General features: G+C 71.5%; 43 protein-coding genes and 3 pseudogenes (1 of these 46 cut by a window edge). 19 read left to right on the forward strand and 27 right to left on the reverse strand.

Features of this window, described 5'->3' with window-relative positions:
- The 6 genes from F0344_RS24480 to F0344_RS24505 form a co-directional block, all read left to right on the forward strand.
- Positions 1-307, forward strand: partial view of a GTPase gene (locus tag F0344_RS24480; protein WP_258050095.1) — the 3' end only. The gene continues 1,829 nt to the left of window position 1, outside the view; the window shows 307 of its 2,136 coding nt (coding positions 1,830-2,136); its start codon lies beyond the left edge, outside the window; its stop codon occupies positions 305-307.
- Positions 308-421: 114 nt separating this feature from the next.
- On the forward strand, positions 422-922 hold the full coding sequence (locus F0344_RS24485) for a single-stranded DNA-binding protein (protein WP_185300824.1): 501 nt from the start codon (positions 422-424) through the stop codon (positions 920-922).
- 186 nt (positions 923-1,108) lie between these two features.
- Positions 1,109-2,626 carry an LAETG motif-containing sortase-dependent surface protein gene (locus tag F0344_RS24490; RefSeq protein WP_258050096.1) on the forward strand — a complete coding sequence of 506 codons (1,518 nt, stop codon included), beginning with the start codon at positions 1,109-1,111 and terminating at the stop codon, positions 2,624-2,626.
- A 198-nt stretch (positions 2,627-2,824) separates the two neighbouring features.
- Positions 2,825-4,489, forward strand: a complete 1,665-nt coding sequence (ettA, locus tag F0344_RS24495) for an energy-dependent translational throttle protein EttA (protein WP_185300826.1) — start codon at positions 2,825-2,827, stop codon at positions 4,487-4,489.
- 5 nt (positions 4,490-4,494) lie between these two features.
- Positions 4,495-4,917 carry an acyl-CoA thioesterase gene (locus F0344_RS24500; protein WP_185300827.1) on the forward strand — a complete coding sequence of 141 codons (423 nt, stop codon included), beginning with the start codon at positions 4,495-4,497 and terminating at the stop codon, positions 4,915-4,917.
- On the forward strand, positions 4,914-5,597 hold the full coding sequence (locus F0344_RS24505) for a hypothetical protein (protein WP_185300828.1): 684 nt from the start codon (positions 4,914-4,916) through the stop codon (positions 5,595-5,597). The genes F0344_RS24500 and F0344_RS24505 overlap by 4 nt, the downstream gene beginning before the upstream one ends.
- 104 nt (positions 5,598-5,701) lie before the next feature.
- Here F0344_RS24505 and F0344_RS24510 read toward each other — a convergent pair whose 3' ends face one another.
- The 7 genes from F0344_RS24510 to F0344_RS24540 all read right to left on the reverse strand — a co-directional run bounded on the left by F0344_RS24510 (position 5,702) and on the right by F0344_RS24540 (position 16,654).
- Positions 5,702-6,658 carry an ABC transporter ATP-binding protein gene (locus F0344_RS24510; RefSeq protein WP_185300829.1) on the reverse strand — a complete coding sequence of 319 codons (957 nt, stop codon included), beginning with the start codon at positions 6,656-6,658 and terminating at the stop codon, positions 5,702-5,704.
- Positions 6,655-9,483 (reverse strand): FtsX-like permease family protein, encoded by a 2,829-nt coding sequence (locus F0344_RS24515; RefSeq protein WP_185300830.1) that lies wholly within the window; start codon positions 9,481-9,483, stop codon positions 6,655-6,657. The genes F0344_RS24510 and F0344_RS24515 overlap by 4 nt, the downstream gene beginning before the upstream one ends.
- A gap of 1 nt (position 9,484) precedes the next feature.
- The gene (locus tag F0344_RS24520) at positions 9,485-12,787 is read right to left on the reverse strand and encodes an ABC transporter permease (RefSeq protein ID WP_185300831.1); all 3,303 of its coding nucleotides are present in this window, start codon (positions 12,785-12,787) and stop codon (positions 9,485-9,487) included.
- A 146-nt stretch (positions 12,788-12,933) separates the two neighbouring features.
- Entirely contained in the window at positions 12,934-13,338 is a 405-nt protein-coding gene (locus F0344_RS24525; RefSeq protein WP_185300832.1) for a globin, read from the reverse strand.
- Between the two features lie 80 nt (positions 13,339-13,418).
- Positions 13,419-15,599 carry a hypothetical protein gene (locus tag F0344_RS24530; protein ID WP_185300833.1) on the reverse strand — a complete coding sequence of 727 codons (2,181 nt, stop codon included), beginning with the start codon at positions 15,597-15,599 and terminating at the stop codon, positions 13,419-13,421.
- A complete protein-coding gene (locus F0344_RS24535; protein ID WP_185300834.1) occupies positions 15,596-16,297 on the reverse strand; it encodes an ABC transporter ATP-binding protein in 702 nt (233 codons plus the stop codon). Before F0344_RS24535 ends, F0344_RS24530 begins: the two co-directional genes overlap by 4 nt.
- A 3-nt stretch (positions 16,298-16,300) precedes the next feature.
- Positions 16,301-16,654: a hypothetical protein gene (locus F0344_RS24540; protein ID WP_185300835.1), complete on the reverse strand. Its 354-nt coding sequence runs from the start codon at positions 16,652-16,654 to the stop codon at positions 16,301-16,303.
- 192 nt (positions 16,655-16,846) lie between these two features.
- Here F0344_RS24540 and F0344_RS24545 point away from each other — a divergent pair, with 192 nt between their 5' ends.
- On the forward strand, positions 16,847-17,851 hold the full coding sequence (locus F0344_RS24545; RefSeq protein WP_185300836.1) for a methyltransferase domain-containing protein: 1,005 nt from the start codon (positions 16,847-16,849) through the stop codon (positions 17,849-17,851).
- Here the strand turns inward: F0344_RS24545 and F0344_RS24550 are convergent.
- The 4 genes from F0344_RS24550 to F0344_RS24565 form a co-directional block, all read right to left on the reverse strand.
- Complete coding sequence (locus F0344_RS24550) at positions 17,832-19,127, reverse strand: FHA domain-containing protein (RefSeq protein ID WP_185300837.1); 1,296 nt, start codon at positions 19,125-19,127, stop codon at positions 17,832-17,834. The two genes, F0344_RS24545 and F0344_RS24550, sit on opposite strands and share 20 nt — an antisense overlap.
- A 74-nt stretch (positions 19,128-19,201) precedes the next feature.
- Entirely contained in the window at positions 19,202-20,560 is a 1,359-nt protein-coding gene (locus F0344_RS24555; RefSeq protein WP_185300838.1) for a vWA domain-containing protein, read from the reverse strand.
- A gap of 55 nt (positions 20,561-20,615) precedes the next feature.
- Complete coding sequence (locus tag F0344_RS24560) at positions 20,616-21,980, reverse strand: protein phosphatase 2C domain-containing protein (RefSeq protein ID WP_185300839.1); 1,365 nt, start codon at positions 21,978-21,980, stop codon at positions 20,616-20,618.
- 2 nt (positions 21,981-21,982) lie between these two features.
- Positions 21,983-24,454, reverse strand: coding sequence for a tetratricopeptide repeat protein (locus F0344_RS24565; protein ID WP_445585684.1), 2,472 nt, complete (start codon positions 24,452-24,454; stop codon positions 21,983-21,985).
- On the opposite strand from F0344_RS24565, the gene F0344_RS37065 reads away from it, so the two are divergent.
- Entirely contained in the window at positions 24,348-24,719 is a 372-nt protein-coding gene (locus F0344_RS37065) for a hypothetical protein (RefSeq protein WP_445585687.1), read from the forward strand. The two genes, F0344_RS24565 and F0344_RS37065, sit on opposite strands and share 107 nt — an antisense overlap.
- A gap of 105 nt (positions 24,720-24,824) precedes the next feature.
- Here F0344_RS37065 and F0344_RS24570 read toward each other — a convergent pair whose 3' ends face one another.
- The 10 genes from F0344_RS24570 to F0344_RS24615 all read right to left on the reverse strand — a co-directional run bounded on the left by F0344_RS24570 (position 24,825) and on the right by F0344_RS24615 (position 36,996).
- Positions 24,825-26,168 carry a hypothetical protein gene (locus tag F0344_RS24570; protein ID WP_185300841.1) on the reverse strand — a complete coding sequence of 448 codons (1,344 nt, stop codon included), beginning with the start codon at positions 26,166-26,168 and terminating at the stop codon, positions 24,825-24,827.
- 45 nt (positions 26,169-26,213) lie between these two features.
- Positions 26,214-27,251 carry a glutamate ABC transporter substrate-binding protein gene (locus tag F0344_RS24575; protein WP_185300842.1) on the reverse strand — a complete coding sequence of 346 codons (1,038 nt, stop codon included), beginning with the start codon at positions 27,249-27,251 and terminating at the stop codon, positions 26,214-26,216.
- Positions 27,252-27,262: 11 nt separating this feature from the next.
- Positions 27,263-28,645 carry a hypothetical protein gene (locus F0344_RS24580; RefSeq protein ID WP_185300843.1) on the reverse strand — a complete coding sequence of 461 codons (1,383 nt, stop codon included), beginning with the start codon at positions 28,643-28,645 and terminating at the stop codon, positions 27,263-27,265.
- Between the two features lie 241 nt (positions 28,646-28,886).
- A complete protein-coding gene (locus F0344_RS24585; RefSeq protein ID WP_185300844.1) occupies positions 28,887-29,861 on the reverse strand; it encodes an N-acetylglucosamine kinase in 975 nt (324 codons plus the stop codon).
- Entirely contained in the window at positions 29,852-31,117 is a 1,266-nt protein-coding gene (locus F0344_RS24590) for a 6-phospho-beta-glucosidase (protein WP_185300845.1), read from the reverse strand. Before F0344_RS24590 ends, F0344_RS24585 begins: the two co-directional genes overlap by 10 nt.
- 161 nt (positions 31,118-31,278) lie before the next feature.
- Positions 31,279-32,196 (reverse strand): carbohydrate ABC transporter permease, encoded by a 918-nt coding sequence (locus tag F0344_RS24595; protein ID WP_185300846.1) that lies wholly within the window; start codon positions 32,194-32,196, stop codon positions 31,279-31,281.
- Between the two features lie 3 nt (positions 32,197-32,199).
- Positions 32,200-33,141, reverse strand: coding sequence for a carbohydrate ABC transporter permease (locus F0344_RS24600; RefSeq protein ID WP_185300847.1), 942 nt, complete (start codon positions 33,139-33,141; stop codon positions 32,200-32,202).
- 6 nt (positions 33,142-33,147) lie between these two features.
- Positions 33,148-34,482, reverse strand: coding sequence for an ABC transporter substrate-binding protein (locus tag F0344_RS24605; protein ID WP_185300848.1), 1,335 nt, complete (start codon positions 34,480-34,482; stop codon positions 33,148-33,150).
- Between the two features lie 61 nt (positions 34,483-34,543).
- Positions 34,544-35,758 (reverse strand): ROK family transcriptional regulator, encoded by a 1,215-nt coding sequence (locus tag F0344_RS24610; protein ID WP_185300849.1) that lies wholly within the window; start codon positions 35,756-35,758, stop codon positions 34,544-34,546.
- 176 nt (positions 35,759-35,934) lie between these two features.
- On the reverse strand, positions 35,935-36,996 hold the full coding sequence (locus F0344_RS24615; RefSeq protein ID WP_185300850.1) for a mechanosensitive ion channel family protein: 1,062 nt from the start codon (positions 36,994-36,996) through the stop codon (positions 35,935-35,937).
- A 317-nt stretch (positions 36,997-37,313) separates the two neighbouring features.
- Between F0344_RS24615 and F0344_RS24620 the strand changes: the two genes are divergently transcribed.
- Positions 37,314-37,850, forward strand: coding sequence for an HNH endonuclease (locus F0344_RS24620; protein ID WP_185300851.1), 537 nt, complete (start codon positions 37,314-37,316; stop codon positions 37,848-37,850).
- 88 nt (positions 37,851-37,938) lie between these two features.
- On the opposite strand, the gene F0344_RS24625 is transcribed toward F0344_RS24620, so the two are convergent.
- A complete protein-coding gene (locus F0344_RS24625) occupies positions 37,939-40,923 on the reverse strand; it encodes a beta-N-acetylglucosaminidase domain-containing protein (RefSeq protein WP_185300852.1) in 2,985 nt (994 codons plus the stop codon).
- A gap of 308 nt (positions 40,924-41,231) precedes the next feature.
- Between F0344_RS24625 and F0344_RS24630 the strand changes: the two genes are divergently transcribed.
- From F0344_RS24630 to F0344_RS24650, 5 genes and pseudogenes are all read left to right on the forward strand, one after another.
- Positions 41,232-41,546 (forward strand): hypothetical protein, encoded by a 315-nt coding sequence (locus F0344_RS24630; RefSeq protein WP_185300853.1) that lies wholly within the window; start codon positions 41,232-41,234, stop codon positions 41,544-41,546.
- Positions 41,547-43,733, forward strand: coding sequence for a 4-alpha-glucanotransferase (gene malQ / locus F0344_RS24635; protein ID WP_185300854.1), 2,187 nt, complete (start codon positions 41,547-41,549; stop codon positions 43,731-43,733).
- Positions 43,734-43,753: 20 nt separating this feature from the next.
- Positions 43,754-43,984: a hypothetical protein gene (locus F0344_RS24640; protein ID WP_185300855.1), complete on the forward strand. Its 231-nt coding sequence runs from the start codon at positions 43,754-43,756 to the stop codon at positions 43,982-43,984.
- Between the two features lie 107 nt (positions 43,985-44,091).
- Positions 44,092-44,241 (forward strand): annotated as a pseudogene (locus F0344_RS24645) (allantoicase); the annotation flags it as partial.
- Positions 44,242-44,286: 45 nt separating this feature from the next.
- A complete protein-coding gene (locus F0344_RS24650) occupies positions 44,287-44,673 on the forward strand; it encodes a VOC family protein (protein WP_219732191.1) in 387 nt (128 codons plus the stop codon).
- Positions 44,674-44,737: 64 nt separating this feature from the next.
- On the opposite strand, the gene pepN (F0344_RS24655) is transcribed toward F0344_RS24650, so the two are convergent.
- On the reverse strand, positions 44,738-47,314 hold the full coding sequence (gene pepN, locus F0344_RS24655) for an aminopeptidase N (protein ID WP_185300857.1): 2,577 nt from the start codon (positions 47,312-47,314) through the stop codon (positions 44,738-44,740).
- A gap of 112 nt (positions 47,315-47,426) precedes the next feature.
- Between pepN (F0344_RS24655) and F0344_RS24660 the strand changes: the two genes are divergently transcribed.
- From F0344_RS24660 to F0344_RS24670, 3 genes are read left to right on the forward strand one after another with little or no spacing between them, the layout of a single operon-like run.
- Positions 47,427-47,924: a DUF1203 domain-containing protein gene (locus F0344_RS24660; protein WP_185300858.1), complete on the forward strand. Its 498-nt coding sequence runs from the start codon at positions 47,427-47,429 to the stop codon at positions 47,922-47,924.
- Positions 47,925-47,982: 58 nt separating this feature from the next.
- Positions 47,983-48,207, forward strand: a complete 225-nt coding sequence (locus F0344_RS24665; protein ID WP_185300859.1) for a ribbon-helix-helix domain-containing protein — start codon at positions 47,983-47,985, stop codon at positions 48,205-48,207.
- A complete protein-coding gene (locus F0344_RS24670; protein WP_308460990.1) occupies positions 48,200-48,547 on the forward strand; it encodes a type II toxin-antitoxin system PemK/MazF family toxin in 348 nt (115 codons plus the stop codon). The genes F0344_RS24665 and F0344_RS24670 overlap by 8 nt, the downstream gene beginning before the upstream one ends.
- A 58-nt stretch (positions 48,548-48,605) precedes the next feature.
- Here F0344_RS24670 and F0344_RS24675 read toward each other — a convergent pair whose 3' ends face one another.
- A complete protein-coding gene (locus F0344_RS24675) occupies positions 48,606-49,634 on the reverse strand; it encodes an aspartate-semialdehyde dehydrogenase (protein WP_185300860.1) in 1,029 nt (342 codons plus the stop codon).
- A gap of 167 nt (positions 49,635-49,801) precedes the next feature.
- Between F0344_RS24675 and F0344_RS24680 the strand changes: the two are divergent.
- A pseudogene (locus tag F0344_RS24680) lies at positions 49,802-50,285 on the forward strand (RNA polymerase sigma factor); the annotation flags it as partial.
- Positions 50,286-50,388: 103 nt separating this feature from the next.
- Here F0344_RS24680 and F0344_RS24685 read toward each other — a convergent pair.
- The 3 genes and pseudogenes from F0344_RS24685 to pepN (F0344_RS24695) all read right to left on the reverse strand — a co-directional run bounded on the left by F0344_RS24685 (position 50,389) and on the right by pepN (F0344_RS24695) (position 56,868).
- Positions 50,389-53,691: a S8 family serine peptidase gene (locus F0344_RS24685; RefSeq protein WP_185300861.1), complete on the reverse strand. Its 3,303-nt coding sequence runs from the start codon at positions 53,689-53,691 to the stop codon at positions 50,389-50,391.
- A gap of 166 nt (positions 53,692-53,857) precedes the next feature.
- Positions 53,858-54,181, reverse strand: a pseudogene (locus F0344_RS24690) (hypothetical protein); the annotation flags it as partial.
- Positions 54,182-54,288: 107 nt separating this feature from the next.
- Positions 54,289-56,868 (reverse strand): aminopeptidase N, encoded by a 2,580-nt coding sequence (gene pepN / locus F0344_RS24695; protein ID WP_185300862.1) that lies wholly within the window; start codon positions 56,866-56,868, stop codon positions 54,289-54,291.
- A 129-nt stretch (positions 56,869-56,997) separates the two neighbouring features.
- Between pepN (F0344_RS24695) and F0344_RS24700 the strand changes: the two genes are divergently transcribed.
- Entirely contained in the window at positions 56,998-57,648 is a 651-nt protein-coding gene (locus F0344_RS24700; RefSeq protein ID WP_185300863.1) for a mycothiol-dependent nitroreductase Rv2466c family protein, read from the forward strand.
- Positions 57,649-57,671 lie beyond the last annotated feature (23 nt).

Consider the following 57,671-nt stretch of genomic DNA (forward strand, 5'->3'; position numbering starts at 1 on the left):
TCAGATCTTCGGCGGACTCTGGCTGCTCGGCCAGATCATCGGCGTACTGGAACCGGGCCTGGTCACCCCCGCGCTGGTGATGCTGGCCGGAGTCGTCGGCGGCCCGCTCGTGGAGTGGTCGTGCGCGGCGGCGGCGCGCGGTCCGGCACGGCGCTACGGCCAGGAGGCCGAGCGGCGGCTGCGGGACGCGGCGGCCGGCTGCGGACGGGCCAGAGTCCTCGACCCGGTCTCGGCGGAACTGGCGCGCTACCGCGAGGTGCGGGAGAGGTACGTGGCGGTGACGGAGTTTTCCACAACCGGCCGGTAGTCCACAGGCGTCAGCGGGATTTCCGTTCTCCGTCCAGCATGAAGTCGGTGCGGGAACCGGTGCACGGAGCGTGCACCGGGCCGGTACGCAGAGTCCGGACGGGAGAAGGAAAAGATGAACGAGACCTTTGTGACGCTGGTGGGAAACGCGGCGACCTGTGTGGACTTCCGGGAGACGGGCGCCGGTGGAATGGCGCGATTCCGCTTCGCGGTGACGCCGCGCCGCTGGGACCGGGAGAAACAGGCCTGGGCCGACGGGCACACCAGCTTCTACACCGTGTTCGCCTGGCGCACGCTCGCGGCGAATCTGGCCGGCTCCGTTTCCGTCGGTGAACCACTCGTCGTGCACGGCCGCCTGAAGGTGCGCGACGAGGAACGGGAGGGCCGGCGCACGACCTTCGCCGACATCGAGGCGGTGGCGGTGGGGCACGATCTGTCGCGGGGGACCGCCGCGTTCCGGCGGGTGCTCAGGGCGGAGCCGTCGCTGACGGCACGCATGCCGAAGGACACGGAATCCGACGACGACGGCGATCCGGAGCCGCGACAGGAATGCGGGACGCGCGAGGAACCGGCGATGCGTCAGGAACCGGCCACGGAACTGCAGTCGGTGTCCTGAAAGGGCAGCGGGTGCCGGATACAGCGATAACGATTACGAGTCGGAATGGTTGTCCGACCGTATGACGGGGGATTGTGCTTCGCCCGGTCCTTAGGATTCCTCAGTATTCATGGGGCACTTGAGACTGCTGGCGAGGCATTCCCCACACGCGCGTCGAGCGCGAGTCCTCGCCCGGAGGGGAATTCTGTGTTTTCTGCGTTCTCGGCGTCTTCCGGATCACCCGGGTCCTGTGCGTCCGCTCCGCCGTCCGCCGCGCAGTCAGCGGCCCCGGCGACGAGCCACGCACGGGGTCGCGCCAGAGGGCTCGTCAGACTGGCCGCCACCGTGCTGGTCACCGGTCTCGTCGCGGCCGGCACCCTCGCCGGCGCGACCGGGGCGGCGGCCGGGAGCGCTCCCCAGCACGAGGGCGGGGCGACCGCGGTCCTGGACGGGCTGAAGACCTTCGACCGCGCGGTGCTCCGGGTTCCCGGCGAGAACGGCGGGAAGAACACCACGCAGACGATCCCGGCCGGTCTCTTCGAGATGACCGTCGAGGGCGGCGGCAAGCTGAAGACGTACTGCGTCGACATCCACAACGCCACCCAGGACCAGGCGAAGTACCTGGAGACGTCCTGGGACCAGACGTCGCTCGGGGCCAACAAGAACGCCGGAAAGATCCGCTGGATCCTCCAGCACTCCTATCCCCGGATCGACGACCTCGCGGCCCTGGCCCGGCGGGCGGGCACCGGCCCGCTCACCGAGCAGACCGCCGCCGCCGGAACGCAGGTCGCCATCTGGCGCCACTCCGACGACGTGCACGTCGAGGCCGCCGACCCGCAGGCGGAGAAGCTCGCCGGCTGGCTGGCGAAGCACGCCTCCGCCTCCGCCGAACCCAGGGCCTCCCTGACCCTGGAGCCCGCCGCGGTCTCCGGACGGGCCGGCGAGCGGCTCGGACCGGTCACCGTCCGCACCAACGCGGACCAGGTCTCCCTGACGCCGCCCGCCGACGCGGGCAGCGGTGTCCGGATCACCGACAAGAAGGGCAGGCCCGTCATCTCGGCGGCCGACGGGGCCCAGCTCTACTTCGACGTACCGAAGGATGCCGCCGACGCGTCGGCCTCGCTGACCGTCCAGGCGACCACCTCCGTGCCGGTCGGCCGGGTCTTCGCCGGTGTCACCAGGAGCCAGACGCAGATCCTCGCCGGATCCAGCGAGTCCACCGTCTCCGCGCGCGCCACCGCCACGTGGGCCGGGGCAGGTGCCGTTCCCGCCCTCACCGCGAAGAAGAACTGCGCCAAGGGCGGCGTGGACATCACCGCGAGCAACAAGGGGGACGCGCCGTTCACCTTCGAGCTGGCGGGCTTCGAGCACGACATCGCCGCGGGCGTCACCAGGACGGTGACGATCCCGGTCGCCGAGGACCAGGCGTACGACTTCACGATCACCGGGCCCGGCGGCCTGCGGAAGAACTTCACCGGGGTCCTGGACTGTGTGACCACCTCCGAAGCCGCCGCGGGTGACCAGGGCGGGATCGGTGCGCAGAGCGCCAGGCAGCCCGTCCCGGCGTTCACGGGCACCAGCTCCACGGGCCTCGAGGGCGACCTCGCCGAGACCGGCGGTTCCAGCGCCACCCCGATCATCGCGGGCGTCGCCATCGCCCTCGTCGTCGTCGGCGGCGCGGTCCTGCTCCTGCGCCGCAGGAAACCGAGCGACGACGGTCAGTGAGCGAGTGACCACCGGCGCCCCCGAGGGTGCCGATCGGGCCCGGTACGCACCGCGTACCGGGCCCGCCGCGTCCCGCAGGAACCGGGCGGAAGGGGGGCACGCCGGGTACCGGCAGGCGGACGGGTTTCCGTCCGACGGCAGGCGTCAGGCAAGATGGGTGTATCTGCCCACACCTCTATTGCTGCCGGACGGTTTCTCTTGGCTGAGTTCATCTACACCATGCGCAAGACGCGCAAGGCGCACGGCGACAAGGTGATTCTCGATGACGTCACCCTGAACTTCCTGCCCGGCGCGAAGATCGGTGTCGTGGGACCCAACGGTGCCGGTAAGTCCACGGTGCTGAAGATCATGGCGGGCCTCGAGCAGCCGTCCAACGGCGAGGCGTACATCACGCCCGGTTTCACCGTCGGCATCCTCATGCAGGAGCCGAAGCTCGACGAGTCGAAGACCGTCCTGGAGAACGTCCAGGACGGCGCCGCCGAGATCATGGGCAAGCTCCAGCGCTTCAACGAGGTCGCCGAGCTCATGGCGACCGACTACTCCGACGCGCTCATGGACGAGATGGGCAAGCTCCAGGAGGACCTGGACCACGCCAACGCGTGGGACCTGGACGCTCAGCTGGAGCAGGCCATGGACGCCCTGGGCTGCCCGCCCGGCGACTGGCCCGTCACCAACCTCTCCGGTGGGGAGAAGCGCCGTGTCGCGCTCTGCAAGCTGCTGATCGAGGCCCCGGACCTGCTCCTCCTCGACGAGCCCACCAACCACCTCGACGCCGAGTCGGTGAACTGGCTGGAGCAGCACCTCTCGAAGTACGCGGGCTGCGTCATCGCCGTGACCCACGACCGGTACTTCCTGAACAACGTCGCCGAGTGGATCCTCGAGCTCGACCGCGGCCGTGCGATCGCCTACGAGGGCAACTACTCCACGTACCTGGAGAAGAAGCAGGCCCGCCTCAAGGTCGAGGGCCGCAAGGACGAGAAGCGCCAGAAGCGGCTCAAGGAAGAACTTGAGTGGGTCCGCTCCAACGCCAAGGGCCGGCAGACCAAGTCCAAGGCACGCCTCGCCCGGTACGAGGAGATGGCTGCCGAGGCGGACAAGATGCGGAAGCTGGACTTCGAGGAGATCCAGATTCCGCCGGGCCCGCGGCTCGGTTCCATCGTCGTCGAGGTCGAGAACCTCTCGAAGGCGTTCGGCGACAAGGTCCTCATCGACGACCTGTCCTTCACGCTGCCGCGCAACGGCATCGTCGGCATCATCGGTCCGAACGGTGCGGGCAAGACCACGCTGTTCAAGATGATCCAGGGCCTGGAGACGCCGGACTCCGGCGCCATCAAGGTCGGCGACACGGTCAAGATCTCCTACGTCGACCAGTCCCGCGCCAACATCGACCCGAAGAAGACCCTCTGGGCCGTCGTGTCGGACGAGCTGGACTACATCAACGTCGGCCAGGTCGAGATGCCGTCGCGGGCGTACGTCTCCGCGTTCGGCTTCAAGGGCCCGGACCAGCAGAAGCCGGCCGGTGTCCTCTCCGGTGGTGAGCGCAACCGCCTCAACCTGGCGCTGACGCTCAAGGAGGGCGGCAACCTGCTGCTCCTCGACGAGCCCACCAACGACCTCGACGTGGAGACCCTGTCCTCGCTCGAGAACGCCCTGCTCGAGTTCCCGGGTGCGGCCGTGGTCATCTCCCACGACCGCTGGTTCCTGGACCGTGTCGCCACGCACATCCTGGCGTACGAGGGCGAGTCCAAGTGGTACTGGTTCGAGGGCAACTTCGACTCGTACGAGAAGAACAAGGTCGAGCGACTCGGTGCGGACTCCGTCCGCCCGCACCGTGCCACGTACAAGAAGCTCACGCGAGGCTGATCGTCTTGGCTCGTCACATCTACAGCTGCCCGCTGCGCTGGTCGGACATGGATGCCTTCGGCCACGTGAACAACGTGGTCTTCCTCCGCTACCTGGAGGAGGCGCGCATCGACTTCATGTTCCGGCTGGCGCCGGGGGACGGCTCGCCGTCCTTCTCGGGCGGGTCCGTCGTGGCCCGGCACGAGATCGACTACGTACGGCCGCTGGTCCACCGGCACGCTCCGGTGACGGTCGAGTCGTGGGTCACGAAGATAGGTGCCGCCTCGCTGACGATCTCGTACGAGATCAAGGACCCCGACCAGGTGTACGTACGGGCGTCGACCGTTGTCGTCCCGTACAACCTGGCCGAGGAGCGGCCCCGGCGGATCTCCGCCGAGGAGAAGCTCTTCCTCCAGGAGTTCCTGGCCGAGGAGCCCGCCGCCGTATGACGGTGCCCGTGCAGTCGCTGCTGTTCGCCGACCCGGGGGAGGCGGCCGATCTCGCCGCCTTCCTCGGACGGCTGCTCCACTACGACCGGGCGGCAGCCGTCCGGTTGCAGGCCGGCGGCGGCGCACTGGCCGTGTTCGGCCGGCCGCCGTCGTTCGAGGTCCTCGCGATCCGGACGGCGCGGCTGGCGGACCCGCACACCTTCGATGTGACGGTGTCCGCCGGTGAACTCCTCGAATCGCTGGAGGAGTCGACCGGCTCCGGGGCCGTTCCGGCGCCGGTCACCGGACCGCCGTGGACGGGTGTGCTTCCGCCCCGCGGCGGCTGGCGCGAACAGCCCGGACTGCCGGACCCGATGGCCCTGCGCGCCCAGCTCGCGGCCGCCGTCGCGGAGTTCCGCACCCGCGACGAAGCACTGCCCGAGGACCGCCGCACCAGGGCCGAACGTGACCTGATCGGCCGCGAGATCTGGTCGCGCACGGTCGGCGGCACACCGCTTCCGCTGCGTGCCGTCCACGCCGCCCAGTCCCTGGGCTTCCTGCGCGCCGCCCCGGACTTCCCGGTGACCCTGCTGGCCTCCGGGCCCTGGCTCCGGCTGCGCACCCCCTTCGGCGCGGTGATCGTCCGCGGCCCTGGCGGCGGACTCGGCACCCTCGCGGTGACGGCCGGCAGTACGCGCTGAGCGCGCACTGAGTACGCCACGAGCGGGTACGGAGCACGCACGGGGCAGGTACTGACGGCGCCGTGGGCCGGTACCGGCCGGGTGGGCCGGGTACGCCCCGTGCGCTACTCCGTGCGCTCGTCCGGCCAGACCCCGATGTGGTCCTGCTCGAGTTCCAGCATCACCCGGTGCTCCATGCCCAGCGCCTCGGTGTGGTCGGCGGGCAGCTGGAGCCGTCCCGCGCGGTCGAGCATCGCGTACTCGCGGGCCACCTGTGACTCCTTGCCCGTCGCCGCGTCGACCTCCGTGTGCCGCAGCACCTCGGAGGACGTACGGCCGTCGCGGATGGCGACCGTACGGCGCACCTCGCTCGCCACCGCCTGATCGTGCGTCACGATCACGATCGACGTGCCCAGTTCCTCGTTGGCACGCCGGAACGCGGCGAACACCTGGTCCCCGGTGGCCGAGTCCAGCTCGCCTGTCGGTTCGTCGGCGAGCAGCACCGAGGGGGAGTTGGCCAGCGCCACCGCGATCGCGACCCGCTGCTGCTGTCCGCCGGACATCTGCTGCGGACGCCGGTCGCGGCAGTCCGCCACCTCCAGCATCCGCAGCAACGACTCGGCGCGGGCGGCCTGTTCGCCGCGCCGGCCGCCGCCGCGCAGCTGCATCGGCAGCGTGATGTTCTGGATCGCGGTGAGATACGGCAGCAGATTGCGGGCCGTCTGCTGCCACACGAAGCCGACGACATCGCGGCGGTAGCGCAGCCGTTCCTTCTTGCCCATGGACAGCAGGTCGCATCCCGCGACCTTCGCCGACCCGGCGGTGGGCACGTCGAGGCCCGCCAGGATGTTCATCAGCGTCGACTTCCCACTGCCCGACGCGCCCACCAGAGCCATCAACTCGCCCTCGGTGACCAGCAGATCAAGACCTTGGAGGGCCTGTACCTCCACGCCGTCCGTGGTGAAGACGCGCACCAGCCGGTCGCAGGCGATCAGCGCGTCATGGCCGTACGACGGCCGGTCGCGGTGGGCGGCGGCGCGCTGTTCGAGCTCCGCCAGCGTGGTCTCGGTCGACGAGGTCATCGGGTGTCTCCTGCCCTGAGTTCGGTGATCGATCCACGACGGCTCGCCCACCATGCCTGGACGGCGGCTACGGCGGCGGCGAGGAGGACCACGCCGATCGCCGGAAGCGCCAGTGACCAGAGGTCGGCCCGCAGTGAAGCGGTGTGCGGTACGTCGGCGCCGCGCGCGCCGGACAGTGCCAGCGAGGCGAGGTCGACGCCCGGTGCCAGCAGGGCGATGGTCGCCCAGCCGACGAGCAGACCGCCGAAGGCGGCCAGCAGCGCCTGCGGCATCGCCTCCAGAGCGAGCAGCCGCCTGCCCTGCCGGGTGGTCAGCCCCATGGTGCGCAGTCGCGCCAGCAGGGTGGTGCGCTCGGGCGCGGTCCGGAGCAGCGACAGCAGGACGGCGAGCAGCGCGTACCCCGCCCCCGCCACGATGCCCGCCCCGTAGATGCGTTCGGCGCCGGACTGCACGGGTGTGTCGACGAACGACTCGCGCTCCTCGGACCGCAGGCGTACGACGAAGTCCTCGCCCGTCTCGTGGGCCGCGGCCTTCAGCGCCTTGGTGTCCAGGGAGTCCCCGGTGACCAGCAGGGCGTTGGTCTGCCGCTGGGTGAGGGAGGTGGAGTTGACGATCAGGAACGAGGAGCCGCTCACCGCGGGAGTGCTCCGGCGGACCGCCACGACCCGCACCTTGAAGTCCCCGGCCAGCGTCTCGACGGCCTGCGGCCGGTCGCCCAGGCGTTCGGCGACGGACGGGGAGGCGATCGCGGGCAGTACCCGGTCCGCCGAGTAGGCGGCGCCCTCCGGCAGCGGGGCGGAGGGGCCTACGGCCTTCAGCAGCGCGGGAGGGAACGATCCGGCTCCGGTGGCGTGGGCCAGCCGGCCGTACGATCCGGGATCGACGCCGACCAGCGTCGCCCCCTTGTTGCCCTCCAAGCCCCCTTCGCCGGCCGGCAGCGTGACGCTGTAGTCGATCTGTACGGGGGCCACGTCCCGGACGCCGTTTGTCGCCCGCACCATCTCGGTGAAGCGGTCGGTCACCGGTTTCGCGTCACCCTCCCCGCTGATCCGGGCGTCCGCACCGACGGCCGCGAGCGCCGCGGTGTCCCGGGCGTCCGCGACACCGGCGAGCACCGAGCCGCCGAACGCCGCCGTGGTCAGCGCCACCAGCAGCGCGAGCAGCGGCAGGGTGGCGCTCGCCGACGAGCGCCCGGCGCGGGCCAGCGACAGGAAACCGATCGCGCCCCGCGTCCGGGCGACGGGCCGGGCCGCCAGGCGCAGCGGCAGCGGGTAGAGGCGCACGAGGACCAGCGCCGCGATCAGGCCGACGAGGACGGGGGCGGCGCTGACCAGCAGGTCGGTGCCGCCCGCCGCGGTGGTGCCCCGGCGGCGTAGCGCGGTGACGGCGCCGATCGCCAGGACCAGCACGGTCAGTTCGGCGACGGTGCGCCGGCGTGAGGGCCTGGCGGCCACCAGGTCGTCGCGGGCTCCGTGCAGTTGCGGCCTGATGTGCTGGAGCGTCGTACGGAGCGGCAGCGCGACACACACGAGCGCGACGACCGCACCGGCGCCCGCCACCGCCGGCCAGAGCCGGGCCTCACCGACGAGGAGCACGGCGGTCAGCAGGCCGAGCGCCGCCGCGGGGACCACGATCACGGTCGTCTCCGCGAACAGCCGTCGGCCGATTCCGGCGAGGGAGGCGCCGCGCGAGCGCAGCAGGGACAGTTCCCGGTGGCGGCGGGCGGCGGTCAGCCCTCCCGTCATCAGCAGGACGGCCCCGGCGACCGAGCCGATCCCGACCGCGGCGACCGCGACGACGGGGCTGATCGCGGACCGCATCACGTCGTGGGCGACGAGGATCTCGTCCAGGTCGGTGCTCAGCGTCACGGTGGGGCCCGCGATGTCCCGCAGTTCCAGCAGTCCGGGGCCGCTCTCCAGCGAGGCGACGGCGTTCAGGAGCGGGGCGGCGTCGGCCGACGTCAGCCGTGAGGCGTCCGGTGCCATGTGCCAGAACAGCTCCGGCTCGCCCGTCGTGGCGAGCAGTGCGGGTCCGGCGTCCGGTGACAGCAGCAGAGCGGCCACCCAGTAGAAGGTGGGGAGGGGCGCGCCGGGGTCCACGACCAGGGACGGGGCGCGCATCAGGGGCTCGGCGGACCAGTAGGCGTCGTCCGGATGCCGGGGCGTGACGGTGCCGGTGATGCGTACGGTCAGGGGCCGCCCGTCGTGTGTGGGCACGGAGACCGTCGAACCGGCCTCGAAGTTCAGCGCGTCCGCCGTCTCGGCCGGGACGACCGCCTCCACCTCCCGGGTCCCGGCCGTCACCTCGCCCCGGACCGCGGGCCAGCGCCCGGACTCCAGCGTGCTGTGCTCGGCCAGCGCCGAAGGGGCGATGTAGGTGAACTGCGGAGGCATGGCGTTGGGGCGCGGCAGATAGGGCTCGCTCGCCGTGAGCGGGTTCGTCGTCCGCACACCGTACGAGGAGCGCGGCGCGTCCGCGCGTACGGGGCGGGGCAGCGAGCGCATCAGCTCACCGTGGATCCTGGACAGTTCGGCCTTGCGCGCGGCGTCGGCCCGCTCCTCGAGCGAGGAACCGTCGGGCGTCGTCGTCGCTTCGAGCAGACTGCGTGCCGGACTCAGGGAGCCGACGTCATGACGGAGTCCCTTCGTCTCGTACGCGTCCACGGAGCGCGGGAACGCGGCGGCGAGGAACGCCGTCAGCAGGACGAGTACGGCGAGCGCGGCGCAGGCACCGGGAGCGGTACGCAACCGGGTACGGACCCACGGGGCACAGGCGGCCGGGCCGCGGGGGGCGCGTCCGGAGGCGGCGTTCTTTTCGGCGCTCATGTCAGTTGTCCCCCTGGTGGCGCAGCGATACCGCGGAGTCGGCCCGGCGCAGCGCGATCGCCGCGACGATCAGCAGCGGCACCGCGGCGACGCCCGCCAGCAGACCGGTGACCTGCCGGACGGGCAGGTGCACCAGTACGGCCGGCACGGGCTGGGCGGCCTGCCCGGTCAGCACGATGAGCGGCACGACGGCTCTGGTCAGGACCGCGCCCAGCGCGAGCCCGGCCAGCAGCCCGATGGCGATCAGTACGCCCTGTTCGGCGGCGATCATGCGGGCCAGCCGGCGGCGCGGGGCGCCCAGCGCCCGCAGTACGGCGAATTCGGCGGACCGTTCGCGCTGCGAGCCGACGGCGCTCACCGCGAAGCCGACGGCGGCCAGCGCGGCGGCGACCACGGCGACGGCCAGCAGCGCCGACTGCGGACCGGCGCCCAGCGGATCGCCGACCAGGTCCTCGGCCACCTCGTCGCGCACATGGACCTGCGCCGGGTCGGTGTCGGGCAGGGCGCGCAACCGGGCGGCGACCTTCGCCGCGTCACCGGGTCCGGTACTGAGCCACCACTCGGTGGGGCCGAGGTGGGAGGCCGACTGCTGTGCGTACACCCGGGCGAGGGCCTTGAGGTCGAGCAGCAGCGCCCCGCCGTCGCCCACCACGGGCCCGGCTGACGAGCCGGCCGCGGCCGGGCCCGTGGTGGGGAGCTGCCTGACCACGTCCGCGATCTTCACCCGTATCTGTTCACCGCCCAGCGGCACCGCGACGCTCTGGCCCTTCTCCGCGCCCGACGCCTTCAGGAAGGCGTCCGTGGCGACGGCGTTCAGCGCCGGGGCCTTCGGACGGACGACGGTGACCCGGACGCTGTTCGTCGGCGGAAGCCACCTCGCCTCCTCCGCGCTCATGAAGCCGGTCCCGTACGTGAGGGACAGTGCCGTTCCGGCGGGTGCCGTCGGCCGCAGTGTGTGGGCCGGCTGTTCCTCGCCCGGGACACCGACCGTCAGAGCCGCCCGCCAGCGCAGGCCGTCCGGCACGGACACCGGCTGCTCGCCGCCGTCGGTCACGCCCCGCAGCCCGGTCACCGTCAGCCGGTGCTCCTCGGAACGGCCCACGGGCGGTCTACCGTCCAACTCGAAGCCGGTCACGGCCAGTCCGGCCGACGCGGAGACCGGAACGGACACGGTGTGCGGCCTGCCGTCGGCAGGTACCGGCCCGACGAGGGCGCGGTACGGCAGACCGAAGCGGTCCTCCAGGAGGACACCGGTCCGCAGCGTGAGGCCGGACGGCGACGCGCCCTTCCGGGCGGAGGTCTCGGCGATCCGCAGATCGAACGACAGCCGCGTGCTCCCCTTCGGCAGCACGAGTCCCGGCCGGCCGTTCCGCGGCGGAGCCAGCGCGCTCAGGAGCTTCGCCGGGGACCGGTCGGCCAGGTCACCCCGCAGCATCAGGTGTTCGTCGGCGTGCGCGGTGTCCAATGCGAGGATCTGGGCCGTGCGCTCGCCCGAGAGCTCCGTGCTCGTGCGGTACGCGGGAGCGGCCTCCCGCACCCCGGACAGCGTGCTGTACGGGTCCGCCTTCGCCGGATCGGGGTTCGGCACCCCCGCCATCCGCACCGAGGCGCCCGACCTGAAGTCCGCCTGGTCGCCCTGCGAACGGTCCCACGACGCGCTCTGGCCGATCGCCAGCATCCCCATCGCGACGGACAGCACCAGCAGCAGGACGGGGCCCGCGCCGCGCAGCGGCCGACGGCTGAACTGCCAGCCGGCCAGCGCGGTGGCCAGCCCCCTGCCGCTCGCGGCCCGCCGCTCGGCGAGTCTCGCCACGGGCGGAAGCAGCCGCAGGGTCAGGACCGTGCCCGCGAGGAGCGCCAGCGCGGGAGCGGCGACGAGCAGCGGATCGATACCGAGCTCACCGTCCCGGTCCCCGCTCAGGGTGCCACTGCCAAAGGCCCCGGTCTGCCGGTCGAGCTGCCAGTACGCCACCGCGGCGATCAGCAGCAGACCCACGTCGCCACCCGCCCGCACGGGTGCGGGCAGTGCCGCCGCCCGGCCGCGCCCGGTCCCGCCCGAGGACAGCGCGGGCGCCACCACGGCGAGCGCACAGGCCAGCGCGACCCCGGCGGCGACCAGCCACACGGTGCCGGACGCGGTGTCGCCCAGCCGCACCCCGATCCGCGCGAGCTCACCGCGTTCGGCGAGCAGCCGGACCAACGGCCCGGCGAGCAGCGGCGCGACGACGGCCGCGGGCACCGCGAGCATCAGGGCCTCGATCGCGGCCAACGAGATGATCCTGCCCCGCGAACCGCCACGGGCCCGCAGCAGCTCCGTCTCGCCCCCGCGCTCGCTGCTCAGCAGCCGGGCCACCAGCAACAGCGCGTAGCCGGCGAGCAGTACGAGCTGAACGGCGACGATCATCAGTGTCGAGCGGGAGACCAGCAGTGCCTTCTCGATCTGTTCCAGCACCGTGGGCAGCGACGTCCTTACCGAGGCACCGCCCTCGAACGGCTCGGCGGCGAGCAGCGCCCTCGGGACATCGGCCGACGCCTGGTGCAGCGCGTCCATCCGGTCCGTCGTGACGGTACGGAAGTCCGCGCCCGCCAGCCAGGACGTCTCGCCCGCACTGATCCGGCCTGAGCCGAGCACGGCGGGATCGGTGAGCAGCGGACCGTACGTGGTGAAGACGACCTCGCGGACGCCGCGGCCGCCGAGCGGGTCCAGCTGCCAGTACTGGTCGGCCTGGTCGGCGGCCTCGTACAGACCGGTCACCAGGACGTCCAGCGGCTTGTCGCCCAGCCGGTCCGTGAGGGTGAGCCGGGTGCCGGGCCTCACCTTCAGGATCTCGGCGGCGGTAGCGGGCAGGGCGACCTGTACGGTCCCGCCGGTCCCGCCGCTCCCGCTGTCGGGCATGCGGCCCGCGGTGAGCCGGACGCGGCTGCGGTCCAGCGAGGCGAACTGGGTCAGATCGGGGTCACCGCGCCGGGCAGCCGGGTCCTGGAGGCCGCGCGGCAGGGCGTACGGTCCGGAGTGCTCCAGCGTCCGTACGCTCACGGGCAGCCCGGCGAAGGACGCGCGCGCCGCCTCGCGCGCCGCGGTGTCGGCCTCCTCGCGCTGCTCACGGTCCACCTGGGCGGATATGACGAGCGAGGCGGAGGCGGCCGAGCGGTGCGTCAGCGAGTGCCGCAGCGCGGCATCGCCGATGGAGCCGGAGAACGCGGTGAGCGCGGCCAGTACGGACGTGGTCAGCAGCACCGCCAGTACGGCGGCGGCGAGCAGGAGCCGGTGCGCCCTCACCCGCAGAAAGACGAACCCCGTCACCTGACCCCCCAGACCCCTGTGAACGCACGCCCCCCGACGCTTGCAGGGATGCTTTCAGAGAGCACGTGGTCAGGGAAACCGCTTACGGGCACACCTTGATGCGATCGTGACCGTTATCCGGCCATGGAGCACCGCATTCCGGATGGTCAGACGTCCGTGTTGACCATCGAAGCGGCAGCGTAGGTCAGGTAGTTCCACAGCTGCTGATCGTGTTCGGGGGAGAGCCCCAGTTCGTCGAGGGCGACCCGCATGTGGCCGAGCCAGGCGTCGTGGGCGGCACGGTCGACGCGGAACGGGGCGTGCCGCATCCGCAGCCTGGGGTGACCGCGCTCGTCGCTGTACGTCCGGGGACCTCCCCAGTACTGCATGAGGAACAGCGCGAAGCGTTCCTCGGCGGGTCCCAGGTCCTCCTCCGGGTACATCGGACGCAGCAGCGGGTCCCCGGCCACCCCCTGGTAGAAGCGGTGCACCAGGCGCCGGAAGGTCTCCTCGCCGCCGACCTGCTCGTAGAAGGTCTGCTCCTGAAGCGTGTCGCGCGCAATCTCAGTCACGTGTCCATGGTCGCAGACGCACCGGCCGAGGACCGGGGTCCTAGGACCCCGATTGGTCCCGCCCCGGTCCCGGCCGGCTCTCAGTCCCCGCCGGGCACCCAGCGACGTCCGTAACGGCGCGAGAGCAGTCCGCCGACCACGGTGGCCGCGCCGCACAGTGCCGCGGTCCCCGCCAGGGTCACGCCCAGCAGCACCTGGGGCGTATCGCCCGCCTGCGCGAAGAGCTGTGACAGGAGCGTCGCGATCAGCCCGGCGAAGAGGATGCTCAGCACGGCCGCGCAGGCCATCGGCGCACCCATCCCCCACCAGGCGAGCCGCACATGGAAGCGCACCCCCGCCGTGTAGCCGGCCAGCGGGCCCAGGTCCTCGGCGCGGTCCAGGAAGCCGTGCAGCAGTCCGGCGAGACCGGTGAGGACCAGCAGGGACAGCCCGATCGAGCCGGTCAGCAGCACCCAGTCCACAGTCCGGGCCCGGATCGCCGAACCCGTCACATACGCCTCCCCGGGGGTTGCCACGGAGACGGGGCCGAAGGCGGCACGCGCCGCGCGTTCCACACGGTCCTCGTGCGGGTCCGTCATCAGTACGGCGAACTGCCCGGTGCTCGTGAGCAGTTCGGGGACGTCCGGGGTGGCCAGGAGCCGCGGGTCACCATTGGTCATCCAGCGCAGCGCTTCGGTGCGCGGCGTCCCCCTGGCGAAGACGTCCTCCAGGGCACGCGCCGTATCACGCGGACAGGTGCGCAGCGCCCCGAGCCGGGCGAACGTCGCGCACGGAGCCTCGACCACGAGCTGCCCGCCCTCGCCCTCGCCGACGCGCAGCAGCAGGTCGCCCGGGTCCAGTCCGGCCGTGAAACGCAGGCCCGCGGCGCGGCTCTGCTCGGCGGTGTCCACCTGCAGCATCCGTCCGTCGAGTCGCTGACCGAGCGCGGTGGCAGCCCGTGCCTCGGCCGTCATGTCGGTGACCGCGACCTGGGCCTGCGCGAGCAGACCGAGCAGGACGGCGAGTGAGGCGGCTGCCCTGGTCACCACGCCGGGGTGGGCGGCGGCCCATCGCCCACCGATCAGACGGGCGGGGTTGTCGCGTCCGCGTCCGGTGAGCCGGCTGGAGAGCCGGACGGCTGCCCGGCCCAGGAGCGGGGGCAGCCCGGCGAGCGCGAGCAAGGTGCCGAGGACGAAGAGCCGGTAGCCGGACGCCCCCGAGACCAGCGCACCCCACAGCATGAGCAGCCCGCCGGCCCCGGACAGCCACCCGGGCCAGAGGGCGGCACGGTCTGTGAGCGGCCGCGGACGGTTCCCGCCGGTTCCGCGCGGCCGTAGATGCAAACCCGCGAAGAGAGCGCACAGCGCCACCCAGACCACCGGTACCAGGAGCAGGAACCTGATCAGAACCGGTCGGAGGTCATCCGCGGCGATCCAGTAGTCGGTGATCGGCAGCCGCGTGTCGACGAAGACCAGGGCGGTCAGTGGCAGAGCGGCAGCCGCAGCGCCGAGCGCGAGCGGCCGGGCGCACTCGCCGACGCTGATGCGTGCCCGTACGGAGCGGCCGGCCCCCAGGGCGTGGAGGGCCGCCAGCCGCCGGTCCCGCCGTTTGGCGTCCAGCCGGGACGCGGTGACCAGCAGTACGGCGACGGGGAGCACGAGGAACGGGCTGATCAGCCAGTACAGATCGCTCTCGGAGCGAGCGCCGCCCTGGCTCGAGAAGTACTCCGGCGCGCCCTGCGGGGACCCGAAACCGGGAATGGAGTGGGCGCCGAAATCGCCGAGCCGTATTCCCTCGGGGGCCCGTGCGTAGACGAGCAGTTCGCCGGGGTCGGCGAGCCCGGCCGCGGAGATCTTCCCTCCGTACGCTCCGTAACGTGTGGTGGCCTGGGGCATCACCTCCAGCAGCGCGGGCGAGACGAACGCCTCGCCGGGGGCGGGCCAGCGCGGAAGGCCGGGCGGCAGGGGCGCGTCGGCGACGACCGGTTCGATGTACACCACGGAGAACCCGCGCTGCCGCCGGCTGTCCTGGCTCTCCAGCCAGCGCAGGGCGGGCTCGCTGCCCGGGTCGGTCAGGACCGGCATCCGTGCGGCACCCCTGGCGTCCCGGGCGTCGTACACGGCGTGGACCGTCAGCATCGACCAGACCAGCAGCACGGTCGCCGCGGCGGCCAGGGCCAGGCAGGCGCTCTGGAGCAGCGCCCGGGGATCTCCGGGCGCGTGCGCGGTACGCCTGCCGATCGCCAGCAGCTGCGCGGTGGCGCCCCGGCGCGAGCGGCTCATGACCCGGCCGGTCCGGTCATGTCCGGGCAGGGCTCTTCGCTCAGGATGCCGCCGGAGAGCCGGAGCCGCAGGTCGGCACGGGCCGCCACCACGGGGTTGTGGGTGACGACCACCAGCGTGCACTGCCGGGCCGCGGGCAGCGCGAAGAGCAGGTCGCAGACCTCGTCGGTGGCCTCCTCGTCGAGCGCGCCGGTGGGTTCGTCCGCCAGGATCACCGGCGGCCGGGTGGACAGCGCACGGGCCACGGCGACCCGCTGGCGTTCACCTCCGGAGAGGGACCCGGCAGGCGAGTCGGCGACGGCGCCGACACCCAGCTCGTCCAGCAGCCGTTCAGCTGCCGGGTACGCCTCCTTACGGGCGCCGCCACCGATCAGCAGCGGCAGCGCCACGTTCTCCACCGCGGAGAGTTCCGGCAGCAGTTCGCCGAACTGGTAGACGAACCCGATCGTGGCCAGACGCCACGCTGCGGCTTTCGAGGGCCGCAGGGCGAGGACATCGGTTCCGCACACCTCGACGCTTCCGGCGGTCGGCCTTCGCAGCCCGGCGAGGCAGGCGAGCAGCGTGCTCTTCCCGCTGCCGCTGGGCCCGGTCACGGCGACCGACTGCCCGGCCACGGCGGTCAGCGCCGCCGAGGCCAGCAGGGTGCGACCGCCCAGTTCGCAGGTCAGGCCGGAGACGTCCACGGTGCTTTGGGCCATGGCTCAGTAGTGCGTCTTCCAGGAGGAACAGGCATCAGGGAGCGCGGTGATGTTCTCGCACGCGCGGATCTTCCATACGAGGTTGCCGCTGGATCCGGAGGACGTACAGGTCCCGAATCCCCTTGTCTCCTCGACACGGCGGTAGTCGGAGTCGATCGACCGGTAGTAGTTGGTGTAGACGCTGGATCCGTCGATCTCCCGGTCGCAGACACCGACCGCCTCGTGGTCACTCTTGATGTAGGCGTAGTCATCGCCCTGGTAGGTGTAGACGGTGCTGCCGAGCGCGCTGTTCGCGCCCAGCAACGCGGTGGTCACCCCGATGAGGGCCGCACCGATTCGCATGGTTCTCCGACGCATGTCGAGCCTCCGGAAGACAGCAGGAGAGGAGGACCCACGGAATGCGGGTGCCCGTACGGTGTTGCGGATGTGAACGTATGGTCCCTGTGGGGTGAATAGAGAGTGTGTGCGAAGGGTTCGGCCGGAAGCCGTTCAACCGCGACCTGATCCCGACTGCTCGCCCGTCGGGCCCTGTTGCGGGAAGGTGGAGGCATGGGCGGACACCCGGACCGGTACGCGGCCCACGGCGCCGAGGGGCGGAGGGCCATGGTGCGCGCCGTTCTCGCCGGCGGCGGCCTGCGCGACCCAGCCTGGCGGGCGGCCTTCGAGGAGGTGCCTCGCCATCTGTTCGTGCCCTGCTACTTCGTGGGCCCGGCCGGCCGGGAGGAGCGGCTGTGGTGCGAGGACCCCGATGCCGGCCGGCGCGCGCGCTGGCTGCGCGGGGCGTACGCGGACGAGCCGCTGGCCACCCGTATCAAGGACGGCACGCTCGTCTCGTCCAGCAGCAGACCGTCGCTGATGGGCCGGATGCTGGAAGCACTCGACGTGCGCGACGGGCACACGGTCCTGGAGATCGGCGCGGGCACCGGCTACAACGCGGCGCTGCTCGCCCACCGTCTCGGGGACGCGGCGGTGACCACGGTCGAGCTCGATCCGGAGATCACGGAGTCGGCCCGCCGTCATCTGGCGGCGGCCGGCCGCCGCCCGGCGGTGGTCACCGGCGACGGGGCCCGGGGCTGCCCCGAACGGGGCCCGTACGACCGGATCATCGCGACCTGCGCACTACCGTCCGTTCCCGGCACGTGGCTCGGGCAGTGCCGGCCGGGCGCGCGCATCCTCGCCCCCCTCGCCGACGGACTGGTCGCGCTCGACGTACGGGAGACGGCGCACGGCCCGCGCGCGGAGGGGCGGTTCCTGGACACGCCCGCGTACTTCGTGCCGCTGCGCGGAGCGCTGCCGCTGCCCGCTCAGCTCCAGCACCTCGGCGGTCTGCCGGGGCGCATCGTCGAGAACGATCTGTTCCGCTTCCTGCTGACGCTGACCGTCGGCGTACTCGATCCGCGCGAGGCCCTCTCCCTCTGGCAGCGCGAAGGGCACCCCCGGAGGGAGAGGTACGGCATCACGGTCGAGCAGGGCCGGCAGTGGGCCTGGCTCGACGACCCGGCGGGCCCGTACGCCTGGTCCACCCCCGGCGACGTCAGCCGCGGCGGAGCGTGATGGTCGTCCAGGCTCCGACGTGCACCTGGTCGCCGTCCTGGAGCGGGACGGGGACATAGGGCTGGATCGGGTCCTCGGCGGTGTTGAGCGTGGTGCCGTTGGTGGAGTTCTGGTCGACCACGGCCCAGCTGCCGTCGGGCTGCTGCACCAGCACCGCGTGCTGGTGCGAGACGCCGGGGTCCTCCGGCGGCACGGACAGATCGATGTCGGGGGACTCGCCCGTGCTCTGCCGGCGGCGCCCGATGGTGATCTGGCTGCCGGTCAGCGGGAGGTGCTGCTCCGGGGAGTACGCGGGCAGGTTGAGCCCGGTCGCCTCGGGGCCGCTGCGCTGCATCATCGCGAGGAAGTACTCGCGGTCCGGAGCGATGACGGCCGTCCAGCTCGTCGACTGCGGGCCGTGGTTCTGCCCGAGGTCCTGTCCGTGGTCGGGCGTGTGGCCCCGGCCGGGGCCGTGCCCCTGGTCGTGGCCGTGGTTCTGACCGTGGTTCTGGCCCTGCCCCGGCCCCTGACCCGGCCCCTGGCCCTGGCCGGGGAAGGGCTGGTGCGGCTGCTGATGGAATCCCTGCGGCGGCTGCGGGGAGGACGGCTGGGGTGCGGGCGGCCGCGGAGCCATGCCCTGCGAGGGCGGCGGCAGCAGCCAGTCGTCGCCGCCGGTCTGCGGAGCCTGCGGTTGCTGCGGGGGAGCGGGCGGCGCGGACTGCTGCTGGAATCCCTGCGGCGCCTGCTGGTGCGGCTGCTGCTGGAACGGCGGGGGCGGCGGGCCCTGCTGGAACGACGGCGGAGGCGGCGGACCGGGATGGCCGCCCTGCTCGGAGGAGAGCGGCTCCGCCGGCCGGTTCATCTGCGAGGGCCGCGAGCTCTGGTACTCGAACGGTTCCCGTTGCTGCTGCTGCGGCGGCGGGGGCGGCGGTCCCTGCTGGGCCTGGAAGCCGGGCGGCAGGTTGAGCCCGGGCACCGGAGCGAGGGGTCCGCCCGGAACGCCCTGAGGGGCGAGCGGGGTGTACGAGGTCGCCGTGTTCGTGAGGAAGTTCCAGCGGCACTCCTCGCAGAAGGGCGCCATCGCCTCACGCGGGGTGCGGCACTGCGGGCAGAGCTCGGCGCGGGCGGGCGGCTCACCGGGGCCGGGGCCCTGCGGGTAGCCGTAGCCGGGCGCGGGCGGCGGGGGAGGCGGCGGGGGAACGGCGCCCGCAGGCGCGCCCGCCCCGGCCATGCGGTGTCCGCAGACCTCGCACCAGTCCTCGGAACCCGACTGGTGTCCGTTCGGGCAGGTCGGCATGTCGGCGCTTCCCCCTCTCCTCGTCCGGCCCGGGGGCCGTCATGCTCGTTCGGTTGCCGGTGCTTGCCGCGTCGCTACTTCTTGACACGAACGGTCTTGGTGGAGCGCGTTTCGAGCGTCATCTCGTCCGCCTCCGCGACCTTTGCCTTCAGTCGCACAGTACCGGTCGCCGCATCGACGACGTCGACCACCTTCGAAAGCAGTTTCGCAGTGTCCTCGTTCCCGGACGCCGACGCCAGCTGCACCGCTCGGCCGAGCTTCGCGGTCGCGCCGTCGAAGTCCCCCGACTTGCGGGCGTCGAGTCCCTGCTGAATGACGTGCGCCAGTTCCGCCTGACCCGTGTAGTGCGCGACCTGCGGATTGATCGAGGTGGACGCCACGACGTCGTCCGTCCAGACCGCTCGCACGAGACCCTGCGAGAGGGTCCGCGGAGCGCCGCCGGAGGGATCGGGAAGGATCAGCGAGACCCGGGCCGCCAGCATCTCCTGGCCGATCCCGGCCTCCGGGACCAGCACGCACACGTGGTAGTCGCGGGACTCGTCGCCCCAGGATCCGGTCGGATAGTCCCCCGCGCGCGGACCCGCTTCGGTGCGGCGTCCGGTGAGGTCGGCGACGGTCGGCGCGACCTGCTTGACGAACCTGATCTCGACCCCGACGGGCGTCCAGAGCCGCAGCGCCACGTCCGCGACCTCCTTGCCCATCGCGTTCTCCATCATCTGCGTGAAGTCCGCCGCCAGCCCTGCCGGGTCGGCCACGATGTCGGCCGTACCGAGCAGCGCGGAGGCGATCGCTGTGACCTCTTTCACCTCCCAGTCGGTGCCCACACCACGCGCGTCACAGGTGAAACGGCCGGTGCAGGAGTCCAGCGCCGCCCGCAGATCCTCCGGGGACTCGTGCTCGTTGCGGCCGTCCGTCAGCAGGATGCCGTGCCGGATGTCCACATCGGCGCCGCCGAGCAGCCGGTCCGTGAGCCGGAGCCAGGTGCCGATGGCCGTACCGCCGCCGGCGCTCAGCCGGCGTAGCGCGTCCTTGGCCTGGGCCTTGGTCTGCGGATCGGCCGTGGCGAGGCGGCCGCCGCCCGGATAGACGTCCTTCGCCACGTGCGTACCCGCGACGACCGCGAACAGTGTGCCGTCGCGCAGGGTGTCCACGGCGGCGGCCGTCGCGTCCCGGGCGTTGCGCATCTTCGTCGGCGGGTAGTCCATCGAGCCCGAGCAGTCGACCATGAGCACCACGGCGGCGTTCGCGGCCTGCCCGGGGAGGTGCGAGGGCGTCGGGGACGCGCCGGTCAGCGGCACTCCGCCGGTCGTGCCGCCGCCCGTCGACGTGACGGTGACGATGCCGTTGACCTCTCGGCCGCCCTCGGGCAGATATTCGTTCTGGTACACCTCGACGGCGAACCCCGGCACGTTCGACTTGGCGAAGTTGGCCATCTGATCGGCTCCTTGAGGCTCCATGTAGGTCGGATCAGGTCGTGCGGGACGGGTCTCAGGCGGTGTTCCACGGAGTTGCTGCCCCCGGGGGCAGCACGACGAACGGCAGCAGAGCCACTGTTACGTTGTCGTGCCCCCCGCCGTCGAGCGCGTGACCGACCAGCATCTGGGCGCCGTGCAGCGGCCGTTGGTGCGCGTCCACCGGTACGGCCGCGGCCATCTCCACCGCGGATTCGGCGTAGTTCCACAGACCGTCGGTGCACACCACGACCAGGCCGGGGCGGTCCGGCTTGAACGAGGCGGTGTGCGGCTCCAGATCATAGGCGTCGGCGCCGAGCCAGCCCGTGATGGCGTGGGCGCGCGCGTCCGCGTACGCCTCCGTCTCGCTCATCAGGCCCGCCGACACCATCTGGGCCGCCCAGGAGTCGTCCTCGGTGAGCCGGGCGGGCGCGATGGCGCGGTCGTCCGGCACCCAGTAGACCCGGCTGTCGCCCACCCAGCCGACGATCAGCAGGCCCCCGGCCATGATCGCGCCGACCAGGGTGCACGCCGGGGCGTTCTGATGGCGGTGCTGATCGTGCTCCATCGCCCCGCCCGGCTCCTCGGCCAGTGCGTTGACCGCCTCGGACGCGGCGATGATCGCCTCGTGCATCGCCTGCTGCGGATGCGTACCGCGCGGCAGGGAACCCAGCAGCGCCTCGTTGGCGGTACTCGCGGCGGCGGCCGACGCCTCGTCCGGGCGGCTCGCCGAGGAGACACCGTCGCAGACGATCGCGACGACGGCCGGGGAGCCGTCCGGCAGGGCGGTGGAGGACACGGCGAAGGCGTCCTCGTTGCGGTGGTGGCGCAGGCCCCGGTCGCTGACCGCGGCCACCGCGCCGAGCTCCTGCTCCATGTGATCGCGCTCGCGGGGCTGGGCGTGACCGCAGTTCTCGCAGTAGCCGTCGGGGTCCACCTGGCCCGAACGGCAGGCCACACAGACCCTGCCGCCGGCCGCCGGATGAGCGGTGTGCCCGGCGGTACGCGGATCGGGTACGGGCACCCCGGGCGCCGCGAGTTCGAAGTCGTCCGAGCGCGGCGCCCCGCCGGGCTCGTCGTGGCGGACCGGGGGTTTGGTGCCGGGCAGCGCCGAGCCGCCGGAGTCCCTGCCCGGCAGATCGGCCGCGCGGTGGACCGGGGCGGGCGGGTCGGAGCTGTCCACCTCGGAGGCGGCCGACCACTCGACCGAAGTGGCGCCCGCGCCGGGCTCACCCGCGGCCGGTGCCGGTACGGCGATCGCGATGGTCGGCCGGTCGTCCGGCAGGGCGGGCACGGCCGACAGGTCGTACCCGCACGCCCCGCAGAACAGGTCGCCCGTCTCCAGCGGTTCCTCGCAGCCGGGGCAGTTGGTCAAGGAGGTCTGCTGGTGGATCTGTGACATCTTCACACCCACGTCCGGGGGCGGAAACGGTTGGCCCGCTCCACCAGTTCGATCCGCTCGTCGCCACGCTGTGCGAGCCGGGCGAGTATCCGGTACGAGCGCTCCAGACCGAATCTGAGGCCGCGCTCGTCCAGTTCGCAGCCCAGCAGCGTCCTCGGGCCCGAAGACGCGTGCTGCGACGGGACCGGTGAGGGTGCCGCCGGACTCCCGGAGAGTACCCAGTCGAGCGCGGTACCCAGAACCTCGGTCGACAACCGCTCACGCCGTACCGCGTCCAGACCGAAGCCCGCCAGCCCCGTCACCTGCGAAGCCGCCGCCGACAGGTCGCCCAGGAGCGGCTCCTGCGGGGCACGCTCACGCAGCCGTGCCCGTACGGCCGCCACCCGGGCCGCCGTGTAGTGGATCGACGACTCGGGGACGGACTCCAGGGTGCGTACGGCCCCGGCCCGGTCCCCGGCGGCGATCTGAACCCGGGCCAGGCCGAACGCCGCGCTCACGAAGCTCGGGTCGGTCATCCACACCAGCCGGTAGTACTCGGCGGCGTTGTCCAGCTGGCCCAGCACCTCCGCGCAGATGCCCAGGGCCAGCTTGGGGGCCGGTTCGCCGGGGAACGCGTCGTAGACCGCGTCGAAGGACAGTGCCGCGTTCTCGTTGTCCCCGGTCACCAGCGAGGTGACCCCGCGGCACCAGACCACGCGCCAGTCGTCCGGGTGCTCGCTCTCCAGGCGGGACAGGGCCTGTACGCCGGCGTCGAGATCGCTCATCTCCAGCCGTGCGCGCAGCTCCCGCAGCCGTGTCTCCAGCGAGGCCGCGGGTACGGCCTGGAGCGCGGCGATCAGTTCGTTGGGCGCGGAAGCCATCACCCCGGCGAGGAAGCCGGCGTTCGGGTCGTTCGCGTCGACCCGGGGGACCGGCAGCGCCAGCGAGGTGGCGCGCGCGTCGAGCCCCGCGAGCCGTGGCCCACCGCCGGTGTGCGCCCCGGGCGGCGTGCCCGGTCCGGGGGCCACGGTACGGGGAGCGGGAATCGCGGTGTGCGTCGGCGCGTGGGCGAGCGCCGTACCGGCGCCGCCCGTGACGCCGCTGCCCCGGACATGTGTGGCGGGAGCGGACAGCGGAGCGGCACCCGGGGCGCCGAACGCGGCGGGGGCGCCCGCAGGCGGACCGCCTGCGGCCGCCACCGGAGGCACACCGGCCACGGTCACCGGGGCCGCCGCCGAAGTCCGCGGCGCGACGGTGGACGCCGCCCCCCGCTTGCGCCGGCCACGGGCACCGGCCGTCGTGTCCCGGCCACCGAGCCGCGACACATCACCGGTCAGCTCGGCGAACAACTCGGTGTCCGTCACCCGCAGTTCCGTACCGAACAGCGTCGAGAGCGCCGGACGCGGCCGCCCCGTCTGCAGGGCCACCACCTCGCGGAGCACCCCGGTCAGCTGCTCGGCCATCTCCGTCGCCGAGGCGAACCGCCGCGCCGGGTCCGGGTCGGTGGCCCGCACGAGAAGCCGGTAGAACGACTCGTACCGCCGGAACACCTCGATGTTGTCCGGGTCGGGCAACGAGTCCACGAACACGTTCGTATAGCCCTGGAAGTCGAACGTGAGCACCGCCAGCGTCCGCGCGACCGTGTACAGGTCGGAGGCGATGGACGGGCCGACCTCCGCCACCTCCGGCGCCTGGTAGCCCACCGTGCCGTAGATGGCCGACTCCTCGTCGTCCATCCTGCGCACCGCGCCCATGTCGATCAGCTTGAGCTGGTCCTCGGTCTGGATCGCGTTGTCGACCTTGAAGTCGCAGTACAGGAGGTTGCGGCTGTGCAGATGACCGAGCGCCTCCAGCGCCTCGATGCCGTACGCGCACGCCTGCTCGACCGGCAGCGGGTCACGCTTCCCGGCCGTGGTGCGGCGCTCGTTGGCGATCTCCTTGAGCGCCTTGCCGCCCACGTACTCCATGACGATGTAGCCGTCGAGCGAGCCGGTCCGCTGGTCGAGGTGCTCGACGAAGTTGTAGATGCGGACGATGTTGGAGTGCTCGATCTCCGCGAGGAAGCGCCGCTCGGAGATGGCCGCGGCCATCGCGTCCTGGTCACCGGTGTCCAGGAGGCCCTTGAGCACCACCCACCGGTCCGAGACGGCACGGTCCACCGCGAGGTAGACCCAGCCGAGCCCGCCGTGCGCGAGACAGCCCGCCACCTCGTACTGTCCGTGCACGATGTCGCCGCCGCGCAGCTTCGGTACGAAGGAGTACGGGTGGCCGCACTTGGTGCAGAAGCCCTCGGTGCGTCCCGGCCGCTCGCCGCGGGCCCGGCCCACCGGTGCACCGCAGTCGGAACGTGAACAGAACCGCTTGCGCTCCGGGACCTCGGGCTTCTCCATGACGGCGGTCCGGGGGTCGGGTCGCGGTACGTCGGGCACGAGTACGAGTCCCGCGCCCAGCCGGCCCCGGCTCGACGAACTGGTCGACGAACCCGAGGAGCGCACCGACACCGACCGGGCCGTCGCGCTGCCCGAAAGCGAACGGGACAGCCGCCCGGAGACCGACCGCCGTGACGTGGACGACCTCGACGACGACCTCGACGAGGCCCGCGAACCCGACCGCTGCGAGGTGCTGTTGCTGCCCCGGCTGCCGCCCCTGCCACCGCCCGCGATCCCGGTCGGCGGTGAACCGACCATCCCCGTCGGGGAGACGACCGGAGCCAGGCCACAGGTGTCGCAGTACAGTTCACCGCCGCCCATGTCCTCGTAATCGCCCTCGCACGCGGGGCGCTGGCACTGCGTACTCATGGTGTCTCCCCCTGTTCGCCCCGCCGCCGCGGCGGCCCCGTCCCTGACTTTCCCGCCGGACCTCTGCTCATGTGCGGCCCTGTCCGCCCGGCCGGTCCTGCGGTCCCGACGACCGTTGGGGGGCCAGCAGTTCCGCGGCGGTCTGCTGGAAGCGCAGCACCGCCTGCTCGGCGACCCGCAGATCGCACGGCGCGCTCCACAGCATCCGGCGGGCCGCGTCGTAGCGCTCGATGAGCAGCGGGTCCTCCGCCAGGCCGTGCCTGGCCACCTTCGCCTTGTACGCGTCCAGCCTGCCGCGCAGTTCCGCCCGGACCGCGAGCGGCGCGGTCACGGACGTCAACGACTCCCGGGCCCGCAGCAGTTCGTCCTCCGCCTCCCGCTCCAGAGTCTCCAGGAGCGGGGAGAGCCGGTGCCACTGCGCATGCCTGCGGTAGTCGGACGCGGCGGCCAGCCGTTCCTGCAGGGCGGTCGGCGGGCCGCTGACCGCCGGCACCTCGGAGGCGGCGATCTTCGCCAGCACCTCGCCGCGCGCCGACCGGGCCTCGGCGAGCGTGCGGTCGGCCCGGGAGAGCACGTCACGCAGATGGACCAGACGCTGTTCCGCGTCCTGCCGCACCGCGAGCACCGCCTCGATCTCCCGCCGTACGTCCTCCAGGGCGCGGGCCGCCCGGTCGTACCGCGTGGTGTCCGGACGGCCACCGCCGGGCGCCGCGCTGCCGGGACCCGGCAGCCAGAACGCCAGGGGGTCGGAGATCACCTGCACCCGCAGCGTCGACAGCTCCTGGGTGATCGACTCCAGGTCGTCGCCGGCCGGATGCTCACCCGGCCGCACCCCGACGGAGTGTGCCAGCGAGGCCGTACGGCGCAGTTCGGCGGCTAGCAGGTCGATCCGGGCGGGCAGCGCGGACCAGACGGAGTCGGAGGCGACGACCATGTCCAGCGCCCCGGCGTACAGCTCGTTCATCCGGGCGACCAGCTCCTCCAGCGAGAACTGCTCGCAGAGCACGGCGGGACCGGTGATCGAAGAGGTGTGCCCGGCCGCCGTGCCGGCCACGGTGACGCTCGGGCCGCGCAGCAGGTCGGTCAGGGCCATCAGGTCGTCCCGGTTGGGATGGCGCCTGCGCGCCCGTACCGCGCGTGCCTCGGTGAGCGCCGCCGCGTAGGCGTCGAAGTACTCCCACAGCAGCGTGATCGACTGCTCGGTGGCGGCCCAGCGGTCCTTGGTGACGCCCGTCAGACCGGCGCCCTCCAGGAGCCGGCGGCCCGCATGGTCCTGCAGGGCGAGGAGTGAGGTCTCGATGGCCTCGTGCTCCGCACCGAGCCGGGCCAGCGCACGGTCCGCCTCGTCCCGGTCCAGGACCGGGCCGGGGGGCCTCCCCGCGAAGCCGGGGAAGGAACCCGCCACGCCCATCGATCACCTCTCCGCTCTTGCCGTCCGGCCCATGGGCCGCAGGGGTCAGTTGCTCAGGTACTTGGGCGCCGGCGGCGCCGTGATCCCTGGCAGGCCGGTGGCCAGCCAGTCGCGGTACGACACCATCCAGGGGCTGTCGTTCCCGCCCTTGCGGTAGTCGACCAGCACCTGGTTGACGCGGGCCACCAGGTCGTCCGCGCCCTTCTTCGCCGCCACGCCGTAGTACTCCGTGGTGAACGGCTTGTCGCCCTTGAGGGCGATCGCCGGGTCCTGGGCCGCCTGACCGGCCGCGAGCGCGTTGTCGGTGACGATCGCGTCCACCTCGCCGAGCTGGAGCCGGACCAGACAGTCCAGCTGGTTGGGCACGGTCAGCTGGTCCTTGTCCTGCTCGGTGCCGTCGCCCTCGTCCTTGAAGACCGCGCCGAACGACTGCTTCTCCAGGGCCTCGTAGGCCGTGGAGCCCTCGGCCGTGCAGACCCGCTTGCCGTCGAGCGACGTGTCGTACCCGGTGATCGCGGAGTCCTTCGGGGCCAGCACCTGCTGCCCGGCCTGGAAGTAGGCCGTGGAGAACGAGACCTGCTCCAAACGCTTGCAGTTGATCGTCATCGTCCGTACGACGACGTCGACCCGGTCGTTCTCCAGCGCCGCGATCCGCTGGTTGGTGGGTATCGCACGGAAGATCACCGCGTCCCGGTCACCCAGGATGTCCTGCGCGATGGCCCGCACGAGATCGATGTCGAAGCCTTCGAGCTCGCGGTTCTCCGGATTGCGGTAGCCCCACCGGAAGCTGTTCTGGTCGACACCGGCGATCAGCTTGCCGCGCGCCTTGATCCTGTCGATGCTCGGGCCGTCGTCTCTGGAGGGCGGAAGGCTCGCCTCGGGGTCCGTGCACTCGTCGGCGCGCGCCTGCACCGCCGAGGTCGCGCCCTGGCTCACCGTCTTCGTACCGAAGGAGCCGTCCCCGCTGTGGGCCAGCGGCAGCAGCGTGAGCGAGGCGGTGATCGCGCACGCCACCGCCATGCCCGTCACACCGCCCCAGCCGCGCAGCCCGCCGCGACCGGACCCGTCTCGTTCCCTGGTCATCGCTCCCCCTCTCACCGGTACTCCGAGAGCCTGCGGTTGACCCCGACGACGGCCGCCGCCGCGCCCAGCAGGCCCAGCGCCCCGGCACCTATGGGAAGCCCGCCCAGCGCCCCGCGCCCGTCCTTGGCGGCGTCGGTGAACTCGCCCTGCTCGTACGCGAGCGCCTTGCGCAGCGCCGCGTCCACCTGCTCGAAGGACGTGCCCGTGGATTCCTCCGGGCCGATGATCTGCTTCAGCGCACCGTCGTAGTCGCCCTGGTCGTCGGTCGTGCGGGCCTTGCGGTGGCGTTCCTGCCACTCGGTCACGTTCTTGATGGCATCGACCACCGGCCCGCTCCCCTGGGTGCCTTCGGCGAGCTTCTCGGCGCTCTTCAGCTGTGCACCGAGAGCCTTCATGCCCGTGGTGTAGTCGGTCTCGTACTTGTCGTTCCTGCCGTCCGCGGTCAGCACCGCGCCACGGGCCACCAGCGTGAGGTTCTCGTTGGCTCGTGCCTTCAGCGAATTGATCCGCGCGTTGTTGAGGACATCGAGTGACTCCTGCCCGTGAACCATCGCCGCACGCAGTTCGGCTCGCGCCACCGTGTGTCCCACGGCCAGCCAGAGCAGCACGACGGTGGACGCGGCGGTCGCCGCGAGCAGCCCGTGGTTCAAGACCCGGTTCGTCCTGCGGTAGTTGCGGAGCTGCGTCCACACCAGCGCGGCCAGCACCACCAGTCCGGCGCCGAGCGAGAGGTACGGCCACTGCCGGGCATCGGCCGAGTCCTCGCCGAGCCGGCCCGTCTCCGCCTTGTACAGCCGCTCCGCCGCGGGCAGCAGCTCGTACGTCATCTTCTGGTTGGCGTACCGGAGATAGGCGCCGCCGAGCGGCAGCCCCTGTCGGTTGTTCGCACGGGCCCGCTCGATCAGGCCCGTGTACACGGGCAGCATCTCGGCGAGGGTGGTGATCTCCCGGCCGGACGAGGACGAGGCGTCCGTGCTCGCGGCCGCCCTCACGAGCAGCCGGGAGGCCTCACCGATGTCCTTCTCGTACTGCTCGTGCACGTCCCTGGGCTCCTGCGCACCCGCCAGGAAGCCGCTGGCAGCCATCGTGTCCGCGTCGGCGAGCGAGCGGTAGATACGCGCCGCGTCCGCGCTCAGCGGCTGGCTCCGGTTCACCACGTCGTCGGCGGCGCCGGACCTGGCGGAGATCTCCAGAGCCGTCACGGCCCCGAACGTCACCACCAGCAGGGCCAGTACGGCCCCGATGATCTGCAGGCGGCCGGGCTCGGTCGTCGCCACGGCCCGCAGCCGCTCGGCCGGCCCGGACCAGGCGCCCCGGCGCTGCGCGGGCACGGACGTGGCCGGGCGCGCGGGCGCGCGCTCCCGTGGCGAGCCGCCGTTCGGCGGGTATGTCACTTGACCTCCCCCTCGGTCACTGACTGCGGCACGGCCCCCCGGCCGCGCGGGGGACTGGTACCCGGCCAGCAGTATGGCCGAGGGACCGACATCCACACCAGGAACGCCCGGATCTCGTCGAAACGTCCGCCCCGAAGCCGTCGGCCTCCCCACTCCATGAACACGTACGGGACGGGTGATCGGTTCCCGGAACCGACAAACCGGGCCCGTCCGGCGGGAGCGCCGGACGAGCTCGGAAGGGTCACGCGTACTGTGCGCGCAGCCTGCTGTGCACCGCGGGCGCCGCCCCCGTGTGGTCCAGACCCAGCAGCCCCGCCCCGAGCACGGGCGGCTGTGCCACCACCCGGATCGTGGCCTCTGGGGCGCGGGCCGCGAGGAGTTCCGCGATCCGCTCGTCCAGTTGCGGATGGCCGGCCGTCAGCACGCTGCCGCCCAGCAGGACAAATACCTCCTCGTCCAGTAGGTCCAGGCGGGTCAGCGCCACCGAGGCCATGGCGACGACCTCGTCCGCCAGCCGGTCCACCACGGCACGGGCCACCGGGTCGCCGGCCGCGCTCGTGGCGAACAGGACCGGCGTCAGCTCGTGGCGCGCGGTGGGGGGGATGCGTCCCCGGTGCAGCGCCTCGATGAGTTCGTACATCGAGGCGAGGCCGAAGTGCCCCGGCAGCGTGCGCGCCAGCTCGGTCGCCTCGCCCCGGCCGTCCTCCGCCCGCGCCGCGAACCACAGGGCCTCCTCGGCGAGCCCGGAGCCGCCGCCCCAGTCACCGGAGATCCGGCCGATCGCGGGGAAGCGGGCGGTCCGCCCGTCCGGCACCATGCCGACGCAGTTGATCCCCGCGCCGCAGACGACGGCCACCCCGCGCGGCTCGTCCACCCCGGCACGCAGTATCGCGAAGGTGTCGTTGCGCACCTCGACCGTGGGCGCCCACTTCCGGTCGAGGAGAGCCTCCGTCAGCTCGGCTTCCTCGACCGGGAGGTCGGCGTTGGCCAGACACGCCGACACGTGCCCCCGGGAGCCGATGCTCCCGCCGCACGCGGCCAGCGCCCGGTTCAGGATCGCCCCCAGCACGTCCAGTGCCGCGTCGATGCCTACGGAGGGCGGCTGGAAGCCACCGCCGCGGGCCGTGGACAGGACCGTGCCGTCCGCCCCGATCAGAGCGACGTCGGTCTTGCTGTTGCCCGCGTCGATGGCGACGACCGAGACGTTCACGCCCACGCGAGGTGCTCCCGGTTGTGGGCGATCAGCCGGTCGGTGAGACCTTCGGCGTGCTCGTACTGACCGATCAGCGGGTGCGAGAGCAGCGCCTTGAACACCCGCTCGCGGCCGCCACGCAGCGCGGCGTCCAGGGCGAGGTCCTCGTACGCCGTCACGTTGGCGATCAGACCGGCGTACAGGGGGTCCAGACGGGGAACGGGGAGCGGAGCCGCTCCCGATCCGTCTACCCGGGCCTGCACCTCGATCACGGCGTCGTCCGGCAGGAACGGGAGCGTTCCCCTGTTGTACGTGTTGACCACCTGCACCGCGGAGCCGCCCCCGCAGAGGAGGGAGGCCGCGAGGTCCACGGCCGCCTCGGAGTAGAAGGCGCCCCCGCGCTTGCCGAGCAGCGCGGGCTTCTCGTCCAGCGCCGGGTTCCCGTACAGCGCGAGGAGTTCCTTCTCCATCGCGGCGACCTCGGCGGCCCGGGACGGCTTCGTGCCGAGCTCCCGTACGACCTCGTCGTGCGCGTAGAAGTACCGCAGGTAGTAGGAGGGGACGACCCCGAGCCGGTCGACGAGCTCCCGGGGCATCCGCAGGTCCTCGGCGATGGCGCCACCGTGCTCCGCCAACAGCTTCGGCAGCAGGTTCTCGCCTTCGGGGCCGCCGAGGCGTACCCCGAGTTCCCAGGTCAGGTGGTTCAGTCCGACGTGGTCGAGATGCACCTCGGCCGGGGTGACGTCGAGCATGCGGGCGAACCTGCGCTGGAAGCCGATCGCTACGTTGCACAGGCCGACGGCCTTGTGCCCGGCCTGGAGCAGGGCCCGGGTGACGATGCCGACCGGGTTGGTGAAGTCGATGATCCAGGCGTTCGGGTTGGTGCGGCGGACCCGGTCGGCGATGTCCAGGACGACCGGGACGGTACGCAGTGCCTTGGCGAGGCCGCCGGCCCCGGTGGTCTCCTGGCCGACGCAGCCGCACTCCAGCGGCCACGTCTCGTCCTGGTTGCGGGCGGCCTGCCCGCCGACCCGGAGCTGGAGCAGGACGGCGTCGGCGTCCGCGACACCGGCGTCCAGATCGGATGTGGTGGTGATCTTTCCGGGATGGCCCTGCCTGGCGAAGATCCGCCGGGCCAGGCCGCCGATGAGTTCGAGGCGGTCGGCCGCCGGGTCGATGAGCACGAGCTCCTCGACCGGCAGGGTGTCCCGCAGACGGGCGAAACCGTCGATCAGTTCAGGGGTGTAGGTGGACCCGCCACCCACTACTGCGAGCTTCATCCGGAACTCCTTGCGTGGATACTGCGTGCTTTGACGCGGGGAGGAAACGCATCCTTGATCCGGAGCTGCGGGAGCCTTCCCGGACGGGGCAACCTGCCGCGAAGCAGGAAACCCTCACTGTGAAGTGAGGAATTCCCCTTGTTCATGAGGGGGAGGATTAGTCAGCCCTTTACTCCGGTCAGTGTGACGCCCTCGACGAATGCCTTCTGGGCAAAGAAGAAGACGAGGATCACGGGAGCCATGACCAGGACGGTCGCGGCCATGGTCAGATTCCAGTCGGTGTGGTGCGCGCCCTTGAAGGACTCCAGGCCGTAACTGAGGGTCCAGGCGGCCGGGTTCTCGGAGGCGTAGATCTGTGGGCCGAAGTAGTCGTTCCAGGCGGCGAAGAACTGGAACAGGGCGATCGCCGCGATGCCCGGCTTGGCCATCGGGATCACCACCCTGACGAGGGTGCGGAATTCGCCGCAGCCGTCGACCTTCGCCGCGTCCAGGTACTCGTCCGGAATGGTCAGCAGGAACTGCCGCAAAAGGAAGATGGAGAACGCGTCCCCGAACGCCATCGGGATGATCAGCGGCCAGAGCGTGCCGGACAGGTCCATCTGCTTCGCCCAGAACAGGTACATCGGGATGATGACGACCTGGGGCGGCAGCATCATCATCGAGATGACGAGCATCAGCGACAGCTTGCGCCCGCGGAAGCGGAACTTGGCCAGCGCGTACGCCACGGGCACGGACGACAGCACGGTCAGGACCGTGCCCAGACCCGCGTACAGCAGGGTGTTGCGCCACCAGGTCAGGAAACCGGGGGTGTTGAAGACCTTCCGGTAGTTGTCCCACTCCCAGGTGTTCGGGGTGAGATCCCGGGTCAGCGCCTGCTGGTCGCTCATCAGTGAGGTCAGCAGGACGAAGACGAACGGCAGCACGAAGAAGAGCGCGGCGGCGATGCCCAGCGAGTGGACGGCGATCCAGTGCAGCAGCGCCTTGCGGCGTGCGGTGCGCTCGGCGGGGGTGCGCTCGGCGGGGGTGCGTGCGCCCGGCGTCGTCGCGGTGGCGGGCTTGTCGAGGAGTCGCGTGGTCATGGCTCAGTCACCTGCCTGGATCAGGTTGTTGCGGCCCCGCATCAGAAGCGCGGTGAACGCCATGGCCAGGGCGAACAGGACGAGGGCGACGACACAGGCGGAGCCGTAGTCGAAGCGCTGGAAGCCGAGGTTGTAGACGAGCTGGGGCAGGGTCAGTGTCGACTTGTCGGGATAGCCGGGCTCGAACTGCTGCCCGGAGCCGCCGATGACGCCCGAGGCGACCTTTCCCGCGACCAGGGGCTGGGTGTAGTACTGCATCGCCTGGATCACCCCGGTGACCACGGCGAACAGCACGATCGGCGAGATGTTCGGCAGAGTCACGAAGCGGAACCGCTGCCAGGCGGAAGCACCGTCCAGCTCGGCGGCCTCGTACTGCTCCTTGGGCACGTCGAGCAGCGCGGCCATGAAGATGACCATCAGGTCGCCGATGCCCCACACCGCGAGCATGGTGAGCGCCGGCTTCGACCAGCTCGCGTCGTTGAACCAGCCGGGCGTCGGCAGCCCCAGATCGCCGAGGATGGCGTTGACCGGTCCCGTTCCCGGGTTGAGGAGGAAGACGAACGCGAGGGTCGCGGCGACCGGCGGTGCCAGATACGGCAGATAGAACAGGGTGCGAAAGACCCCCGTACCCGTCTTGATCTTCGTGATCAGCATCCCGACGCCGATGCCGAACACGACCCGGCAGCTGACCATGACGAGGACCAGCCAGAGCGTGTTGCGCAGCGAGGGCCAGAACATCGGGTAGTCGTCGAAGACGTACGACCAGTTGGCCAGCCCGTTGAACTTCGGGGCCGCGAAGCCGTCGTAGGCCGTGAACGAGAAGTAGACGGCCGAGACCATCGGGTACGCGAAGAAGACCGTGAACCCGATCAGCCAGGGCGACATGAAGGCCGCCGTGCGCAGCGTCGCGCGCCTGCGCTTCGAGCGGAGCGTGTGCGTGGTCATCGGGGGCTACTTGGCCTTCGCGATGTCGGTGTCGATCTGCGCGGCGGTCTTCTCCAGACCCGCCTTGAGGTCCTTCACCGCACCCTTCTCGTACTGGAAGCCGAAGTCCTGGAGGGTCTGCTGGTACGTCGAGCCGTTGATGGCCCCGTCCGGGGTGCTGGACTCGGGGTGCTGGGCGATGTCGAGGAAGGTCTTGAAGCGCGGGTCGAACTTCAGGCCGGGGGACTTCAGCGCCTCGAAGGTGGACGGCACGTTGCGGATCCCGTTCGCGAAGTCGACCACGGCCTGGGTGTCGCTCGTCATGAACTCGACCAGCTCCCAGGCGGCGTTCTGCTTGGTGCTGCCCGGGGCGATGCCCATGACCGTGCCGGAGAGGAAGCCCTTGCCGTAGCTGTCGCGCTCGTCGTCCGCGACGGGCATCGGCGCGACACCTATCTTGAACGGCACCTTGGCGTCGGTCGCCATGCCGAGCCGCCACTCGCCGTCCAGCTGCATGGCGACCTGGCCGGTGTGGAAGGGGTGCTTGGATCCCCACTCGTCACCGAAGGTGCCGCGGTACTTCTCCAGCTTCTGATATCCCCCGAGGTCCTCGACCAGCTTCTTCTGGTACGTGAACATCTCGGCGAACGCCGGGTCCTTGGCGATGTTGGACTTGCCGTCCTCGTCGAAGTACGCGTGCTCCCACGAGGACAGGTAGTGGTCCGCGACCGTCTCGTAGCCGTGGAAGGTCGGCATGAAGCCGAGCTGCTCGTAGCTGTCGCCCTTCTCGACGGTGAGCTTCTTGGCGACCGAGGCCAGCTCGGACATGGTCTCCGGCGGCTCGGTGATGCCGGCCTTCTCGAAGGCGTCCTTGTTGTAGTAGAGGCCGTACGCGTCGGCGAGGAGGGGCAGCGCGCAGCGCTTGCCCTCGAACTGGGTGTAGTCCAGGAGCACCTTCGGGAAGGTCTTCTCCAGGTCCAGCTTCGACTTCTCGATGAACGGCTTCAGATCGGCGAACGCACCGGAGGAGCAGAACTTGCCGACGTTGGCGGTGGTGAACGAGGACACCACGTCGGGGCCCTTCGAACCGCTCGCGCGCAGTGCCTGGTTGAGCTTGTCGTCGTTGATGTTGCCGACGACCTCGACCTTGATGTTCGGGTGGGCCTTCTCGAACCGGGCGATGTTGTCCGTCACCGCCTTGACCTCGGCGGGCGCGCTCCAGCCGTGCCAGAAGTTGATCGTCGTCCTGGCGTTCGGGTCGTCGGTCGCACCCTGCTCGGCCTGGCCCGTGCAGGCGGTGGCGAGGACCGATATCGCGGCTACGGCGACAGCGGCGGTGGTGGTCGGTCGGCTTCTGCGCATGACAGGACTCCCAGGGACGGGGGAAAGGCGATGGGGAGAGGAGAGGACTGGGGAACGCGGCTCAGCGAGAGGTGTCGAACACTTCGTCGCGGGTGTCGGCGAGGGCCCGTTCCAGGGCGCCCCGGAGGACGGGATGCCGGCTGATCTCACCGAGGACGAGACGGGGCCGGGACGCGGCGAGTTCGGCGAGTTCGGACTGGATCAGCGAACGCAGCAGATCGCCGCCCGAGGAGACGAGCTCCCCGGAGAGCACGATCAGCTCCGGGTCGAGCACCGCGGTGACGGAGGCCAGACCGGTCGCCAGCCGCTGGGCGTACTGGCGCAGCAGTTCGGTGAGCGCCTCGTCGCTCTCGTACGCCTCGACCGCGCGGGCGAGCAGCCCCGCGGCGACCTCCGCGTACGGCTGGTGCGGCGTGTCGATGCCGAGGGCCGTGGCCATTCTCGGCACCGCCTGGGCGCCCGCCAGCTCCTGGAATCCGCCGCTGTTGACCTTCACGACCTTGCGTACGAGGGGCGTGCCCGGCACCGGCAGGAAGCCGACCTCACCCGCGCCGCCGGTCCAGCCGCGGTGCAGCCGCCCGTTGATCACCAGGGCGGCGCCGAGGCCCTCCTCGTTCCACAGCAGGACGAAGTCCTCGTGCCCGCGGGCCGCGCCGAGCCGCTGCTCGGCCACCGCGACCAGGTTCACGTCGTTCTCGTACTCGACGGGCATCGGCAGGAAGGCGGCCAGCTCCTCCAGCAGGGTGGGGGAGTGCCAGCCGGGCAGGTGCGAGGCGTACCGCAGCCGGCCCGTGCCCGGGTCGAAGGCGCCGGGGGTGCCGATGACGACGCGGTGGATGTCGGCGCGGGTCAGCCCGGCGTCCTTGACCGCGCCGTCCAGCGCGTCGGCCACCTGCCGGACGACACCCTCGGCGCGTCGGCCGGGCGTACGGAGCTCGTACTCGCCGACGGTCTCGCCGGTCACGTCGGCGACCGCGGCGACGATCCGCTCGGCGGTCACGTCGAGGCCGGCCACATGGGCGGCGCGGGCGTTGACGGCGTACAGCTGGGCACTGGGACCGGGGCGGCCCTCACTGGTGCCGGTGACCATGACGAGCCCCGCGGCCTCGAGGCGGGCCAGCAGCTGGGAGGCGGTCGGCTTGGAGAGGCCCGTCAGCTTCCCGATCCTCGTACGGGAGAGGGGGCCGTGCTCCAGGAGGAGATCGAGGGCGGCCCGGTCGTTCATGGCGCGCAGGACCCGCGGTGTGCCCGGAGTCCCCGGCGTGGTTCCCGCCATGATGTCCACCTGCCCTCTGTTAGGAAACTTTCCTATTCGTGAGAGGAAGGTATGGCGCAGGTCACCGGGCCGTCAATGGGCGGCGCCTGTGCGGCTGAAGTGTTACCTGGTACGTCCCGTACGCCGAAGGGGCGCACCGCACGCGCGGAACGCCCCTCCGGTCTGCTTCCGGGTGGCTATTTGGCCAGGTTCGGCTGTGCTATCGGCGTCGCGGCCAGCGACTGCGGGGAGGTCGCCGAGGCGTACGCCGACGGGGCGGCCATGCCTGCCGTCAGGTCCGGCGCGGCGTCGTCCGCCTGGAGCGGCAGGGTCCCGACCATCCGGATGCCCGCGTCGTCCAGCGCCTGCTTGATGCGCCAGCGCAGCTCGCGCTCCACGCCCAGCGCCTTGCCCGGCATCGTCTTCGCCGTCACCCGGACCGTCATCGAGTCCAGCAGCACCGCGTCCAGGCCCAGGACCTCCACCGGGCCCCAGAGGCGCTCGGTCCACGGGTCCTCCTTGGCCATGGCCTCCGACGCGGCGGTGATCGCCGCGCGGACGTGGTCCAGGTTCTCCGTGGGGCGCACCGTCACATCGACGCCGGCCGTCGACCAGCCCTGGCTGAGGTTGCCGATCCGCTTCACCTCGCCGTTGCGGACGTACCAGATCTCACCGTTGTCACCGCGCAGCTTCGTGACCCGTAGGCCCACCTCGATGACCTCGCCCGATGCGACGCCCGCGTCGACCGTGTCCCCGACGCCGTACTGGTCCTCGAGGATCATGAAGACGCCGGAGAGGAAGTCGGTGACCAGGTTGCGCGCGCCGAAGCCCAGCGCGACCCCGGCCACACCGGCGGAGGCCAGCAGGGGCGCCAGATTGATCTGGAACGCGCCCAGGATCATCAGGCCCGCCGTACCGAGGATCAGGAACGACGTCACCGAACGGAGTACGGACCCGATCGCTTCCGAGCGCTGGCGGCGCCGTTCCGCGTTGACCAGCAGACCACCGAGGGCGGTGCCCTCCACCGCCTGGGCGCTGCGGTTCATACGCTCGATGAGGTTGGTCAGGGCCCGGCGGATCACATAGCGCAGCACGATCGCGATCACCGCGATGAGCAGGATCCGCAGACCGGTGTTCAACCAGGTGGACCAGTTCTGCTCGACCCAGCTCGCGGCGTTGCCGGCCTGCTCCGCGGCCTCGTCCAGCGAGCCGACCGGCTCAGGGGAGGGGGCTACGGCCAAGAGGACGGACAGGTGCACGGCGGGGACCTCCAGGAGCGGCGACGGGTGACCAACAACAGTAACGAAGCCAGGGGAGTGGTTCGTTGCCAAGTTCGGGGGAGAGCCACGTCTCACCCGGGGATACAGCAGATGTGGCCGATCGCACAGGGCGGTCGGCCGCCGTGGTCACGTGCCGGTTTCCGGGCGTCGCGGCCGTGGGCGGGCGGGAGAGTGAGGAAAATCCCTCCGGCCCGTTACCGGCACGTGGTGGCGTTTCGACCAGGCATGAGGAGAGACTGAGATCGGATCGTCCCGGCGCGAGCCACGCGCCGCCGGCGTACAAGGAGGCATCCACCGTGCCGCACGTCCTGGTTCTCAACGCGTCGTACGAGCCGCTCGGCGTCGTACCGCTCCACCGCGCGCTCGTCCTCGTCCTGGAGAGCAAGGCCATCTGCCTCGAGGAGTCCGGCGCCTTCCTGCACAGTGCCACCCGTGTGGTGCCGGCGCCCAGCGTCATCCGCCTCAAGAGGTTCGTGCGGGTCCCCTACCGGGGGCCCGTTCCACTGACCCGGCGGGCGCTCTTCGCCCGTGACGGCGGGCGCTGCATGTACTGCGGTGCCGCGGCCACCAGCGTCGACCACGTCATTCCGCGAAGCCGCGGCGGACAGCACGCCTGGGACAACGTGGTGGCTGCCTGCCGCCGCTGCAACCACGTCAAGGCCGACCGTCATCTGCCCGAGCTCGGCTGGCGGCTCCGCCACCAGCCCGCCCCGCCCAGCGGCCTCGCCTGGCGGATCATCGGCACCGGACACCGGGACCCGCGCTGGCTCCCGTACCTCCAGCCGTTCGGCGCGGACGACGTGCTGGCCAGGATCGACGGCATTTCGGCGTGAGCCGGCAAGCACCAGCAGGTGCGGGCAGCGTCCGGCCGGTCCGGCGGCCGAGGACGAGACGGCAACCGGACGACCCGGTCACCACCGCCTACTCCTCGGTGGCCGCCACCGCGTACGCCTCCACGGACCACAGCGAGTAGCCGTACTCCGTGGCCCGGCCGTCGCCCTGTATCCGGATGAACCGGGTGTCCTTCGCGTCCATGCGGACCGCTTCGCGCCCGCCCCGGCCCTCGCGGACCGTCGCCGCCGTACGCCAGGTGCGGCCGTCCGCGGAGACCTGGACGCGGTAGCGCGAGGCGTACGCGTCCTGCCAGCGCAGCACCACCTGCCCCAGTCGCACCGGCTCGGACAGTTCGGTCTGCCACCAGGCGCCGTCCTCCACGGGCGAGGACCAGCGGGTGGCGGGATCGCCGTCGGAGGCGGCTGCCGCCGGGAAGTCGGGGGTCTCGTCGCCCGACGAGGAGGCCGTGCCCGTACGCGCCAGATCGGCGCCCGCGGTGGGCGGGAAGGCCCGCACCGTCAGCGTGCTCCGTTCGCCGCCGAAGGTGAGCGGCACCTCGTACTCGCCGGCCGGTGTGTCCGCCGGGACCGTGATGTCCACGGGGACATCCGTGCTGGACCCGCGCGGCACCGTGGTCTGCTTCGGCACAGTCACCCTGATGCCCTTGGGCGCCTCGGCGGTCAGCGCACCCCGGACCTCGGCCGGGCGGCCCCCGGCCAGCCGTGCCTCGACCCGCTGCGGGCTGCCGCCGATCACCGCGTCCGTCTCGCCGCGTACGAGAGCGAGGCGGGCGGCGGGCTCGTCACCGAACCACGGCACGACCGTCCGCACCTTCGGACCGGCCCCGCCCGTTCCACGGCCGGGAAGGAGCGGGGGCGCGGTACCGGTGAAGGACGGGACGGCGACGGGCAGGACCACCCGGACCGCGTCCGCCCGCAGGCCCTTCGTCGCCGCCTGGGTCCAGCCCGACGAGGAGAGCGGGCCGAGGAGGCGCCAGCCCTCGCCCGGCACATGGGCCTCGAGAACCGCGCCGGCCGCGCGGCTGCCCGGGTCCGTCGTCACGGTCACGGCGTCCACGGGGCGGGTCCTGCCCAGCTGGATCGTGTAGCTGTTCGCGTCCTTGGTGACCGTGCCCGCGTCGCGGTCGGCGCCGTTCCAGCCGTCCGACTCCTTGCGGACCCGGTTCAGGAACGGCCCCAGCACGCCCTTGCCGACGGTCGCCCCGCTGTCCGCGATCTCCTCGCGCAGGCCCTCCAGTGCCAGCTGCGCCTGCCAGGCGCCCGCTCCGTCACCGCGCGCCTGCGCCTGGAGCAGATCGACCGCGAGCTCACCCGCGCGGCCGTACCGGGCCAGCTGGTCCGTCCACGGACGCACTTCGTCGTCCAGCCGCCCGCCCGCGGGGGCCGTCAGCCGGCCGGGGGTCTCCCGCATCACGGTGAACGCCGCCCGCAGCTCGCGCGCCGCTTCGTCGCGCACGGCGCCGCTCGCGGACCGGGACGCCCAGAACGCGGTGAGCAGAGGCCGCAGATACGCGGACTCCGCGCCGCCGAGGACGGAGGTCGCGCTGTTGCCCGCGAGAGCGCCCAGAGCGGCCCGGGTACGGGCGTCACCGCCCGCCAGGTCGTCGATCGCCGCCTGCCAGGACTCCTGCGGCCGGTAGCCCTTCGGGTTCCAGGCGAAGTCGGCGGCGGTGAACAGCGGGATGCGGGACGCGGAGGGCTGCTCCATCGCGTTGGCGATCAGCGCGGCGGAACCGCTCGCCACCGCCGGATCCCGGCCGGTGTACGGGCCGAGGAAGATCCGGTCCTGGGCGTAGTCGTTGACCGGGTAGTTGTCCATGGTGACCAGCGGATGACGGAAGGCGGCCCGGGCCCCCGCCAGCTCACGACCGGTGATGGTCTTCGGCACGACCCCGACGCCGGTCCAGGCCACCCGCACCCGGTCGTCCAGCTCGGCGGCGAGCGCCTCGCGGTAGTCCGTCGCACCGTCCTGGTAGTACTCCGTCGGCATCACCGTCAGCGACTCGGCGTCCGGGTGGCGCTCCGCCAGGTGCCGGTCGACGGCGCTCGCCACGCGTGCCTGGGCCCTGGCGGCGGCCTCAGGGCCGTTGCCGAAGGTGTCCGCGTCCTCGTCGCAGTGCCATTCGCTGTAGCTGACGTCCTGGAACTGGAGCTGGAAGACGCGCACGCCCAGCGCCCACATGGAATCGATCTTCCGCGTCAGCGCCTTGATGTCACCGTCCGACGCCATGCACATCGCCTGGCCGGGGGAGACGGCCCAGCCGAGGGTCACATGCTCGGCGCGCGCCTTCTCCGCCAGGGCGCGGAAGTCCGCACGGCCCTCGGCGGGGTAGGGCTCGCGCCAGCGCGCCTGTCGGAAGGGATCGTCGCCCGCCGCGTACAGATAGCGGTTCTGCTTGGTGCGCCCCATGAAGGCGATCTGCGCGAGCCGCTCCTCGCGGGTCCACGGCTGCCCGTAGAACCCCTCCGCCGTCCCTCGGACGGCCGTGCCCGGCCAGTCGCGCACCACGGCGCCCGCGACGGCTCCGTCGCGGATCAGCTGGCGCAGCGTCTGGACGGCGTGGAAGAGGCCGTCGTCGCCGACACCGTCCAGAGCGACGGTGGAGCGTCCGGCGACCTGGCCGGACGCGATGCGGTAGCCGCCGGCGGGCAGGTCCGCGCGCTCGGGCGCCCGCATGATCCGCAGGGCGTCCAGGGCGCCGGGACCGCCGGCCCGGAGGACGGGGCCGCGCCCCGGCAGCCCCTCGTGCAGGGTGGTGACGCCCGCGTCGCGCAGTACGGTCCGCAGGGCGGCCACGGCGTACGGATCGGCGCCCGCGTCGGCGACGACGGTGACCTCGGTACCGAGGGGCACGGCCTGGCCGGATGCCTTGATGGTCTGCGGACGCGGCCAGACGGAGGGCAGCCGCGAGTCGTCGACGCGGTCGGGCACGGCGGTCCGGGGGCCGGGTACGACGGGGGCCGCCACTGCGGCCGGGGCGACGGAACCGAGCAGTCCGCCGATCACCGCGACGGCGACGGCCGTCGCGTGCTTCCTGCGCCCGAACTGCACGTTGCGCCCCTCTCGTCCCGCCGGTGGGCTCCGAGCCCACCACCCGTGCGCGAGGGTGTCAATGCGCGTGACCGTTGCGCCAGAAATGCCCGGCCGCCTTGTCGGGAATCGCCGGTACGCGCCCGCGAGGGGGGCCGGAAGCGGCTCCCGGTGGCCGGAAACGGCTCATGGCAGCCGGACGGGGGAACGGAATGTGACCTACGGCACGTTGAGCTCGTTGTCATAACGCCTATGTCACGTCCATGTCTGCGCTCGCACCGGCTGGGTAGGTCTGGCGATGTCCTGTTCCCAAAGGCCAGGAGGCCACCATGCCCGCTGCCGCGCAGCTTCTGCTCTCCGCCCTCTCCAAACAGGTGCCGGGCCCCACGGGCCCTGCCGCTCCGACCACCGAACCGTGCCTGACCGATCTCGCGCCTCCGATGATCAGCGAGCTGCCGCTCGCCGATGTCTCCCACCTGGGGGTCGAGGCCGCCTTCGCCGACGCCGCACCGCTGACCAGCGAGCCGCCGCTCGCCGATGCCACCCCTCTCACGAGCGAGCCACCGCTCGCCGCCGTCGCCCCTCTGACCAGCGAGCCGACCGCCCCCGGCACCGCAGGGGGCATGGAGACCCCAGGAGTCTGAATGGGCTTGTCCCGGCTCGCCGCACTGCACGGTGTCGCCACCTCCTACTCGCCGTCCCCTGATGTCACGGTGTCCGTCCCCGACGACACGGTCACGGCCGTGCTCGCCGCGCTGGGCGTCGACGCCGGCACTCCCGAGGCCGTAAGGAAGGCGCTGGACGCCGCGGAATCGGCGGCGGTTTCCCGCCTGCTTCCGCCGACGGTGGTGGTCTGGTCGGGGGAGCCGCCGCCCGTCGCCCTGACGGCGCTGCCACCGGACACGGCCCTGACGATCGAGCTGGAGCCCGCCCCGGGGGCAGCCGCCACGCCCCCGGAGCGTCTGGCCCGGGTGGCGAACCCGACGACGCCGGATGCCCCGGTCTCCGGGGCCCCCGAAGCCGCAGGCGCCACCCCTCCGGCCCCCGGCTGGTGGGACGAGCCGCCCCCCGGGGTCCACCGGCTGTCCGCGCGCACCCCGGACAACCGGCACGCCGCCGCCACGCTCGTCGTCGCCCCTGCCCGCGTCCCGCAGCCCCCCGACCGGGTCCACGGCTTCCTCGTCCAGCTGTACTCCCTGCTCTCCGCCCGGTCCTGGGGCATGGGCGACCTCGGTGATCTGGCCGATCTCGCCGCCTGGTCCGGCCGGAGCCTCGGCTCGGGATTCGTCCAGGTCAACCCGCTCCACGCGGCCGTACCCGGCTCGCCCACCGACCCCTCCCCGTACCGCCCCTCCTCGCGCCGCTTCCCCGACCCCGTCCACCTGCACATCGAGTCGGTGCCCGAGTACGGGCACGTCCGGGACCGTACGGCCCTGGACGACTTCCGCCAGGACGCCGCGGGACTCTCCGAAGCCGTGCTCAACAAGGGTGCCCTGATCGACCGGGACGCCGTCTGGGAGCTCAAGCGGCAGGCTCTGGAACTCATCCACGAGGTGCCGCTGACCCCCGGCCGCCGGGCCGCGTACTGCGACTTCCTGGCCGAACAGGGACAGGCCCTGGAGGACCACGCCCTGTGGTGCGCGCTGGCCGAGGTACACGGTTGCGACTGGCACTCCTGGCCCGAAGGGCTGCGCGACCCACGCTCCCCGCACACCGCCAGGGCGCGCGCCGAACTGCTGGACCGGGTCGACTTCCACTCCTGGCTCGCCTGGCTGACCGCCACCCAGCTCGCCGCCGCCCAGCAGGCCGCCCGGGACGCCGGCATGGCCGTCGGGATCGTCCACGACCTGGCCGTGGGCGTGCACCCGGCCGGCGCCGACACCTGGGCCCAGCAGGACGCCTTCGCACGCGGGATGTCGGTCGGCGCGCCCCCGGACGCCTTCAACGCGCGCGGCCAGGACTGGGGGCTGCCCCCATGGCGCCCCGACGCGCTCGCCGCTTCGGGCTACGCCCCGTACCGCGGCCTCCTGCGCGGTCTCCTCGCCCATGCGGGCGCCCTGCGCATCGACCACGTGATGGGACTGTTCCGGCTCTGGTGGGTGCCCGAGGGGCGTCCGCCCACCGAGGGCACGTACGTCGGCCAGGACGCCGAGGCCATGCTCGCCGTCCTCGTCCTGGAGGCCCACCGTGCCGGTGCCGTCGTCATAGGGGAGGACCTCGGCACCGTGGAGCCCGGCGTCCGCGAGGCGCTCGCCCGGCGCGGGGTGCTCGGCACCTCCGTGCTCTGGTTCGAGCGCGACTGGGACGGCACGGGCGAGCCCCTGCCCCCCGAGCGGTGGCGGCGGGACTGCGTGGCCACCGCCACCACCCACGACCTGCCCTCCACCGCCGCCCGGCTGACCGGCGACCACGTGACACTGCGCCACCGCCTCGGGCTGCTCACCCGCCCGCTGGAGCAGGAGCTGACCGAGGACGCCACCGGGACCGCCGAGTGGCTGGCCTACCTCGCCCGGCTCCGGCTCCTGCCCGAGGGCGACGGCGACGAGGAGGCCGCGATCCGGGCCGTGCACCGCTTCCTGCTGCTCACCCCGGCCCGGATGACCGGCGTCTGGCTCCCCGACACGGTGGGCGACCGCCGCCCGCAGAACCTGCCCGGCACCTGGGACCAGTACCCCAACTGGCGCCTGCCCGTCGCCGATGCCGACGGCCACCCGGTCACCCTGGAGGAGCTCGCCGCGTCGCCCCGGCTGCACCGGCTGATGGAGGTGCTGAGCCCCCGCCCGGAGCATTCCGGGTCCCGTACGCCACCCCCGGGCGCGCGCCGCCCGTAGCCGTTCGCTACGTTTGCACCGTGGACAAGAAGAACGCTATGCGCGCCGGCGCCGTCGCAGCCGGTACGACGCTGATGATGCTGCTCATGTCGTCGCCCGCGCTCGCTCTCACCCGCGACGACGGTGACGACCCGGGCCCCGGCCTGAGCGCGATGGATACGATCGGACTGTATGTCGTGGCGCCTATCGCCCTCTTCGTGGTGATCGCGGGCCTCGTCATGGTCCTCGACAAGTCCAAGAAGACGGTCTAGAAGCTCTTCCGAGTGCACCGCCGGTACCGGGTACCGTGCGGTGCGCCGGCATGTCCGGGGCCGCTCGTGACGCCGGGTAGGTTGCGCCCATGACCGAGTGGGACGGCCGCTTCGTCCTGCGCGCCCAGGCCGTGGTCACCCACGTCCGCCTCGACACGTTCCCCGACGGCGGAGTGGCCCGCATGCGCCTGCACGGCTCCCTGACGGAATCGGGCACCGCCGAACTGACCCGCCGCTACGAGGAGTCGGGCGCGTAGCGACACGAGTCGGGAAAGAAGCCAACCCCTGAAGGGCGCCCCATGCTGCGAGTCAAGGCCTTCGACCATCTGGTGCTCAATGTCCAGGACGTCGAGCGGTCCCTGGAGTTCTACTGCGGGCCGCTCGGTCTCGAGCCCGTACGGGTGGAGGAGTGGCGGGCCGGGAAGGTGCCCTTCCCGTCGGTGCGGGTCAGTCCGGTGACCATCATCGATCTGCTCGACCGGCCCCGCGGTACGTCCAACGTCGACCACATCTGTCTCGTCGTCGAGCCGCTCGACTGGCAGCAGGTCATCGACTCCGGGACGTTCACCGTGCTGGAGGGCCCCGTCGGGCGCTTCGGCGCCAGGGGTGAGGCGCAGTCGGTCTACGTGCACGACCCGGACGGGAACACCGTCGAGCTGCGCTGGTACCCGCAGGACGTGACGGAGTAGGACGTACGGGTATGGCGAGGGGGTGCCACCACGGGTGGCACCCCCTCGTCGTTCAGTCGGTCCGTCAGACGGTCGCAGCCGCCGCGTCGGCCGCCTGGGCCTTCAGCGCGCGCTCGACGCCCGCGCGGGACTCCGACATCAGCCGGCGCAGGGCCGCGTTCGGCTCCGCCGACGCCAGCCAGGCGTCCGTCGCGTCGAGCGTGGCCTGCGAGACCTGGAACGACGGGTACAGACCGACCGCGATCTGCTGGGCCATCTCGTGGCTCCGTGAGTCCCAGACGTCCTTGACCGCCGCGAAGAACTTCTCCGTGTACGGCGCCAGCAGCTCGCGCTGGTCCGTCTGCGCGAAGCCGCTGATGACCGCCTCCTGGAGGGAGTTCGGCAGCTTGTCGGACTCGACGACCGAGGCCCACGCCGCGGCCTTCGCCTCCGCCGTCGGCTGCGCCGCACGCGCCGAGGCCGCGTGGCGCTCTCCCGCCGCGGTCCTGTCGCGCTCGTACTCGGCGGCGATCTCCTCCTCGTCGTGCAGTCCGGTCGCGGCCAGCCGCTCCACGAACGCCCAGCGCAGCTCGGTGTCGACGGCCAGGCCCTCGATCGTCTCCGTGCCGTCCAGCAGCGCCTGGAGCAGGTCCAGCTGGGCCGGTGTGCGGGCCGTCGCCGCGAAGGCGCGGGCCCAGGCCAGCTGGTGGTCACTGCCCGGCTCCGCAGCGTGCAGATGGGCCAGCGTGGCTTCCGTCCACTGGGTCAGGTACGTCTCACGGGCCTCCGGTGCCGCGTACAGGTCCAGAGCCATCTTCACCTGACGGTGCAGCGACTGGACGACGCCGATGTCCGACTCCTTGCCGATGCCCGAGAGGACGAGGGAGAGGTAGTCGCGCGTCGCCAGTTCGCCGTCGCGCGTCATGTCCCAGGCCGAGGCCCAGCTCAGGGCGCGCGGCAGGGACTCGGCGAAGTCGCCCAGGTGCGCGGTGACGACCCGCAGCGACTCCTCGTCGAGGCGGACCTTCGCGTACGACAGGTCGTCGTCGTTGAGGAGGATGACCGCCGGGCGGGCGGTGTCCGCCGGGAAGGGCACGGTGGTGCGCTCCCCGTCGACGTCCAGCTCGATCCGGCTCGTACGGACCAGCTTCCCGGCCTCGTCGAGGTCGTAGCAGCCGACCGCGATCCGGTGCGGGCGCAGCGTGGGCTCGCCCTTCGCGCCCGCGGGGAGCGCGGGGGCCTCCTGGAGGACCGTGAAGGACGTGACGTGGCCGTTCGCGTCCGTCTCGATCTCCGGGCGCAGGATGTTGATCCCGGCGGTCTCCAGCCACAGCTTCGACCAGGTCTTCAGGTCACGGCCGGAGGTCTTCTCCAGCGCGCCCAGCAGGTCGGACAGCTGGGTGTTCCCGAAGGCGTGCGCCTTGAAGTACGCCTGGACGCCCTGGAAGAAAGCGTCCATGCCGACGTACGCCACGAGCTGCTTCAGGACCGAGGCGCCCTTCGCGTACGTGATCCCGTCGAAGTTGACGAGGACGTCGTCGAGGTCGCTGATGTCCGCCATGATCGGGTGCGTGGACGGCAGCTGGTCCTGGCGGTACGCCCACGTCTTCATGGAGTTGGCGAACGTGGTCCAGGAGTGCGGCCACTTGGAGCCCTCGGCGTACGCCTGGCAGGCGATCGAGGTGTAGGTGGCGAACGACTCGTTCAGCCACAGGTCGTTCCACCACTCCATGGTGACGAGGTCGCCGAACCACATGTGGGCCAGCTCGTGCAGGATGGTCTCCGCACGGACCTCGTACGCCGCGTCCGTCACCTTCGAACGGAACACGTACTGGTCGCGGATCGTGACCGCTCCCGCGTTCTCCATCGCGCCCGCGTTGAACTCCGGGACGAAGAGCTGGTCGTACTTCGCGAAGGGGTACGCGTAGTCGAACTTCTCCTGGAACCAGTCGAAGCCCTGCCGCGTGACCGCGAAGATGTCGTCCGCGTCGAGGTACTCGGCGAGCGACGGGCGGCAGTAGATACCGAGCGGGACGGTCTGGCCGTCCTTCTCGTACGTGCTGTGCACCGCGTGGTACGGACCGGCGATCAGGGCCGTGATGTACGTCGAGATGCGGGGCGTCGGGTCGAAGACCCAGAGGTCGTCCTTCGGCTCCGGCGTCGGCGAGTTGGAGATCACGGTCCAGCCGGCCGGGGCCTTCACGCTGAACCGGAAGGTCGCCTTCAGGTCGGGCTGCTCGAAGCTCGCGAACACCCGGCGGGCGTCCGGGACCTCGAACTGGGTGTAGAGGTACGCCTGCTCGTCGACCGGGTCGACGAAGCGGTGCAGGCCCTCGCCGGTGTTCGTGTACGCGCAGTCGGCGACGACCTTGAGCTCGTTGGTGCCGGCGCGCAGGTGCTTCAGCGCGATGCGCGAGTCACGGAAGACGGCGGCGACGTCCAGCGCCTTGCCGTTCAGCACGGCCTCGTGCACGGCCGGGGCGACGAGGTCGATGAAGGTCTCCGCACCGTCCTCGGCGGAGTCGAAGCGCACGGTGGTGACGGACCGGTAGGTCCCACCCTCCTGCGCTCCGGAGAGGTCGAGATCGATCTCGTACGCGTCCACGGTCAGCAGGCGCGCCCGCTCCTGTGCCTCTTCGCGGGTCAGATTCGTGCCAGGCACGCGGTCATCTCCTTGATATGTGAGTTTTTGGTCATCCTTCCATGGGACATGCACACAGCGCGATGTCCGTTTTCCGCCGGACTCCCGGGGAATCCGGCAGGACCCTCGAACCATGACCCGCTACGAGGCACGTCCCATCGAACCGACCGCACTCAAGGAACTCCGGGCCACCGACGACGGGGGCCGCCCCTGCGTCCCGTACCCGGCCACGGAAGCGGGTGATCCGCTGCGCTGCTGCCTGCGCGGCGCGGAGCCGGGGGAGCGCGTCGCGCTCGTCTCGTACGCGCCGCTGCGCCGCTGGGCGGCCGCGCACTGGGCGAAGCCCGGGGCGTACGACGAGCAGGGACCGGTCTTCATCCATGCCGAGGACTGCGGGGGACCGGCGGAGCGGGAGGGGTATCCGTTCTCGCGAACCGGTGCGCTACGGGTCCTGCGGCGTTACAGCGCGGAGGGCCGGATCGTCGGCGGGCGGCTGCTGGAGATCCCGGCCGACGAGGAGCACGGATTCGACACGGCGTTCGCGGAGGCGTTCGCGGACCCGGAAGTGGCGCTGGTGCACGTGCGGGCCGTGGAGTACGGGTGCTTCCAGTTCGAGGTGCGGCGCGGGTAGCACTTGAACTCCACCTTCAGGTGGCGAGGCTGTTCCTACTTCCGGTAGGATGACAGGCATGAAGATCAGTGTGAGCTTGCCGCAGGAGGATGTCACCTTCGTCGACGAGTACGCCGCGAAGACCGAGGCGGATTCCCGGTCGGCGGTGATACACGCCGCGATCGAGTTGCTTCGGGAGGCCGGGCTCGAAGCGGAGTACACCGAGGCGTTCGAAGAATGGGACGCGAGCGAGGACGCGGTTCTTTGGGACCGCACTGTCGGAGACGGAATCGCTGATGCGTAGAGGCGATATTCACCTGGTCGATCTCGAACCTGCCAAGGGCAGCGAGGCCAACAAGGTCAGACCGGCCGTGATCGTGTCCAACAACGCCGCCAACCAGTCCGTCGAGTCGAACGGGCGAGGGGTGATCACCGTCCTGCCCCTGACCTCGAACACCGCACGTGTTCTCACATTCCAGGCGCTGCTCACGTCCGCGGAGAGCGGGCTACCGAGGGACTCGAAGGTCCAGTGTGAGCAGGTCAGGGCAGTCTCCCTGGAACGCGTACTGAAGCGCATCGGCACCGTCCCCCGCCAGCGTATGACCGAGATCGACACGGCCCTGCGGCGGCACCTCGCCCTCTGAGGCACGCGAAAGGGGCGGCCACCGGAACCCGGTGGCCGCCCCTTTCGACGTACGACTGTCAGCCGTTCAGCTCGGCCGCCACCAGCTCCGCGATCTGCACGGCGTTCAGCGCCGCGCCCTTGCGCAGGTTGTCGTTGGAGACGAACAGCGCCAGACCGTGCTCGACGGTCTCGTCGACGCGGATGCGGCCCACGTACGAGGCGTCCTTGCCGGCCGCCTGGAGCGGGGTCGGGATCTCGGACAGCTCGACGCCCTCGGCGTCCTTCAGCAGCTCGTACGCGCGCTCGACGCTGACCGGACGGGCGAACCGGGCGTTGATCTGGAGCGAGTGCCCCGAGAAGACCGGGACGCGGACGCAGGTGCCGGACACCTTGAGCTCAGGGATCTCCAGGATCTTGCGCGACTCGTTACGGAGCTTCTGCTCCTCGTCCGTCTCGAACGAACCGTCGTCCACGATCGAGCCGGCCAGCGGCACCACGTTGAAGGCGATCGGGCGCTTGTAGATCGTGGGCTCGGGGAAGTCGACGGACTCGCCGTCGTGGGCAAGCTTGTCGGCCTCGCCGACGACCTTCAGCGCCTGGTTGTGCAGCTCGGCGACACCGGCGACACCGGAGCCCGAGACCGCCTGGTACGACGCGACCGTCAGCGTCTGCAGACCGGCCTCGGTGTGCAGCGGGCGCAGCACGGGCATGGCGGCCATCGTCGTGCAGTTCGGGTTGGCGATGATGCCCTTGGGGCGGACCTTCGCCGCGTGCGGGTTGACCTCGGAGACGACCAGCGGCACCTCGGGGTCCATCCGGAAGGCCGAGGAGTTGTCGATCACGACGGCGCCCTGGGACGCGACCTTCTCGGCGAGCGCCCTCGATGTCGCGCCACCGGCCGAGAACAGCACGATGTCCAGGCCCGTGTAGTCGGCCGTGGAGGCGTCCTCCACGGTGATGTCCGTGCCTTCCCACGTGATCGTGGAGCCCGCGGAGCGGGCGGAGGCGAAGAGCCGCAGCTCGGCGACGGGGAACTTCCGCTCGGCCAGGATGCTGCGCATGACTGTGCCGACCTGACCGGTGGCGCCGACGATTCCGACCTTCACGAAGACTCCTCTGTACGTGTGTGCGACCCGCTTGCCGTCCCATGATGCGTATGTCCCTGGTCGCCTTGTCCAATCCATTGTCCGTTCCTCGGACGGCGCACGCTTCCGGGTGAACGTTCCGCCGCCCTTCCGCGTCACAGGGGAAACACATCAGGGGGAGGCAGTCCTTGTTGGGAAGGAAGCGCGCCGGCACCGGGGAAGATCCCCTCGGCCCGGCACAGGTGGACCGGGTGCGTGCGGTGCTCTCACTGGGCGGAGTGCCGTACGCGGACCTCCAGGACGGGGTGCAGCAGGTACGGCTGCGCCTCCTGGAGCGGGCGGCGAGCGGCCAGGAGGCGCCCCGCGAGATCGGCGTCCGGGCGGCCATGGTGGCCTCCCGGCCGGCCGCCGACTGGCACCGGGGCCGCGGCAGACAGGAACGGATCGGCGCCAGGCCTCGCCGCGCCGAGTCCTGCGGATGCCGTGACCGAGGGCGGCCAGGAGGCCCGGCTGCTCGCCCTCACCGTCGCGGAGGGGCTCGACGAGCTGCCGGCGGCCCAGCGCCAGGCCCTCGTGCTGCGGTTCTACGCCGATCTCTCGGTACCGCAGATCGCGGCGGAGCTGGGCATTCCCGAGGGCACGGTGAAGAGCCGACTGCACGCGGACGAACGCTGCCCGCCTCGCGCACCCTGGACTGCACGGACCCCGGATGACGCACAGCGGGGCGGGAGCTCCCGGAAGAGCGCCCGCCCCGCTGCTCAGTTACCGCAGGCCGTTACGGCGTGACCTTCTCGATCACGACGCTGCCGGTGCCCGCCGCGGTGCCGCGGGCGTTCACCAGCTGGACCTCACCGAAGAACTGACGTCCCTCGGGTGCCGCGCCGGCGACCAGGACCTCGGCGCCGAGCTGCGCCGAGGCGCCGTTGGCCAGGGTCACCGCCTTCGACTCGTCGACCGTGATCGCGCCGAGCGAGGGCGCGTAGTACACGTCGCGGTAGTCGTACTCGGTGGTCCCCGCCGGAACCGCGTAACCGTCGACGACGACGGTGTACGTACCGGCTGCCGGCTTCACCAGGCTGACCGACTCCTCGGAACCGGCCGTCGTGGACGCACCGACCTCGGTGTCGCCGTTGTAGACGTACAGGTCGATGTCGGCGTTGGCGTCCGAGGTGCCACCGATGGCGAAGTCGAGCTTCTCGACGCCCTCACCGATGGTGACCGTGGTCTCGTACGTCTCACCCGTGGAGATCGACGGGCGCTCGACCTTGGCCGAACCCAGCGAGCCGCCCTTGAGCTTGCCCTCCAGGTCACCCGCGTTGTTCGTGACCGTCCAGTCCACCGCGGCCGGGGTACCGATCTTCGCCTCGGCGATGGTCCGCACCGCCGGGTCGAAGGTGGCGCCGAGCAGCGAGACATCCAGCTTGTACGGGTTGTCCAGCAGGGCCGACGTACGCCGCGACTCGACCTCGATCTCCCAGACGCCCGGCTGCGGGTCCTTGTAGGACCGCACGTCCGGACGGCAGGTGTTGGCCGGGCTCTCGTAGTTCGGGTAGCAGAAGATCGTGGAGCTGTCCTCCACCGCGACCCCGTAGGGGTGGATGGAGATGAACCGCGTCTGGCTGCCCGAACGGAGCGCGCTGAGGGCGACCTCAAGGGTCTTCGCGCCCTCCGGCACGTTCACGAAGTAGGACTTGTGGTCGTTGCGCTGGACCGAGCCGGACGCCGTGTACGCGTAACCCGGCGCCACGAGCTGCTTGGAGACGACGACGGTGGCGAGGATCTGGTGGTCCACGCCGACGGTCCGCGAGTCGTTGACCTTGAGGATCGCGCTGTGCACACCGGCACTGCCGGGGCGCGCCTTGACCTTGACGGTCACCGGCTTGCCGAGCGGCAGGGAGACGGTGCTCGAACCGGCCAGCGAGAAGGTGCCGTCGTTGTTCTTCCAGGACAGCGAGTGCGCGACGTTGCGGTCGGGGCCCGTGGTGCGGGTGACCGTCACGTCGTACGTCTTGCTCTGGCCGGCCTTCAGGCCGCCCTCACGGTCGTACAGACCCGTACCGAAGCCCGGGGTCTTCAGCGCGAAGTCGATCGCGGTGTCGACCGGGGCCTTCACCGAGTACTCATGCGCCGTGGCGCCCGACTTGATGGACTTCCAGGCGCCGAGGATGTTCATCAAACCGGCACCCTGGGCGTGCGCGGGCACGCCCTTGATGTGGGTGGCGGTGCTGGTGAGCGCGGTGCGCAGGTCGGCCGGGGGCAGCTCGATGTTCTTCCGCTTGGCGGCCGAGAGCAGCAGCGCGGCGGCACCGGCGGCCTGCGGCGAGGACATCGAGGTGCCCTGCATCATCGAGTAGCCGGCCGGCAGGCTGTAGCCCGCCTCCTTGACGGGCCCGCCGGCCTGCCAGGTCTGGGTGGTGTTCACGGCCGCACCCGGCGCCGTCAGGATCGGCGCGAAGCCGCCGTCCTCACGAGGACCGCGCGAGGAGAAGGGCAGCATGGCGTACTTCTTGGAGACGTTCGAGCCGTAGTTGGCGGCCCACGTCTCCTTGGAGATGGACGCCCCCACCGAGATGACGTGGTCGGCGAGACCGGGGTCACCGATGGTGTTCACACCCGGGCCGTCGTTGCCGGCCGAGATGACCAGCTGGACGCCGTAGTTGTCGATGAGCCGCTTGTACAGCTCCGCGCGGGCGTTGTTGCCGTCGTTCAGCGGCGGCAGGCCACCGATCGACATGTTGACGATGTCGACACCGCGGTTCACGACGAGGTCGATCATGCCCTCGGTCAGCGCGATGTTGGTGCAGCCGCCGGACCAGGTGCAGGCACGCGAGGAGACGACCTTGGCGCCGGGCGCCGCGCCGTTCATCTTGCCGCCGAACAGGCCGTTGGCCGCGGTGATACCGGCGACGTGCGTGCCGTGCGAGCCCTCGATGACGCCGATGTTCACGAAGTCGGCCTTGTCGCCGGCCGCGTTGTACACGACGTTCTTGCGGGTCTCGACGACGAACGGAATGCGCTCGACCACGTCGGTCGCCGGGTTGTCCGTACCGAAGTATCCGACCTGGTGGCCGTCCTTGTACGGCTTCATGACGGCGTCGTTGGTGAAGTCCGCGTCGTTGTTCAGGTCGACGCGCGAGGTGTTGGAGACCGCGTCGTAGAGGACGGCCCACACGTCGGTGGTGTCGCCGTCCCGGTTCAGGTCTCCCGCCATGTCGCCACCGCGGGTGGCGGCCTCGGCGAAGAGCCGCATCTTGTACGCGCCCTCGGGCGCCGTGTACGTGCGTCCGCCGCTGGTGAAGACAGGACCGGCCACGGAGGCCGTCATCGGCAGCCACGTACGGTCACCGTCGCTCACCGGGTCGGTGGCCGTCACCCAGTCGACGATCTTGCGCTCGCCGGTGGTGGTCTTCTGCAGAGCCGGGTGCCCGACGTCGACACCGGAGTCCAGGACACCGATGGTGATCCCGCGGCCGTCGGCCTTCGGGTTCTGCGCGACGAAGTCGACCGCGCCCGTCTCGAAGGACGGGTTGTACGGGTTCTTCGCCGGGGTGGCCTTGCCGGGCGCCGGGTAGGAGCCCGTCGCCTGCGTCGAGGCGCCGGCCGCGCGGTCGCCCGCGGGCGTCGGGTCGTCGAGCTTGATCTCCTGCTTGAGATCGATGCCGTACACCGACGACAGCTTCGACGCCGCCTTGAGCGTGGCGTCGGCGGTGGCCGTCGGTACGGTCGCGCGGACGTAACCGAGCTTGTCGTACGTCCGGCCGAGCACGGACCCCTTGACGGCGTCCAGCTGCTTGGTGACTTCCTCGGTCGCGCCGGGGGCGGTGGCGACCATCAGCGTGATGTTCTTCTCGCCCTTGGCCTCGGCCTTCGCCAGCACGTCGGCGTCGGCACTGCCGAGCTTGTCGCCCTTGCCGTCGGCGGCAGAGGGCTTGACCGGTGCGGAGGCGGGGTCCTCGGCGGCGAAGACCGGGGCGGCGCCGGTGGCGGCCAGTGCGGCCACCAGGCCGGCGGCGGCGGCGATCCTGGCCGCGCGTCTTGCTCCGGGTATGAAGCTGGGGGATTCCTTGGTCATCAGCATCCCTGTATGTGAAAGAGAGAGTCCGGAATTCGGTACCCGATGACCGCTCACCCTGTCTTAAATGACAGGCGTTTGTAGAGAGTTGACGGGGGTGAGTATGGGACATGGCGTAGATCCGCCACCGAGGTCAAAGCGTCACGCGGGACGAATGGGTCCATAGGTGCCGTCACCGAGGCAGGATCACCACATACGCGGCCGGTTCGCGGTCGTTCGCCGCCATCAGCGCCGTGCGCACGATGGTCGCCTGCTGAGCCAGGGCCTCGCGCAGCTTCCCCGGTGTGACGTGGACAACGGTGATGCCCAGCCGTTCCAGGTGGTCGCGCTTGCCGGCGCGAGCGGGCCGGTGCGCCTCGTCGTCCTCGCCAGGGGTGTGGCAGTCGATCTCCACGGCCACGGCCTGCTCGGGCCAGTACGCGTCGACCCCGCCCAGCTGAGGGCCGCCCGGCAGCTCGCCCGAGGAGACACTCCGGAGGGGCCCCGGGCCACCCCAACGGGGCAACCACGGGGCCGCCGCACCCAACTCGGCCCGTCCGGCGCTCGAGGACAAGCCTCGATCACAAGGCCTCGATCAGAAGGCCCGGTGCCACACGACCCGGTTCACACCGCCTGTCCCCGCAACGCCCGCGCCAGATCGTCCCGCGCCTCCAGGACCAGCCGCCGCAGCGCCGGCGCCGCATCCGCGTGCGAGGCCAGCCACGTGTCCGTCGCCGCCAGCGTCTCCGGACCGTCCTGGAGCCCCGGGAACAGCCCCGACACCACATCCATGCCGATCTGGATCGACCGCTCGGCCCACACCCGCTCGATCGCGGCGAAGTACGCGTCCGCGTACGGGGCCAGCAGCTCCCGCTGCGACGCCTGCGCGAAACCCGAGATCGTCGCCGTGACCAGCGCGTTGGACAGCTTGTCCGACTCCACGACCGCGGCCCACGCCTGCGCCTTCACGGCCGCGGACGGCCGAGAGGCCAGGCACCGCACATGGTGCCGCTTGCCCGACGCCGTGTCGTCGCGCGCCAGCTCGGCGTCGATGACCGACTCGTCGGCACGCCCGTGGGAGGCCAGCGGCGACAGGAACGCCCAGCGCAGCTCCTGGTCGACCTCCAGGCCGTCGATCCGCTGCGAGCCGTCGAGCAGCCCCGCCAGCAGCTCGAAGTCCGCGTCGCGCGAGGCGACGGACGCGAAGAACCGCGCCCAGGTCAGCTGGTGCTCGCTGCCCGGCTCCGCGGCGCGCAGTTCGCGCAGCGCGCCCTCGGCCAGCAGTCGGCCGCCCTCTTCGCGCCACCCGGGCGCGACGTAGTGCACGAGCGCCGACTGCGTCCACTTGTGCAGCATCTGGAGCACGCCGATGTCCGACTCGCGGCCGGAGAAGGCGAGGACGAGGGAGATGAAGTTGCGGGCCGGCAGCAGCGCGTCCCGCGTCAGGTTCCACAGGGCCGACCAGCAGACCGCGCGAGCCAGCGGATCGGTGATGTCACCGAGGTGGGCCCCCAGGGTGGCGAGGGAGCCCGCGTCGAAGCGGACCTTGCAGTACGTGAGGTCGTCGTCGTTGACGAGGATCAGCGCTGGCTTCGCCACCCCGGCCAGCTCCCCGACGACCGTGCGCGCCCCGGAGATGTCCACCTCGGCGCGGGCGTAACGGACCAGGGCGCCCTCGGGATCGTGCCGGTAGAGGCCGACCGCGATCCGGTGCGGCCGCAGCTCGGGGTGGGAGGCGGCGGCGTCCTGGAGGACGGCCAGTTCGGCGATGCGGCCCGCCACGTCGTACGTCACGTCCGGCGTGAGCACGTTGACGCCCGCCGTCTGCAGCCACGCCCGCGACCAGACCGTCATGTCGCGCCCGGACGTCTCCCCGAGTACCGACAACAGGTCACCGAGCTGGGTGTTGCCGTAGGCGTGGCGCTTGAAGTAGCGCCGGGCGCCTTCGAGGAACGCGTCCCGTCCGACGTACGCCACCAGCTGCTTGAGCACCGACGCGCCCTTGGCGTACGTGATGCCGTCGAAGTTGAGCTTTGCGTCCTCCAGGTCACGGATGTCGGCCGTGACGGGGTGGGTGGAGGGCAGTTGGTCGGCGCGGTAGGCCAACGCCTTGCGATTGTTGGCGAAGGTGACCCAGCCGTTGGTGAAGCGGGTGGCCTCCACCTGGGAGAACGCCCCCATGAAGTCGGCGAAGGACTCCTTGAGCCACAGGTCGTCCCACCACTGCATGGTGACGAGGTCGCCGAACCACATGTGCGCCATCTCGTGGAGGATGACGTTGGCACGGTGCTCGTACGACGCCGAGGTCACCTTGCCGCGGAAGACGTACTCCTCGCGGAACGTGACACAGCCCGGGTTCTCCATCGCGCCGATGTTGTACTCGGGCACGAACGCCTGGTCGTATTTTCCGAACGGGTACGGGTAGTCGAAGTTGTCGTGGAAGAAGTCCAGGCCCTGCTTGGTGACCAGGAAGATGTCGTCCGCGTCGAAGTGGCGGGCGAGCCCCTTGCGGCACATCGCGCCGAGCGGGATCTCCAGGGTCGTGCCGTCGTCGAACACCCGGGTGTAGAGGTCGGTCTCGCAGTGGTACGGACCGGCGACGACCGCCGTGATGTACGTGGAGATCGGCTTGGTCTCGGCGAAGCGCCGCACCTCGCCGTCGCGGGACTCCTCGGCGCCGTTGCTCCGGACCGTCCAGCGGTCGGGGGCCGTCACCTCGAAGCGGAAGGGCGCCTTGAGGTCGGGCTGCTCGAAGTTGGCGAAGACGCGCCGGGCGTCGGCCGGCTCGTACTGCGTGTAGAGGTAGACCTCGCCGTCCTCCGGGTCGACGAAGCGGTGGAGACCTTCGCCGGTCCGGCTGTACGCGCACTGCGCGTCGACCACGAGGACGTTGTCGCCCTCGGCGAGGTCGTCGAGTCTCACCCGCGTGCCGTCGAAGACGGCCGCCGGGTCCAGCGGCTTCCCGTTCAGCGTCACCGCGTTCACGCTCGGCGCCAGCAGATCGGCGAAGGTCGAGGCCCCCGCACGCGCGGCGCGGAAGCGGATGGTGGTCTGCGAGCGGAAGGTACGCGGGCCGGCCTCCCCTTCGTCCCCGTCGGGCTCACCGACGGCGGAACGCAGGTCGAGGGCGACCTCGTAACCATCGACGGTCAGCAGCTCGGCCCTCTTCCGGGCCTCGTCGCGGGACAGGTTTTCACCGGGCACGGGCACTCCTTCGTGTCTCGTTCGAACGGCATTGATCCTCGCATGCCGGTTCCGGCGGCTGTATCGGGGAATGGCTGGGCCGCCCGGCGGCGTTCTGTGGCTCAGTGGACGCGCCTTCTGAGGAGAGACATGCCTGACAACAGCACGGCGAACGGCCGGACGCCGGTCGACTTCTGGTTCGACCCGCTCTGCCCGTGGGCGTGGATGACCTCCCGCTGGATGCTGGAGGTGGAGAAGGTCCGCGATGTCGAGGTCCGCTGGCACGTGATGAGCCTGGCCGTCCTCAACGAGGAGAAGCTCGACGAGCTGCCGGAGGAGTACCGGGACCTCCTGCAGAACAAGGCGTGGGGCCCGGTCCGGGTCGTGGTCGCCGCCCAGCAGAAGCACGGCGACGAGGTCGTCGGGCCGCTGTACACGGCGCTCGGCACCCGCTTCCACAACAAGGGCGAGGGCCCCACGCCCGAGGCGGTCGCCGCTGCGCTGGCGGATGTCGGCCTCCCGGCCGAGCTCGCGGCGTACGCGGACTCGGACGCGTACGACACCGAGCTCCGCGCCTCCCACAAGGAGGGGATCGACAAGGTCGGCCAGGAGGTCGGCACGCCGGTCATCGCCGTTCCGGGTGCCGATGGCGGGCAGATCGCCTTCTTCGGCCCGGTCGTGACCCCCGCCCCGAAGGGCGAGGAGGCGGCGAAGCTGTGGGACGGCACGCTGATGGTGGCGTCGATACCCGGCTTCTACGAGATCAAGCGGACCCGCACGCAGGGCCCGGTCTTCGACTGACAGTGATGATGTGAGTGGTCCAC

This window comes from Streptomyces finlayi, from assembly GCF_014216315.1.
Classification (GTDB): Bacteria; Actinomycetota; Actinomycetes; order Streptomycetales; family Streptomycetaceae; genus Streptomyces; species Streptomyces finlayi_A.

Coding starts and splice junctions, on each gene's coding strand:
- F0344_RS24550 (WP_185300837.1), bottom strand. CDS start 19,127: ATGCCGACCTGCCCGAACGGACACCAGTCGGGTTCCGAGGACTGGTGC.
- F0344_RS24515 (WP_185300830.1), bottom strand. CDS start 9,483: ATGAGCGCCGAAAAGAACGCCGCCTCCGGACGCGCCCCCCGCGGCCCG.
- F0344_RS37065 (WP_445585687.1), top strand. CDS start 24,348: ATGACGGCGGTCCGGGGGTCGGGTCGCGGTACGTCGGGCACGAGTACG.
- malQ (WP_185300854.1), top strand. CDS start 41,547: ATGGGCTTGTCCCGGCTCGCCGCACTGCACGGTGTCGCCACCTCCTAC.
- F0344_RS24590 (WP_185300845.1), bottom strand. CDS start 31,117: ATGAAGCTCGCAGTAGTGGGTGGCGGGTCCACCTACACCCCTGAACTG.
- F0344_RS24665 (WP_185300859.1), top strand. CDS start 47,983: ATGAAGATCAGTGTGAGCTTGCCGCAGGAGGATGTCACCTTCGTCGAC.
- F0344_RS24540 (WP_185300835.1), bottom strand. CDS start 16,654: ATGCGTCGGAGAACCATGCGAATCGGTGCGGCCCTCATCGGGGTGACC.
- F0344_RS24595 (WP_185300846.1), bottom strand. CDS start 32,196: ATGACCACGCGACTCCTCGACAAGCCCGCCACCGCGACGACGCCGGGC.
- F0344_RS24600 (WP_185300847.1), bottom strand. CDS start 33,141: ATGACCACGCACACGCTCCGCTCGAAGCGCAGGCGCGCGACGCTGCGC.
- F0344_RS24535 (WP_185300834.1), bottom strand. CDS start 16,297: ATGGCCCAAAGCACCGTGGACGTCTCCGGCCTGACCTGCGAACTGGGC.
- F0344_RS24555 (WP_185300838.1), bottom strand. CDS start 20,560: ATGGCCAACTTCGCCAAGTCGAACGTGCCGGGGTTCGCCGTCGAGGTG.
- F0344_RS24575 (WP_185300842.1), bottom strand. CDS start 27,251: ATGACCAGGGAACGAGACGGGTCCGGTCGCGGCGGGCTGCGCGGCTGG.
- F0344_RS24630 (WP_185300853.1), top strand. CDS start 41,232: ATGCCCGCTGCCGCGCAGCTTCTGCTCTCCGCCCTCTCCAAACAGGTG.
- F0344_RS24505 (WP_185300828.1), top strand. CDS start 4,914: ATGACGGTGCCCGTGCAGTCGCTGCTGTTCGCCGACCCGGGGGAGGCG.
- F0344_RS24660 (WP_185300858.1), top strand. CDS start 47,427: ATGACCCGCTACGAGGCACGTCCCATCGAACCGACCGCACTCAAGGAA.
- F0344_RS24530 (WP_185300833.1), bottom strand. CDS start 15,599: ATGAGCCGCTCGCGCCGGGGCGCCACCGCGCAGCTGCTGGCGATCGGC.
- F0344_RS24605 (WP_185300848.1), bottom strand. CDS start 34,482: ATGCGCAGAAGCCGACCGACCACCACCGCCGCTGTCGCCGTAGCCGCG.
- F0344_RS24685 (WP_185300861.1), bottom strand. CDS start 53,691: ATGCTGATGACCAAGGAATCCCCCAGCTTCATACCCGGAGCAAGACGC.
- F0344_RS24700 (WP_185300863.1), top strand. CDS start 56,998: ATGCCTGACAACAGCACGGCGAACGGCCGGACGCCGGTCGACTTCTGG.
- F0344_RS24545 (WP_185300836.1), top strand. CDS start 16,847: ATGGGCGGACACCCGGACCGGTACGCGGCCCACGGCGCCGAGGGGCGG.
- F0344_RS24570 (WP_185300841.1), bottom strand. CDS start 26,168: ATGGGCGTGGCGGGTTCCTTCCCCGGCTTCGCGGGGAGGCCCCCCGGC.
- F0344_RS24510 (WP_185300829.1), bottom strand. CDS start 6,658: ATGACCTCGTCGACCGAGACCACGCTGGCGGAGCTCGAACAGCGCGCC.
- F0344_RS24670 (WP_308460990.1), top strand. CDS start 48,200: ATGCGTAGAGGCGATATTCACCTGGTCGATCTCGAACCTGCCAAGGGC.
- F0344_RS24485 (WP_185300824.1), top strand. CDS start 422: ATGAACGAGACCTTTGTGACGCTGGTGGGAAACGCGGCGACCTGTGTG.
- F0344_RS24560 (WP_185300839.1), bottom strand. CDS start 21,980: ATGTCACAGATCCACCAGCAGACCTCCTTGACCAACTGCCCCGGCTGC.
- F0344_RS24610 (WP_185300849.1), bottom strand. CDS start 35,758: ATGGCGGGAACCACGCCGGGGACTCCGGGCACACCGCGGGTCCTGCGC.